This is a genomic window from Bacillus sp. CGMCC 1.16541, assembly GCF_003184905.1.
Taxonomy (GTDB): domain Bacteria; phylum Bacillota; class Bacilli; order Bacillales; family Bacillaceae_H; genus Priestia.
On sequence record NZ_QFRU01000001.1, the window covers coordinates 230,687 to 288,357 of the forward strand.

The following is a 57,671-nucleotide window of genomic DNA, read 5'->3' on the forward strand; positions in this document are numbered from 1 at the left end:
GTTGTTCACATTTATATAGACGAATAGGTAAGAAAAAAGTTTCAATTTTTTAAAATTGTGGAATACTTTTAAAAAACTTGTGTACATACGTAATAAGTTATTCTACATAAAACAATAGCCGTTTTCGTTTTATGTAAACGTAAAATATAAAAATAAGTGCAGAAAGGTGTGCTTTCATGGATGCAATTTATATCGTTTCAAGCCTTGTATTAATGGTTTACTTTATTACATTAACAATTATTGATTAGTTCACAGAAAATAGACCACCACTAAGGGATTAGTGATGGTCTATTTTTCTCTACGAACATGTAGAAGGTTTATTTCTTTTGTTTCATTCGTGATGAACTTTTTTCAACACCCTTTTCAGATGTTGTCGTTCCTTGACCTTGCACATTTGGAGCGGCTAAGTCTGATTTTGAATGATCTTTTTTAATTCGACTCATTTTTGTCACACCTCCGACCCCTAGTGTGCCCTCTTTACCTTACTTTATAATGAAACCATTACGTTAGCTCAATCACCCCAAAGTGAAATTTAGCTGTTTTGCGCTTATACACATGAAAGGAAAACATGTCAAATCGCTCACTTTTCCAATGATCTTTTAACACAATTCGCTGTTTCGCTACACGCTTTGCTTCTTTTATCACTTCTTCCGTGAAAGATGAATAAAGTGCAATGCTTTTTAACCCTTTGATTCCATCAGACTCTTCAATCGAATCAGGAAACATTGGATCAAAATAGACAACATCAAAGCTGTTATCTTCACAGCAACGTAAAAACGCCTCAAAGTTTTGGTGGTGTAGTTGAATTCTTTTCATCGCTTCATCCATTTCAAATACATCGCTTTCCCAACTCTTTAACCCTCGCTGACACAGGTACGTTAAGTATCGATTTCCTTCTGTTCCAACGACTCTTCCTTCTTTGCCAACTGCCACACTCGCTACAATACTATCCGATCCTAACCCAAAGGTACAATCAAGAAAAGACATTCCTTTTTCAAGTTTTGTTGCTTCTAAAAACGGCTCTGTTTCACCACGTAGTACTCTTTTCACTCGAAACATAGCTGAGTTTGGATGAAAAAACACAGGCTCCTCGCTACCATGAGGATGAATCTCTAGCCGTTCTTTTCCAACAATCAACACATCGGCATCTTCACGAACTTGAATATCTTTAATGGACTCTTTTTTCCTCACAACAAATGGAACGTGCAAATCTGACGCAACATGCTGAGCCATCACGACCATCTCTTCATTTGTTCGACCTGCAGTCGTTACAATCACTTTCATTTACCCTCCTACTTTAATCCACCACGCTCTATTTTGAATAGTCATTCAATTTTCTCAATGAAAAAAGGACGTCCAAAGACATCCTTTTTAATTCCTCATCAAAGTATATGCGCTTTCGTTTCAAAAGTCTAGCTGACCATTGTGACAAAACAGCGAACTTTTTTTAGGCCTTACTCGCAGTGAGTGTTAAAGGCGTTTAAAATATTTTCAAAAATCGCTTCAAGCGGCTGACCTTCAATCTCATGACGTGGAATGAAGTGGACAACCTCTTTTCCTTTTAATAATGCCATTGATGGTGAAGATGGCTCAATATCGCCGAAGTATTCACGCATTTTTGCTGTTGCTTCTTTATCTTGACCTGCAAACACAGTCACAACATGATTTGGCTTTTTATCTACTTGCAAATAAGCTTGTGTTGCAGCTGGACGAGCTAATCCCGCTGCACAACCACAAACAGAGTTCACAACAACAAATGTTGTACCTTCAACACCTTCAATAAAGTTAACAACCTCTTCTTCTGTTGTTAATTCGTTAAAACCAGCACGCGTTAACTCCTCACGCATTGGCTTCACAATTTGACGCATGTATTCTTCATATGCCATTGACATCGTACATTCCTCCTACTCTTCATAGACGCTAAAAGCATACTATAAATGAAACTAGAAAATCAACGTATAGGCTTTAATCTTCTTTTTCCTTTCTCCTTATATATGCAAATAACTTCTTCTTGCTTCTAGCAGGTTTTCTAGCTCCGTGCAAAAAAATTCAACATGACACTGAAGGCCATGTTGAATTTTTTGTTCTCATTAAGATTTCACTTCTACTTTTTCCTCTTCAAATAAATCTGTTACTGCCCCTTTAGATGCACAGGATACAAGACGGGCATATTTAGATAGAACTCCTTTATTTCGAAGAGATGGAGCTGTCCATTGCTGACGACGTCTTTCTAACTCTGCTTCCGACACTTCCATTGTAATCTCTTGTGTCTTAGAATCGATTGTTACCATATCTTCATTTTGAAGAAGTCCAATTGGCCCACCTACTTGTGCTTCAGGTGAAATGTGTCCAACTACAAGACCATGTGTACCACCTGAGAAGCGTCCATCTGTTAATAAAGCCACTGATTCACCTAATCCTTTTCCAACTAAGATAGCAGAAATCGATAACATCTCAGGCATTCCAGGCCCACCTTTTGGTCCTTCATAGCGAATAACAAGTACGTCGCCTTCTTTAATTTCATTCTTTAATACAGCTTGCGTTGCTTCTTCTTCTGTATTAAAGACTTTAGCAGGACCCGTATGACGTGATACTTTTACACCTGATACTTTGGCTACCGCCCCACTCGGTGCTAAGTTTCCTTTTAAGATGACAAGAGGACCTGTTTTTCGGAACGCTTCGTCAATTGGTTTAATAATGTCTTGTCCATCAGCTAACGATGGAACGTCCACTAAGTTTTCTGCTAACGTTTTACCTGTTACCGTTAAACAGTCTCCATGTAAATATCCTTGTTCATATAAATATTTCATAACAGCTGGAACACCACCAATTTTGTGGAGATCTTCCATAACGTATTTTCCACTCGGTTTTAAATCAGCTAAGTGTGGAACATTCTTTTGAATACGATCAAAATCATCCAACGTTAACTCTACATCAACAGAATGAGCAATCGCTAATAAGTGAAGCACAGCATTTGTTGAACCGCCAAGCGCCATGACAACTGTAATGGCATTTTCGAAAGCTTTCTTTGTCATAATGTCTTTCGGATAGATTCCTTGTTCGAGTAGTTGATACGCTGCTTGACCCGCTTTATAACAATCTTCTACTTTTAGTGGTGTTTCTGCTGGGTTTGAAGAACTACCTGGTAAACTCATACCTAACGCTTCAATCGCAGATGCCATTGTGTTTGCTGTGTACATTCCTCCACATGAACCTGATCCTGGACAAGCATTACACTCGATGTGCTTCAGTTCAGCTTCAGAGACATCACCTTTGTTATATTGACCTACTCCTTCGAATACTGAGACAATGTCTAACTTTTTGCCATCATGATGACCAGCTGCAATTGTCCCTCCGTATACGAACACAGCAGGTACCTCGGAGCGACCAATTGCCATCATACAGCCTGGCATGTTTTTATCACAACCTCCAATCGCTACAAATGCATCAAGGTTTTCTGCACCTACAACTGTTTCAATTGAATCTGCAATGACATCACGACTTGGTAAAGAGTAACGCATACCTGGTGTTCCCATTGAAATTCCATCTGATACCGTAATCGTATTAAAGATAAGTGGTGCTCCACCAGCATCTCTAACTCCTTCTTTTGCTTTTACAGCTAAATCATCAATATGTATATTACACGGTGTTACCTCACTCCAAGTACTTGCAACACCAATCATCGGCTTTTGAAAATCCTCATCCTTAAACCCAACCGCTCGTAACATAGCACGGTTTGGAGCACGTCTAATATCATCACTGATTGCCTTACTGCGAATTCGTAAATCTTTTGTCACAATGACTCCTCCTGTCTAACTTTTCTATATTTTCTAACCACTATAGTACGTTTCTCTTTATTTTGCAATAATATTCTAAAAATTTAACAATCTATTTTTTTTCCTCTCTTTGGTACATGATTGTCGTTTTTTGACTATTATTCATAGATTATCTGTATTATAGTTAAAGAGAGGATAAGTGGATAATTAGCATCAGCTAGTTAAGCGGAACGGACCTTTGAAGGGAAAAGCCCCCGGGAAATTGGATGTCTACCTGGAAGTGACTTTCTATTTAAAAAGTCATTTTAGATTATTTAATTAGATTTACATATATAAAGAGAGGATTTTTAACTATGCGCATCATCAGAAAGCCCAAAAAATCTTTTTACGTTCTTATGACAGTTTTCATTATGATTATTACGTCTATTTTCACGATTACGGAAGTAAAAGGACGAGAAAGAGTGATAGCAACGGAAAAGACGTTTACACATGAAAACTTACCCACTCGTGAAACTGCATACTCTCAAGGATTAAAAAAACAAATAAACCGTTCGTTTGTCACAACAACTGTTACTCGTGATAATGAACAGTTAGAGAAACCCCTTTATTTAACATTCGATGACGGTCCAACAAAAGACACATTACATATTTTAGATGTATTAAAGCAGTATGAAGCAAAAGCAACCTTTTTTATGTTGAAAGGACAAATGGAACAGCACCCAGACATTACAAAACGAATTGTAAACGAAGGCCACGCAGTGGGATGTCACGGCGTTAGTCACAACCTAAGTCAGTTTTACGGTGCAGATGGTTCAGCATTGACCGAAATGCAAGACTGCTTAGGTACACTGAAATCAATTACAAACGTAGACAGCACACTCATTAGAGTTCCTTTTGGAAGTGCTCCTTACTTAAAAGAACCGCACCGAACAGACTTGTTATCTCATTATCAAATGTGGGATTGGAATATTGACAGTGAAGACTGGACACTTCGTTCCGCTCCAAAAATTATCTCAAATATCCTCCCACAGCTAACTAAATTAGAATCTCGTGGTGAAACACCCATCTTACTTTTTCACGACAAATCATTCACAGCTGAATCATTACCTGAAGTTTTAAGCTTTACAAACAAGGCTGGCTATCAGCCCATTACGATTAATGAAACAATTGAGCCACTTCAATTTAAAGTTCGGTAATAGAAAAAAACGAGGCTACCTATAGCCTCGTTTTTTCTATTACCATTAATTACTTACGACTTTCAGTCATTTGCTTCCAAACAGACCCTTTTGCCTCTTCCCCACCTTCAATACGCTCGATGGCTAATTTAATTTGCATTGCAACTTCAAACTCTTTGTCATCTTCCGCTGCTTTTAAGGCTGACAGTGCTGATTCGTCACCTACTTCATATAAGAACATAGCTGCACGCCAGCGAACCAGTTTATTTTTGTCCGTCAATGCTTCACACATTGCCGGAATCGCTTCTTCAAAGCCTAAATCAGATAAACAGTCACCAGCAGTACGTCTTACCGTTACCGACTTATCACGTAACGCTTTATACAAATAAGGGAGAACATCTTTGTCTTCAATCATCCCTAAATAAACCGTTGCAAGACGACGAATTGACGCTTTTTCATCTTCTAGCGCCTTATCTAACACCGTTAAGTCTTCTTTTATTGGATTCATTTGTTCAAGATGTGCATATCGTTTTGACCAATCTTCATCATCAAGCATCTCAAGTGTTACCTCATAGCTTTGACGAGGTTGAACAACCACTCCACCTTCTTTTTCCTGCTTTGCCATATTCACTAAACGATCTAGACGGTCTTGTGGATACGCAGCAGCTAGTTCTTCCGCGACTTCTTCACCAATATCAGCAAGTTCTCCATAACGTACACCATGTTCTTTCCACTTGCGTTCTAGTACAACGTTATCAGCAAATGTTTGAATATCAGCAATTGCTTTTGCAAAACGTTCAGGTAATCCAACACGCTTTTCCTCGTGATCATCAGTTAGCTTTACTTGCATCGGAACATTTTTAAACATTTGTACAAATACTTTTACTTCACCAAAATGTTCGTTTATCTTCTGCTCCTCATTGCTTTGATCAGACACCTCTTCTCCGAATGCAGCACGGACTTGAGGTAGAATTTGCTTCCAATCGTACTTCGCATTTCGCTCGACAGCTAAAAAGTCAGCAACGTGATACACGCCTTTTACGCCTTCAACCTTCATAATCTGTTGAATCACAGGCGGAGCTCCCTCTACATTGTCTTTATGGTAATTGTTGCTTTTTCCACCAGGTAATTCTTGATCTAATGTAATTTTCATCGTGTTCGGACTTGGTGTTGGTTCGATCGCTTTGATTTTCATTCCTAAACGACTCCTTCTTCACTTGTTTACTTCGAATTTTAGCATGTTAAAAAACGAGAGTCTAACGAGGTGATTATCCTTGCAATGCTTCTACTAATTCTGATAGCTCCGCCCATCGATTCATTAGCTCATCTAGCTCTTCACTAGCTTGCTCTTGTTTTTGAGATAGTTCATGGGCTTTTGAATAATCACTTCCTGCGTTTTCAACCTCAGCTGTTAATTGCTCAATTTCCGCTTCTTTTGCTGCAATTTTATCTTCTATTTCTTCCCATTCTTTTTGCTCTTTGTACGATAAACGACGCTTTTTAAGTTTATCTTGTTGTTTTGGCTTCTCTTCCTTTACTTTCGGCGTAGCCGGGACTTGCTTCTTTGTCATTTCTGCTTCTAAGTAATCAGTATAAGCTCCAAAATAGGTTGAAATATGGCCATTGCCTTCAAATACAAGCAAATAATCAGCCACTTTATCTAAAAAATAGCGATCATGAGATACCGTCACTACCACACCTGGAAACTCATCTAAATAATCTTCTAGTACCGTAAGCGTTTGTGTATCTAAGTCGTTGGTTGGCTCATCGAGTAACAGTACATTCGGAGCGGTCATTAACAATTTCAATAAATAAAGGCGTCGGCGCTCTCCACCTGAAAGTTTTCGTATCGGGGTTCCATGTGTATGTGATGGAAATAAAAAGCGTTCGAGCATTTGTGAAGCAGAAATTGTTTTTCCGTCTGTTGTATGAATCACTTCTGCAGACTCTTTAATGTACTCTAGCATGCGCTGATTCAAGTCCATATCATCGCTTTCTTGTGTATAATAGGCGACTTTTACCGTTTGTCCTTGATCGATTTCACCTGCATCGGGTTCAATGCGACCTGCAATCATATTAAGAAGTGTTGACTTTCCACTTCCATTTTGACCGACAATTCCAATGCGATCTCCTTTTTTGACGATATGTGTAAATGAAGACAGAATCACTTTATTTTCATATGATTTGCTTACTTCTTTTAATTCAAACACTTTTTTACCAAGACGACTCCCTGCTAAACTTAAATCTAGCTTTTCTTTTTCACTATGATCTAACTTACCTTCTAGTGCATCGAATCGTTGGATACGTGCTTTTTGTTTGGTTGTGCGTGCTTTTGCTCCACGACGAATCCAAGCAAGTTCATTTCGATATAAATTATGCAATTTTGACTGTGTTGCTTGCTCTTGTTCTTCACGCAATGCTTTTCCTTCTAAAAAAGACGCATAATTCCCTTGATAACTATATAAATTCCCACCATCAAGTTCAAAGATACGGTTCGTCACAGCATCTAAGAAATAACGATCATGGGTCACTAATAAAACAGCACCTGGATATTTTGCTAAATACTCTTCCAACCATTTGACTGTCTCATAATCTAGATGGTTAGTCGGTTCATCTAAAATAAGTAAATCTGGTGTTTCAATTAGTACTTGAGCAATGGCTACACGCTTTTTCTGACCACCTGACAATTCTCCAATTTTAGCGCGCATGTTTGTAATCCCAAGCTTTGTAAGAATGGCTTGTGCACTTGAATTCGCTTCCCATGCGTTCATTGCATCCATACGCTGTTGAAGGGCAAACAAATGCTGTTGATAGGTTTCATTTTCAGGCTCTTGTTCTAATTTAAACAAGCTTACCTCGTATTCTTTCAATAATTTCAAAAGAGGTGTTTCACCACTGAATACTTGTTCTAGCACTGTTAAGTCAGCTTCGAAGTCAGGCTGTTGTGCTAAATAGCTGATGCGATAATCTTTTGGATGCATCAGCTCACCGCTATCACTCACGTCAAGACCTGCAATAATTTTTAATAATGTCGATTTCCCTGTACCGTTAATCCCAATTAAACCAATACGTTCATTCTCTGAAATGGTAAAAGAAAGATCAGAGAATAACGCTTTATCTCCATATGTTTTTGTTACATGTTCAACCGTCAACATTTTCATAATCGTTTTTCCACTCTTTCATAAATTGTGTTAAAAATTGCTCCATATAGTCATGTCGCTCTTGTGCTAGCTTTTTTGCTGTTTGCGTATTCATTAATTCTGTTAACTTTAACAATTTTTCATAAAAATGTTGAATCGCTGTAGATGATCCGTTGCGGTATTCTTCTTCTGTCATTGTTTCTCTTACAGATACGTTTTCTTTATACATCGCATGCCCTACTGCCCCTGCATACATAAACGTCCGCGCGATTCCAATTGCGCCAATCGCATCTAGTCGATCAGCATCTTGAACAATTTTCCCTTCAATAGTTTGCATAAAAGAACCGCTTCCACCTTTAAAAGACATGTTTTTAATAATGTCTAAAATATGTATAATCATGGATTCAGGCAAAAGTTGAGAGTGAAGCCAATCCGTCAATTCAATATAGGCAGCATCCACGTCCTTTACTAGCTTATCATCCACGATATCATGTAAAAGAGCTGCTAATTGAATAACGGGTAATTGTCCCCCTTCTTTAGAAGCTAAATAGATTGCATGATTATAAACACGCCTAATATGCGCCCAATCATGTCCTGTCGTATCATGTTTTAGCTTCTCACGAACCCATCCTTTCGTTCTATTTATCACTTCTTCCATTTAATCATTCTCCTATCATCATGCCTTATTCTATCATGAAACAGCGCTTCACTTCCATTTAGACTCTAAAAGGGTTCTCGCTCGCATTCTTCTTCTTAGCAGTGATATAATTTTATAGGATCTTTTATTATAAGGAGGCTCTTTTTATGAGCAATACAAATCAACTTCTCCAACACTTTTTATCACACCGTTCTGTTACAAACGAGTTAATTCAAAAAATTGAAGAAACTCATTACGATTACAAACCAACGCCTACTTCTATGTCTGCACAAAAGCTTGTGACACACATGATGACATCGTTTTACAAGTTTGTAGCTGTTGTAAAAGTGGGAAATCTATCTCCTTTCCAAGAAAGAAAAGAAGAAACCGAATCGAGCTTATCCACACTCGCACATACATACACAACACAGACTGTTAAATTACTTGAGTCTTTAACTGAAGAAGAATTAGAAAAAGAGTTAGAAGTCGCTGCCATTTTCGGTTCAAATTTAACAGGAAAACAAATGCTCTCAATTGCAATCGATCATGAAATTCATCATAAAGGAAATTTATTTGTGTATGTACGTGAAATGGGTCATACTGAATTACCGCTTTACATGAACGTAAAATAACAAAAAGGCCGAGACAAACGGGGCAAAAAACACCCCTGTTTGACTCAGCCCTCTTCTCTTTATTACTTTAACAACTCTTCAATGTCTTTCTTAATGTCTTTTGGTGACGTTTGAGGAGCATACCGCTTCACAACTTTTCCGTTTTGGTCAACGAGAAACTTAGTGAAATTCCATTTAATCCCCTTCGATCCAAGCAATCCGGGTGCTTCTTCTGTCAGGTATGTAAACAATGGATGAGCATGCTCACCTTTTACATCAACTTTTGCAAACATCGGAAAGCTCACTCCGTAATTCAACTGACAAAACTGCTCGATATCTTGTTCTTTTCCTGGTTCTTGACTACCAAATTGATTACACGGGAAGCCAAGAATGGTGACATTTTGTTCATTAAACTCTTCATAAAGCGCTTGCAATTCTTTGTACTGTGGTGTAAATCCACACTTGCTTGCTGTGTTTACAATAAGCATGACGTTCCCTCTAAAACGATCTAACGAAACATCCTCACCTTTGATCGTTTTTGCTGAATATTCATATACACTCATCTTCGTTCCTCCTTTTTCTTCATTATAATCATTCATAAAGAAAGAGCAAAGAGAGAACTCTTTACTGTTCTAGTGCATCAAGTGTTTGCAACATATAATCAATCATCTCAACCAAGTCTCCCACTTGATCTTCGTAAATAAATCGATTAAATGTGACAGTAATCAAGTTTTCATATTCCTCTTTCCCTACTTCTTGAGACAGCCGCTGTGTGATCATTCTCGTTTCGCCCCAAATGTCTTCAAGCATCTGTTGAATATTTGCACATTGCTGTTTATCAAAAGGGACATTCTGTGTATATGTAAATTGAATAAAAACCGTACATCCTGGCTTTTCGTTTCTCGTTGGATTCAGTTCTGCATGAATATTATCAAGATCGGTTGACAGCTTTAACGTTGCAATGCAACATCCATGTTGCTGAAACGAAATTCGATACGTACGTGTAAAGTGAGCTAAATCAACAAAATCTTCACGATTGACAACCGACACTTCACCTGACAAATCCAATTCGTATATTTCACCTTCTACCACCACTTTTAAATTATCAAATACAATTGGATCGAACATACTAGAGCCTTCTTTCATTGTTTATACTGTGAAAGCTTTTCCTTATACGTTATATAATGGAACGGTTTACTCTTTTTATACTCTTCTTTTGTTCCTACAAAGACCGCAAACAAATCTGGATAAAGCATTGGTTCATGAATCATGTCTTTCATTATTTGGTGCTGTTCTCCTGTGGAAGATACGAAGAAGAATTTATCTGCTTGTTGTTGATAATCAATCCAAGTTAACGGAAACTTCCCTATCCCTTGATTGTTAATATAAATACTATAAGGCGTTTGCTCAGTTATTTTCAACTCTTCACCAAGTTCCACAACAGCCCACCCTCGGAACGATTGAGGTACATAAAATTGATACGTCGCTTCGCTTCGAAAGTCAGCTGTATACACTTGTTCGTTTTCTCCATAGTACTTCTTTGCTTCCGCTTTTGTACCGACAAAGAATGAGGTAATCTCACTTTCACTTTCCTGTTCATATTCAAACTCACTCGTTAACACATTATCAAAGTGAAGAAGGTTATGATGGTTCTCTACTTCTTCTCCTTCTTCGTTCACAAACGTATATGTATAAACACCCGAAGGAGTCGGTGTCGATGTGCGTAAAATACCATTTTCATTAATTGGAGCGATAAAATACTTGTCTTGTTGTTTCAATGGTTTCGCGTCTTCATCGTTGTAATAAATTTTAACAACTCCACGATAGTCTTCAGGAATTTTATAAATAACCGGTTCTCCAATGTTATCAATCGCTTGCACAAAATAGACAATGATAACCGCTGCTGTTACAAAAGCAGCAGGTGTAGCGATAGGCCATGTCACAAGATAAGTAATGGGGCTTTTCACTTCAAAAATCAAATAGACGATCCAATACAGCAGTGCACCTAAACCAACAAGTCCTATCCCCTCTCGTAACCCATCAAAATAAAGTGATGCAAGTAAAAACGGAATCGTACCAAAGCCAACGTGAATAAGAAATGATATTATTACTTTTAGCCACATTGCTGCTATCTTTTTTACAAAGAAATCAGATAGAATGGAAACCGGCATCCCATATAGTACAATAAAAGGGATCGCGTAAATAAAAACAATTGGACCATACACCAACGCTTCTACTCCTGAATCAATCACTCCTGGACTAACAAATAAAACACCAATTAGGAGCGCTACAATTAAACTAATCCATACTTTTCTTACTAAATACCTTCCCAACTCATCTCCCCCTTATACGCAGAACGAAAGAGCTAGACTATCATGCTCTAGCTCTTTTTCTATTTATCTGTTTAAAAAATCCCTAATGCTTGCCCATTTTCATCTACATCCATCTTGAGTGCAGCAGGTGTTTTTGGTAAACCTGGCATTGTCATGATTGCTCCTGTTAAGGCAACAAGAAAACCTGCTCCAAGAGATGGACGGAACTCTCGAATCGTAATTGTAAAGTTAGTTGGTCGACCAAGTTTTGTTTGATCATCACTAAGTGAATACTGTGTTTTCGCCATACAAATCGGCAAATTATCCCATCCTAATTTCTCGAACTGTTCCATTTGTTTTAATGCTTTTGGTGTAAAGTCTACGCTTGATGCTCCATACACTTTTTTCGCGATCATTTCAACTTTTACTGGAATAGAGTCAGACACTTCATAAAGTGGGGCAAAGTGATTCTCACCTTTTTCAATCACATCAAGAACTCGCTCAGCAAGCGCTTGCCCACCTTCTCCACCTTTTTCCCACACTTCTGTTAACGCAACGGGTGCATGATGTTGCTCGCACCATTCCATTAATGCCTCTACTTCTGCTTCTGTATCTGTTATAAAATGATTGATAGCAACCACATAAGGAAGTCCGAACGCTTGAACAGTTTCAATGTGCTTTTGTAAGTTTGCCATCCCTGCTTTTAATGCACTTACATTTTCCTCAGCTAAATTTGCTTTATCTACGCCACCATGCATTTTTAATGCACGAATTGTCGCAACAACGACAACCGCATCTGGCTTAATATTGGCCATACGTGCTTTAATATTTAAAAACTTCTCTGCACCTAAATCTGCTCCAAACCCCGCTTCTGTCACAACATAATCAGCAAGCTTTGCTGCCATCTTTGTCGCAATGACACTGTTACAACCGTGCGCAATGTTGGCAAATGGTCCACCATGAATGAGAGCAGGTGTATGTTCTAGCGTTTGAACAAGGTTTGGCTTTATCGCTTCTTTCAACAAAAGCGTCAATGCTCCTTCTACGCCTAAATCTTTTACAGTTACGGGCTCATTGTTGACATTGTAAGCAACAACAATGCGTGATAAACGTCGCTTTAAATCGCTCAGATCTGTAGCTAAACAGAAAATAGCCATAATTTCAGAAGCTACCGTAATATCAAATCCATCTTCACGAGGCACACCCTGAATTGGTCCACCTAATCCAATGACAACTTGACGGAGTGCTCGGTCGTTTAAATCAACCACACGTTTCCAAGTAATTTTACGTGTATCAATTTTAAGCTCATTTCCTTGATGAATATGGTTGTCAAGAAGAGCTGCCAATGCATTGTTCGTTGTCGTGATGGCATGCAAATCCCCTGTAAAATGAAGGTTAATATCTTCCATAGGTAATACTTGTGAAAAACCGCCACCAGCTGCTCCACCTTTAATGCCCATTACAGGACCTAGTGATGGTTCACGCATCGCAATCATCGATTTTTTTCCAATTTTATGTAAAGCTTGTCCTAGACCAACTGTTACAGTCGATTTCCCTTCTCCCGCAGGTGTTGGACTAATTGCTGTGACTAAAATGACTTTACCGTCTTTTTTTGCTTGTAATCGGTCCATTACACTTAAAGACAATTTTGCTTTATAGTGGCCATATGGCTCAATCTCTTCCTCTAATAAGTCCAATTGACTCGCAATCTCTTTAATCGGTTTCATCGTTGCTTCCTGTGCAATTTGCAAATCGCTTTTTACATTCGTTGTTGTTTTCATGACCATAAACCTCTTTTCTATCTTTTTCCTCATCCTTAGTTTAACATTTTTTGAACATTCTACGAAAAAAATCACCCTCAAAAATCCACCTAAGCGAAAAACACCAACCTCGCAAAAAGAGTCGCTTCCTCTTACATCTACCTAACATGACACAACCACACACCATCCTGTCATACTTTTTCACATTTATTTAAATTATTTAGCTCATTATCAAAGAAAGAACACCTATCAAACAACGCCCCTGCCCTCTCGAATCTACCCTCAAAAATCCACCTAAGCGGAAACCACAACCTCGCAAAAGGGGTCGCTTCCTCTTACATCTACCTAACATGACACAACCACACACCATCCTGTCATACTTTTTCACATTTATTTAAATTATTTAGCTCATTATCAAAGAAAGAACACCTATCAAACAACGCCCCTGCCCTCTCGGATCTACCCTCAAAGGTCCACCTAAGCGGAAACCACCAACCTCGCAAGAGGGGTGGCTTCCGCTTAGGTCTAACTAATTTGACATGACAGCCCCACCGTCATGTCAAATTAGTTAGATCGATCAATTTATATTGATAAATTTTCTTTATATTCTTATAATAAAAAGTATTGCATTTATTCACGAAATAAAAAAAGGAGGTTTTGTCGTGCCAATTAACATTCCACGGAACCTGCCGGCAAAAGAAATACTAGAGAATGAGCGCATCTTCATCATGGATGACTTGCGAGCAACTACGCAAGATATTCGACCATTAAATATTGTCATTTTAAATTTAATGCCAGAAAAAGAAAAAGCAGAAACACAATTATTAAGACTGCTTGGAAACTCACCGATTCAAGTCAATATTACGTTATTGTATCCAGCAACTCATGAAACAAAAACAACGAGTAAAAATCACCTTGATCAGTTTTACTCAACATTTGAACAAATTAAGCACAAAAAATTTGATGGAATGATCATCACAGGAGCGCCTGTGGAACAGCTCGCTTTTGAAGAAGTCGATTATTGGCATGAACTTTCGGAGATTATGGATTGGTGTCATACGAATGTAACATCTACACTTCACATTTGTTGGGGGGCACAAGCAGGGTTGTATCATCACTTTGGGATTAATAAATATCCGTTAGATCGAAAGTGCTCAGGTATTTTCACTCATACTTCGATTGAAGAACCTATTAAGTTATTACGTGGATTTGATGACTTATTCGTTTCACCACATTCACGTTATACGGATGTAGACCGTCAGCAAATTGATGAACACCCTGATTTAAAACTGCTTTCCTATTCAGAAGAAGCAGGTGTGTACTTAGTCATGTCAACAGACGAAAAATTTGTCTTCATTACCGGTCATCCTGAGTATGACGCACAAACATTGCATGAAGAATATTTACGGGATGTAGCAAAAGGCATAGATATCCATGTTCCACAACATTATTTCCCAAACAATGACCCAACAAAAAAACCTCCAAAAACATGGCGGTCACATGCAAATCTGTTGTTTATTAACTGGTTAAACTATTACGTCTACCAAGAAACACCTTATTCCTGGAAATAACTTTCTTTTTAAAAAATGAGAGCCTTGGCCATCAAATTCAAACATATGAATTCAATGGCAAGGCTCTTCGTTTATTTACGTATTAATGATCGTTGTGACATCTAAGTTGTTTGTAGATGTAGAAGTTGACGTCGTATCAGATAGATCTACCAATTCAAGCACAACAGGTGCTCCAACTAAGATCTCAGCTGAAATTGTAACATTGGCAGCTGTAATAACCGATAACTCTTGTTGTTGAAGTACAGCATTAATATAGACATTATAATAATTAGTCGCCGTTGTCACAGGCAGCGTTGTAATTGGATCACCGTTATCATCAGTAAATGACGTGGCTGGAATAACGGTTTGACCTCCTGTTACCATATCTGCTGTCACATTTGCCACAAATTTCAATGCATCAGGCCTAACTTCCGTTTCTGTTGTTGTTTGAACTTCTCCCGTCACCGTATTCTCTGCTACAATGACTAATTTAATTAACTCTGCTGGCATCATATTCTCTCCTTTACGAATAAACTCGCACAAATTGAAGAATAATGGGAACGCCTTTTAACGGAACATCTACCGACAATAACACAAGTTCTCCCTTTTTAACGACATAGAGATGTGGAGGCTGTAAAACACCATTAATAAAAAGATTCACATAGGAAACCGTGCAAGGGTCTAAAATTCGCGTAGTGGAATGCTTTTTTAGGGAGTCTTTATTCGTATAAACTTTTTTGTGACCGTCCGATTTTGTACAATATTGATCTACATCTGCTTTGTTAATCCGTTTAAACATCTTTTCTGAACTTTGAAAAGTTGGTAACGTCAACACTGGTTTAGTCTGGCCACCCCGCTCTTGTTTTGATACATGCATACGCTATCCCTCATTATACGTGCGTCTCGTTTTAAACGTATGTACAAAGAGATTTGTCTTATGACTATGATTTCTTTAATAAGAACACCCACATAAATGTAAGAGACTGTTTTAATTCTACAGAAAAAGATTTAACCTGTGACTCCGTAATTCCTTTTTTATATACACCATGACCATCTATCACAGCCCAACCGTGTTCAAGTGCTAGCTTTTCAAACTCCCAAGGCATCATTGTGTTACAAATAACATCTTCACCATACAAACGTCGATAACTATTCGCTCTCGGACCAGCTGTGGGTCCTAAAATTCCAACGCACGCATACCCACCACGCTTCACAATCCTTGTCACTTCTTTTAAAGCTTCAGCAGGAACTGCTGTCCATTCTAACGAATTGATGGCCATCACTCCGTCTACTTGTTCATCTTCAAAAGGTAATGTTAAAATATCACCTTGCTGAAAGGTTAAATTTGATTCTTGATGATGTTTCTTTGCATGTTCAATCATTTCTTTTGATAAATCTACTCCAACTACTTCATAACCTGATTGCGATAAAAGAAATGCCCCTACCCCATCTCCACAGCCAACGTCTACAAGATAACTACCTTGCTTCATATAATGACTCAAAAAAGGGATAATACTTTTTCGACTCCCATTAAGCCACATCTCTTTACTATTTTGGTTCCAAAAATCGGCTCGTTCATTCCATTGCTTTTCAGCTTCCTCATGCCACTTAAATGTGTTCATCTGTAACTCCCCTTTCCTTTTTATTCTTTTTTTCGCTACGCACACTGAAAATCCTCTTTCTGATGGAATCGGTGAATATTTTTGATTTGAGTGAGTCACGCTATGATGAAAGGAGTTGAGAAGATGGCTCAAAAGGAACGATTCGTGGCAGTTAAAAAGAACGGCGAAGGTGACCTTCAAGCATTCCAAACGGCTTCTGGTCAACAATTAAGCTATGAAGAAGCATTAAAACAAGTTCAAGCAGGGAACATTGAAAATGTCAGCACTTTCACCGGCAAAGACGGGGGAACGTATATTAGAAGCAACCCTGATAACGACAAAGCGAACAACTTAGATAACTTACCAGAGTTTTAACAACAGCAAGGAATACAATATATACTTCTATGACTATGAACAAGAAAAGAGGATGAACGATGACGAAAAAAGTTAACAAAGGTAGCGATAATCAAAGCAACCCTAAGCGACAGCACGAATTAGTTGAAATGGGACAAGAGTTAACAACAGCTGGAGATAATTCAAAAGGAAATAAACGAAACAAAGATCAACAAAGTAAAACAGAAAAATAAGAAAAGGGCTAAGTCAAAAGAAGGTACGACCTCCTATTCGACTTAGCCCACAACTTCATCATCACGACTCAATTTTGTATGCATACAAATCTTTTTTATAACGTTGCTTGTTGCTTCTTTTCTTTTTGGTGTTCAGCCCACTGTGGATAAATAATGGCTACTAGAATTAGAAGAACACCAATCCACTGCATTGCACCTACAAGTTCCCTAAGAATCAAGCTAGACATGAAAACCGCTGTCGGAAGCTCCGCCGCACCTAAAATTGTAGCCAGTCCAGACCCGATTTTAGGTACTCCAATTGAGAAAAATAAAGTAGGAATAAATAGACCAAATAAACCAAGTAAACATCCCCACACCCAAAGCCCTTCCATAAGTGTACCATTGATTAGAAAGGACGGCGGTAAAATGATACATAAAGAAACAAGTGTACCCGTTGAGATAATGGCACTTCGTGTAATCGATGGCACAGTCACCTCTACTCGACCGCTAAAATAAATAAATAACGCAAACGTAACGGCTGACAGTAACCCGTATATCACGCCTACTTCATATAAAACGTATTGCCCTTCAAATACACCACCAGCAAGAAACGTACCAATCGTTAAAATGACAAGCGATTGTCGTTTTGCTTTGCTCGGTAGCTTCTTAAGAGTGAGTGCTTCTAACAGTAGTCCAATCCATGTGAACTGAAACAAAAGAACAATCGCGATCGATGCGGGAATGGTTTGAAGTGACATATAATAGAAAATACTCGTTAAACAAGTAGTCACTCCGACTGCCATCAGTGGTGGCCACTGTTTCCACGCCACTTTTTTACGAGAAAATAAAAAAGTAAGCATCCATAAAAAGAGACAACCAAAGAAGATTTGCGCACCAATTACGTCACGAGCAATGTACCCTTTGTTATACGCAAACTTTACAATCGTCGATAAAACACCATAACTACACGCACCTAGAAAGACCACTATCATATATCGCATGTTCTCTAACCCTTCTATTTAAAACTCTCCTATGAAGGAGTGGGAAATTCAAATACGACTTTTTTATCTTTCTCATCCCACTTTAAATAGGCATCAAATGTTTTTTCGCCTTTTTTAAATCCTTTAATTAAGTTCGTTTTGCCATCTTTTAATAACTTTTTCACGTTTGCTTGTGAGACGGTTTTACTTAAGATTCTTTTAGACACTGTAAACGTACAGTTCGTTTTTGCGTAATTTGAACATCCGTAAAATTGGCCTTTCTCCATGACTTTCCCATCACATAATTTACATGTTCCAAGTGAAACGTTACGTGCTTTTTTATGCTTTGGCCCTTCAATGGATTCAACATCTAAACCTTGAAAATCCCAAGACTCTGCTGTTTGAATGGCATCTTGAATAATTTTACTTGATAATTTTTTCGTTTGTTCCATAAATGCTGCAGCTGATGCTTTTCCCTGTCCAATTTCAGCAAGGCGCTGTTCCCACTTTGCTGTCATTTCTGGGGAAGCTAATATTTTATCACCAATCGCTGTTATTAATACTTTCGCTTTATCTGTCGCAAACACTTGGTTTTTCGTCACTTCAATGTACTTACGATCCTTTAACATCGTAATAATACCTGCCCGTGTTGCTTCAGTTCCAAGTCCTTCTGATTTCATTAAGACTTTTTCTAACTCTTCATTATCAAGATGTTTACCAGCCGTTTTCATAAGTGTAATTAATTTTCCTTCGGTATAACGCTTTGGAGGTTGTGTTTTTCCTTCTTTCACTTGCACATCAACCACTTTACCTTGTTCACCTTTTTCGACGTTTGGTAACAGAACATCTTTGTCCTCTTTATCATTTTGGATGATGACTTTACGCCATCCTTCTTGGATTTGTTGTTTTCCTTTTGAAACAAATTCCGCACGACCATCTACAAGAGTCAGCAATGTTGTATAATCAAAAATTGCTTTTTCATAATGGGCAGCAATTAAACGCCGCACAACTAAATCATAAATTTTCCGCTCATCTCCTGATAACGTGGATGGATCTTTTACTTGCTCTGTCGGAATAATTGCGTAGTGGTCTGTCACTTTCTTTTCATTTACAAACCGTTTGTTATTTACAATGGATGATTGAGGTAACGGAAAATACGATGCATAGTCTTTAAAATGGCTGAGCTTTTGTAAGATATCTGGAAATGTTTCAGCCTCACCTTTCGTTACATAATTAGAATCAGAACGTGGATATGAAACAATACCTTTTTGATAAAGAGATTGCAGAACATCTAATGTTTTTTTAGGAGAAAATTTAAACATACTATTTGCCGTCGCTTGAAGAGCCGATAAATTAAACAAGAGCGGTGGTTGAAACTCTTTTCTCTCTGTATCAATCTCGTTTACTTCCGCTTCTTTCCCTTGACAAAAAGCAGCAATCTTCATTGCCATTTCTTGAGTCGTTAAACGCGACTCCTGCTCTTTTTGCCATTTTCCTTCATACCTCTTTCCGTTCATATCAAATGTGGCCAGTACTTCCCAAAAAGGCTTTGACTCAAAAGACTCAATCTCTTTTTCTCGCTTTACAATTAAAGCAAGTGTAGGTGTTTGAACACGTCCTGCTGAAAACACACCTTGAATTCCTTTACTCTTAAGTAACAGGCTGTACACACGTGAAGCATTCATTCCGACTACCCAATCTGCACACGCCCTTGTATAGGCTTCATAGTATAAGTTTCTCGTATCTTCTTCGTCTTTTAATTGCTGAAAACCTTCATAAATCGCCTTTGGAGTTAAAGAAGAAATCCACAATCGCTTCATCGGCTTTTTCACACCAGACAAGTGAATGATGTTGCGAATGATTAGCTCTCCTTCCCGACCAGCATCTCCTGCATGAATGACTTCTGTCACTGTTGGCTTTCTCAACAACTGTTTCACAATTTGAAATTGCTTTGCTTTTGACTTAGTCACTTCATATTGAAATTGATCCGGAATAATAGGCAACGTATTGATTGACCACTTCTTCCACTCTGGTTTATACGTTTGAGGATCCACTAGCTGACATAAATGCCCGACTGCCCATGTAACATATGCACCTTTTGCAAACAGCTCGTTAGGCATGATCTCTATGTAACCTTGATGTTTTTTTGTTTTAAATTGAGAAGCTAACGTTGCACCTTGATCAGGCTTCTCTGCAATAATTACTTTCATAAAAAAACTCCTAACAACTTAAACTAAATCATGTACTTTATTATACTATATAAAAAAGAGTTCAAGAGTTTTTATAACAATTTTTAACGTCTCTATCTGATGCTATTACCTGCCTTCTCAAAAAGAGAAAGCCCGCTTCTACATTTGACTTCTTCATCAATTTAGAAACGGACTTTCACTTATCCAGCTTTAGAAATGTTGTTTAGAATAGTAGGAAGCTTTTCAAAATAAGGCTTAATGACAAAGTCTGTTGCACCATACTTTAATGCTTCTAAAATCATTGATCGTTGTCCCATTGCCGAACACATAATGACTTTTGCATGCTTGTCAATTTCTTTAATCTTTTCTAACGCGATAAGCCCACTTTGTTCTGGCATTGTAATATCTAGTAACACGATGCTAGGAGTCATCACTTTATACTGTTCTACTGCTTCAATTCCGTTTGAAGCTTCACTAATAACGTTAAAACCATGTTCTTTTACAATTGTTGTTAGCCATCTTCTCATAAATAACGAGTCATCTGCAATTAAGATTGTTTTATTCACACTTTTACTCCTCTACTCATGTTTAAATTGAATACATACTCTATGTCAATGTTTTGATTTCATCTAGTGATTCGGTCTCAATCATAGTTCTTTCTACTTGTTTCTACAATATCTTACTCACGAAATGACAAAAAAGGAACTCCAAATGTCCCCTTTTATTTCTTTATAGCACCCTAAAAAAGGTGTCAAAAAAAGGGGCGTGTTCACACAGCAAAAAACCCTTTGCTTATGTGATCCACTATCATGAATGGATACATAAGCAAAGGGTTTTTAACATACTCTTTCTTCTCTATCTCTTTTTTTGTAATTCACCATATAATCGACTAATTGCATATGCGATAGGTTCTTCATACGATTGATGTCCACTAGCCATTGTAATCTCTTTTAACATGCTATAAATATGAGGCTGTAATTTGACTTGAAGCGTTACCTTTTGTTCTTGTTGGAAAGGTTCATTTCCTTTATCAGTTGAAATGGTGGTATTTTGCGCCCCTTTTTCTGCAATCCATATTGCATCCTCTGCTGTTTCCACTTTACCATATTGGCGAATCCAACCTTTTGCCATATTTAATGTATAAAGGATAAATGCTTTATTATCTGCTGTGTTTTTCGTTTCAAATTGATGATTGGTCATAAATACCGCTTGATACAAAAGTACACTAATGACTTCATCCTTTAAATGAAGCTTACGTAATTCATCAATTAAATCTGCGACATATTTAGGCAGAGGCATAAATACACCTTTTACTTCTTTCACAAGATCCATTGTAATTGACTCTGTTGAATATCGCTTAAAATCTTTTATAATATCTTTCATTGCAGTCTCATTCGACATGAACACACCACCAACATTCATAATATATCCTTTATTATATAGGAAAGTACAAAATGTTCATATAGGATGTGTGATATACTCAAAAAATCCTACAATCTGCTAAAATACTTCCTGCTCTTATTCGACGAGATATGTATACAAAAGATGTCCTATTTCTGTAATAATTTGACGGCCTTCATAATTGTCATCTAACTCGTCGATTAATACTGCCACATAAACTGTTTGATCTTTATAATGAACGATGGCACAGTCATGCTCAACACCTGGCAGTTCTCCTGTTTTATTTGCAATTGAAACAATATCTCGATTCATCTTAGCTGGCAACTTATCATAAAACTGCTGTTGCTGAAGAGTGTGTAACATCCTATCGCGATTTTCCTTTTCAAACACCTGACTTTTATCAATCATTTTCAAGCACTTCACCATATCAGATGCAGACGTCAAATTATCAAGGCCTTTCGTTATGGCTTCAAAGTCCATGAGTTTCCTTTGAAGAGAGGTGTGCTGTAAATCTAACTGACGGCATAGCTCATGAATGGATTGTTGAGTAAGTCGGTCGATTAACAAGTTTGTAGCTGTATTATCCGAAACAATAATCATGAGCGTTAATAAATCTTTTATCGTTAATGTTGCTGCGTCAGATAAAGAAGTTAAAACGCCTGCCCCTCCTACTTTATCCTTTTGGGGAACCGTTACAAGTTCTTCTAAATCAATCACACCTTGTTGAACTTGCCTATAGCCTTCTAGTAAAATAGGAACCTTTATTAAGCTAGCTGCTGAATACGTAGTATCCGCGTGAATGGTAATGCTGTGAGGACACATATCAATTGCAACACTTACACGACCACGACACTTGTCGATTACAGTTTGAATACGTTCCTCTAACGATACGATGTTCATCTACTATTCATCCTTTTATTTTGTAACAGCCACTTCATTATGATCTTGGTTACCTATCACACTTTGATCATACAAATGACATGCAACAAAATGTTTTTCTTCTACTTCTTGCCACTTCGGCTTCGTTGTCGCACATGCTTCCATTGCAAATGGACATCTTGTTCGGAATACACAGCCACTTGGTGGGTTCATCGGACTTGGAATTTCACCTTTTAAAATCATTCGCTCTCGCTTATCTTCAACATCTGGATCAGGAATTGGAATGGCAGATAGTAGAGCTTGTGTATAAGGATGAAGTGGTTTTTTATAAAGCTCTTTACTCTCTGTTAGTTCTACTAGATGTCCTAAATACATAACACCAATTCGATCACTAATATGTTTAACCATTGAAAGGTCATGCGCGATAAACAAGTAAGTTAGCCCTTTTTCTTTTTGAAGCTTTTTCATTAAATTAACAACTTGAGCTTGAACAGATACATCTAACGCTGAAATGGGTTCATCTGCAATAATAAAATCTGGATTTAAAGCAAGAGCACGCGCAATCCCAATGCGTTGCCTTTGTCCTCCACTAAACTCATGAGGATAACGGTTTGCATGATCACGGTTCAATCCAACGTCTTCTAATAACTGATATACACGTTCTAACTGTTCTTTTTTATTTGAATATAAGTTGTGTGCTTCCATTGGCTCAGCAATAATCTCACGCACAGTGGAGCGTGGATTGAGTGAGGCATACGGATCTTGGAAAATCATCTGCATATTTCGATAAAATGCTAGTTTTTCTTTTTCAGTGAGAGTATGAACATTTTTACCGTCGTACAAAACTTCTCCTTCTGTGCGGTCATACAGGCCAATAATTGTACGCCCGGTTGTCGATTTGCCACAGCCAGATTCTCCTACTAATCCAAATGTCTCCCCTTTATGAATATCAAACGATACATCATCAACTGCTTTTAATGTTTTACCTTTTTCAAGTTGAAAGTACTTTTTTACGTTCTTTACTTCTAGTAGTTTATGTTTTGTCATGTTTAAGCCTCCGCCTCTTGCCAGTAACGTCTTGCTGCACAAAGTTCTTTTTCATAAGTAGTACTTTCTAACGAAAGAATTTCAATATCCCTACCTGTTTTAGGTGAATGAATCATTTTTCCATCTCCGTAGTAAATCCCTACATGACGGATATTTCCTTTCCCTTCATCATTTGCAAAAAACAATAAATCTCCACGCTTCAACTGATCAAATGGTACATCTTCCCCTTCTGCAGCTTGATCATGTGCATCACGCGGAATCAGATAACCATTTGCTTTACACATTGTGTAGCTAAACCCTGAACAGTCATAGCCATAACTACTCATGCCACCCCACAAATAAGGCAAACCTAAAAATAATTCACCAGATTTAACAATGTCATCGCCGCTACCCTTTACTTTGCTAAGGCTTGTTGATGATAACACAATATCTTGACGGTTTAAATATCCTTTACCGTTTGGCGTCCATACTTCCACCACTTCATCATATTCTCTTAAAACAGGAAGTGTTGTCTGAAAACTCAACTCAACTTCTTTTTGATTTTGTTCGTTATATAAATCTGTAAAAGGACGCGTTACAATGGCAAATTGAGTTGATTCGACTTGTTCTTTACTCTTTACTAGCTGATGACTAGGAATCCAGCCAGGGTACCCTTCATCGTCTTTTGATGAGGCTTGTTCAGGAATGACCACATGTGACCATCCTTCTCTTTCTTCAATCACCGTCACCTCTTGCCCAAATAAAGCTTGCGATTGAACAAGATTGCGGTCGCATAACTCTAAACGTGTCTCGTACGTTAACGATTCTAGCCATGTTTGTATGTCTATTGAACGCGAAACAGCTAGCTTATCAATCTCACGAGCTGAATCAAAAGACGTCCAAACCGTTGCGACAGGTACAGAAATTACCGCTTTTCTACTCATCACTCATTCCTCCTCTACTTTTATTAAATGATGATTTGTTCAATTCCTAATCCTGATGTAGTCGGCATTGTGATTTTTCTTCCTTCGTACTTAATACCACCTATCACTACATCTTTTGCAAGCATAAGTGGTGCATCAAAGTCAAATCGTGTCACATTTTTTTTACTGGCTGCAAAGTGTGCAGCAGCGGTAATACCAAGTCGTGTTTCAATCATGCTGCCGACCATGCACTCTACGCCACATGTTTCAGCTAAGTCATTAATCTTTTGTGCGTAGTAGATGCCACCAGCTTTCATTAGCTTAATGTTAATTAAATCTGCACTACGTGTTTTTAATACGTCAAATGCTTGCTTTGGAGTAAATACACTTTCATCAGCCATGATCAACGTGTCTACTTCATCTGTGACTTGTTTTAACCCTTCAATATCCATCGCCTGTACAGGTTGTTCGACTAATTCAATATCTAAGCCGAGATCTTCCATTTTACGAATCGCTCTAACCGCTGCTTTTGGATCCCACCCTTGATTTGCATCCAAACGAATTTTAATATCGGCTCCAATTCGCTTACGAATCTCTTGAATACGCTTAATATCTGTTTCAATCTCATCTTTACCCACTTTAATCTTTAACACATTAAATCCTTGTTTGATGTAAGTAACTGCGTCTTCTCCCATCTCCTCTGGGCTATTTACACTGACAGTATAGTCGGTTTCAAGTTCGTTTTTATAGCCGCCTAAAAACTGATAAAGAGGAAGATTACAATGCTGAGCTAAACAATCATAAATCGCCATATCAACAGCTGCTTTTGCACTTGAGTTACGAACCAACAATGTATTCATTTGTTGAAACAAATATTCATAGTTTAATAAACTTTTCCCAATAAGAGCAGGCTTTAACACATGGTGAATTGCCGACTCAATACTTGCTAAACTATCTCCTGTAATGACAACCGTTGGAGGTGCCTCCCCCCATCCGACAATGTCATTCTCACATGTGAGTTTCACAACAATTGCTTCTGCCACTTCAACCGTCCGAAGAGCCGTTTTAAATGGTTTATGTAATGGAACAGCAATTCGGAACGTTTCTAGTTGTGTAATGTTCATTCTGTCTCATCCTTTTCCTCAATGCCACTTTCGACAATAAATGTTTGATCATATGTATTCATTCTTCCAATTGACCCAATTGGAATGGCAATATTCGGTGAACAATGGCCAATTTTAAACCCTTTCATCGTTGGTTTACCCACTTGTGCAATATGATCCATAAAAACTTCATCTAATGTTAGTGATTGCTCACGTTTTACGGGGGCACAGTTATGAAAGTCACCAATAATCATTCCTTCTGCATCATGAAACTTGCCTGCCATCTTTAGTTGATTGACCATGCGATCGACTTTATATGGTTCTTCATCAATATCTTCAATAAAAAACACTTTTCCTTTTGTATCCACTTCAAATGGTGTACCTAACGTATTCACTAATAATGTGAGGTTTCCACCAATGACAGGACCACTTGCTTCACCTTCTACAACGGTTTCAAGAGCTGAAATGTTTGATGTGTACTCAATTGCATCATGATTAAATAATTGTTGAAAAGACAGCTTCGTACGTTCATGAACATCGTCTAATCCAATATCGGAACTGAGCATCGGTCCATGAAATGTAACGATTCCTGTTTGTTGATAAATAGCCGTATGTAAAAACGTAATATCACTATAGCCCCAAAAGATTTTTGGATTCTTTTTGATAAGATTATAGTCTAGTTGAGACACAATACGCCCCGTCCCAAATCCACCGCACGCACAAATAATACCTTTCACATCTGGATCTGCAAACATCTGATGAATATCTGCTAAACGTTCCTCATCTGTTCCTGCTAAATAGCCATGTTGATTATACAAAGATGCTCCTAGTTTTACATTCAATCCAAGTTGTTCAAGAAATGATAATGACTTTTTTAGTTTCTCTTGATTAGGCGGACTTGCTGGAGCGATAATTGCAACCGTATCACCTTGCTTTAGTTTTGCTGGTTTTACAACCATTTTTCAACACTCCTTTATGAGAAAAAGAGAGGGAGATGACTCTAGGGAACAAAATGAAACAGTCCCTATTTCGAATCAACTCCACTCACTATACTCTCAAATCATTTGATTAGTTTTTATCTGCCCATTTTAATTCCATGTATCCAACTGGATGACGAACGATTCCAGATACCTTTTCATTTTGTAAATAAACGTGATTATAGAAATGAATTGGAATAATTGGCATTTCATCAAGTAAAATTTTCTCTGCTTCATACATTAATTCAAAGCGCTTTGCCTCATCTGCTTCATTCATTGCTTGTTTGATTAAACGATCATATTGCTCATTGCTCCAAGCAGTACGGTTCATTGAGTGTCCTGTTTGGAAGTTTTCTAAGAAGTTAATTGGATCAGCATAATCTGCTAAGAATGAACTACGAGACAATTGGAACTTAAATGCTTTTTGTTCATCTTGGAATACGTTCCACTCCATATTTGCTAATTTCACATCAACGGCTAAATTTTCTTTGTACATTTGTTGTAATGCTTCAGCAATCTTTTTATGTGTATCACTTGTGCTATACGTTAATGTTACTTCTGGAAGCTTGTCATAACCTTCTTCTTTCATTCCTTTTTCAAGTAATGCTTTTGCTTCTTCGAGATTTGTTTTCGCTAAATCTCCACTTGTTTCACGGAAGTCTTTTCCTTCTGCATCATTAAAGCCATAAGAAACGAAACCATATGCTGGCTTTTCTTCATTTTTTGTTACAAAGTCAACCATTTGTTGTTGATCGACGGCTAAAGCAAATGCTTTACGGATGTTTTTGTTTTGGAATGGTTCTTTCTCTAAGTTAAAACGATAAAAATATGTTCCTGCTTGATCTTCTACTTTTACTTTGCCTTCGCTGAATAACTTTTCACTTAAATCTGCAGGAACATCTGCTGTATCCAGTTCACCTGTTTGGAATAATTGATAATCTGTGTTTGTGTCATTAACCATTGCCCAGTGAACTTTGTCTAATTTAACTGTCTCTGCATCCCAATATTGATCATTCTTTTCCATTACAAAGTGGCTATCATGCTCCCACTCGGTTAATTTGAATGGACCATTTGCTACAAATGTATCTGCTTCAGCAAACCACTTTGGATTTTCAGTTGCTACTTTTTCGTTAATCGGGAAAAACGCTGGATTTGCAATCACACTTAGAAAGTACGCTTGTGGACTTGTTAACGTCACTTCAAATGTTTTTTCATCCGTTGCTGCTACTTTTACGTCATCAGCTGAACCTTCACCGTTATTAAATGCTTCCCCGCCTTCAATAAAATAGCCTAAAAATGCTGCCGGTGAACCTGTTGCTGGGTCTAAAAGACGTTTCCATGCAAATACAAAATCTTGTGCTGTTACATCATCACCATTTGACCATTTTGCATTGTCACGAATATGGAATGTATACACTTTTCCACCTTCTGAAACATCCCATTTTTCCGCAATCGCTGCTTGTGGCTCATGATTTTCATCTAGACGCGTTAACCCTTCCATTAAGTTATTTAACGCATTCCAAGACACAGAATCGAAACCAATTGGTGGATCAAAAGACGTTGGCTCTGAACTGTTGTTTAGACGCAGTACCTTTTCACTACTACCTTCTTTTCCATTTCCATCACTTTTTGCTGGTTCACTACCAGCGTCTTTTGTTGCTGTACAAGCTGCAAGTGCAAATACAAGTACAGCCATTACCACTAACGATAGTATCTTTTTCATCGTGCTCCCCCTCTAATTTTTATTATCTATCAAACTACAAAGTTAGCTTGTAGTTGAAAGCAACATATTTTTAGCTCGTTCATCTTGCAGCCAACAGTCTACGTAATGCTCATTTGTCAACTGCGTTTTCAATGGATACACACGATCACATACTTCCATCGCTTTATCACATCGCGCAACAAACGGACAGCCTACTGGTGGTGAAAACAAATCAGGTGGTGACCCTGCAATTGGTGTCAGCTCTTCTCCATCTAAATCTAGTCGAGGAACAGATTTTAATAGCCCTTTTGTATAAGGGTGTTGAGGGTTATAAAAGATTTCTCTTCGATTTCCTTGTTCAACAATTTTCCCTGCATACATCACCGCAATCCGGTCAGCCACTTGTGCAACGACACCTAAATCATGCGTAATTAGAATGATTGATACACCTGTTTTACTCTGCACTTCTTTAAATAACTCTAGTATTTGAGCTTGAATCGTTACATCGAGTGCTGTTGTCGGCTCGTCTGCAATCAGCACCTCCGGCTGACAGACAAGCGACATGGCGATTACGATTCGCTGCCTCATTCCTCCACTAAATTGATGAGGATATTGCTTTAACCGCTCTTCAGGACTAGGAATTCCAACAAGCGTTAACATATCAATGGCCGCTTTTTTCGCTTCTTCTTTTGATATATTTTCATGTTGTATGATACCTTCAATGATTTGCTCTCCTACTGTAATCGTTGGATTAAGGGCTGTCATTGGATCTTGGAAAATCATTGAGATATCGGCACCACGAACTTTTCGCATCTGTGGTTCCGTTAACTTCACTAAATCTTTCCCGTGAAATACAATAGAACCACCTGTAATTTTACCTGGAGAATTCGGAATAAGACGCATGATACTTTGAGATGTTACACTTTTCCCACAACCCGATTCTCCAACGATTGCAAGTGTTTCTCCCTTATGTAAGTCAAACGTGACTCCCCGAACAGCCTTTACCTCTCCCCCATATGTAGCAAATGAAACATGGAGATCATTCACTTGTAGTACTTTTCCCATGATGTTACCTCCTTAACTTCGGATCTAGCGCATCTTGTAACCCATCGCCTAGCACGTTAAACGAGAACATCGTAAGTGAAATAAAGAGGGCTGGGAAGAATAAGCGCCACCAGTAACCTGATAGAATTGTTGACAATCCATCACTTGCCATTACACCCCAACTCGCAAATGGAGCTTGAATACCGAGACCAAGAAAACTTAAAAATGCTTCCGCAAAAATGGCACTTGGGACTGTGAGTGTCATTTGAACGATAATTGGACCCATTGTATTTGGCAAAAGGTTTTTCCGAATAATTCGAGCTGTTTTTGTTCCAAAAGTTTTGGATGCTAAAATAAATTCATAGTTTTTAATTTGTAAGACTTGTCCCCGCACAATCCTCGCCATTCCAATCCATCCGGTGACAGTGAGGGCGACGATAATGGTTAAAAGGCCAGGCCCCATCACAACCATTAATAAGATGACAACTAATAAGTATGGCAAACCATATAGGATTTCAACGATACGCATCATGACGTTATCGGTTTTACCACCTTTATATCCTGCAACTCCTCCATAAATAATCCCAATGACAAAGTCAATAAGTGCAGCCATAAAACCAACAAATAAAGAGATACGCGCCCCGTACCATGTTCTAGCAAACATGTCTCTTCCCATATCATCTGTTCCAAACCAATGCGTACTTGATGGTGGCAAATTTTGATTGGCTAATGATTGCTTAACCCCATCATGTGGCGAAATGATAGGTCCAATGATGGCCATGACAATTAGGACAATTAAAAAGAAAAGTCCACCCATTGCTAACTTATTTTTCAAAAGCCGTTTCCACGCATCTTGCCAATAAGAAAGACTTGGACGAACAACCGCTTCAGCATCTGATTTGTTCTTTTGCTTCGGCACAAACCACTCGTCCGGAATGTTTGGTGAAGTATTTTGCTCATGTTGTTTTGGAAATCCCATCATTTCCCCTCCTTCTTGTGAAGCTTAATACGCGGATCTAGTATTCCATATGCCAAATCAACTAAGAAGAGCATTAAGATTAAAAATGCACTATAAAACACCGTCGTTCCCATAATAACAGGGTAATCACGCTGATTAATACTTTCTACAAAGTACTTCCCCATACCAGGAATCGCAAAAATTTGTTCGATAACAAATGTACCTGTTAAAATACCCGCAGCAAGCGTACCTAGCACCGTTACAACAGGTAACAATGCATTACGAAGAGCATGTTTAAACACAATTTTAAATGGTGTTAACCCTTTCGCTCTCGCTGTTCGTATATAATCTTGTGTTAATACTTCCAACATACTTGAACGTGTTAAACGTGCAATAATCGCCATGGGTCCCGTTGCTAAAGCAAGAGTTGGCAAAATCATGTGTCGCCAGCTTGTCCAAGTCGCAACAGGTAAAATCCCCCAGTTTACAGCCACTTGCTGAATGAGCAATGTAGCCATAACAAAGTTTGGTATAGAAATACCGAGAACAGCAAAGGTCATCGCCGCATAATCAATAATGCCGTTATGACGAAGAGCTGCTAATACACCTAATGTAATCCCTGATACAACAGCGATAACAAGTGTAATCATCCCTAACTCAAACGAAATTGGAAATCCTCTTCCTAACAAATCATTAACGGTTTGTGAAGGTTGTGTAATAGAAGGACCAAAATCTAAAGACACTAATGATTTTAAGTAAATGAAGTATTGAATCATTAAAGGTTCATCTAAATGATAATGAGCTTCTAAGTTCTTTTGAACCATTTCACTGGTATTTCGCTCTTCATTAAAGGGTGAACCAGGAATGGAGTGCATTAAAAAGAATGTTAGTGTAATAATTAGCCACAATGTGATAATCATGGCAAGAAGTCGTTTTAAAAGATATGTACCCATCGCTCTCACACTTTCTAACAGAATGTTGTTCTCATCGCAAGTTCAGTCATGACAAGCATCGCTCGATACGCTTCTAATATGTCGTTTGCTTCATAGCGTACAATGGTTGTTCCTTCCTCTAGTTCAGTTCCTGGCATTAAGCTTGCCCATTCCGCTTGTCCATAATTAGCAAACTCAATCCGCAAGGTAGGATTTTTAGGTGGAACAAGAGGTTTTACGTTGTGCTTATTTTCAAGTGCTAATTTTGTCTTTTCTCGTAGTAACTCTGCTGACTTAGTAGGTGTTAAACTTTTTGCAACCGACCGAGAAATCGTTTCTTTCACAACAGCAGTTGTGACATTTGGGATAAGTGCTTCTGCTTCCAAAGCAGCTTGGTCATCTCCTGCAACCATAAGAACAGGAACACCATAATATCCAGCTACGTATGCATTGAAACCTAACTCTCCAACCGCTACATCATTTATGTACATATGACGAACACCGAAAATCATTGAATGTGACATTACGCCTTTCATTGATGCTCGCGCATGATAGCCAACAAACATCGCTCCTTCGAAGGTTTCACCTAACCCCTGTACCATTGAATAAGGCTTTACCCCACCTGAAATAAGCTTTGTGTCAGGGTGAAGTTGCTCGATGAGTAGATTATTCATTTGTGAGTGACTGTCATTGACCAACACTTCTTGACAACCGTAATCAAACGCTGCGTTTATGACGGCGTTTGCTTCATTTGTCATAATTGCTCGCCCTCGCTCATAGTTATGCTTTCTTGAATCAACATGGGTATGATCGACCAATCCTGTAATGCCTTCCATATCCACTGACATATAAATGTTCATATTTTCTTCCCTCCTTTTCTGTAAAAATAATTTTAAATTTTCTTAAAATTATAGTTCTAAATACCAAATAATTCAACAATTTATTGAATAAAAAGTCATTTTTCCCTATTTTTATTTAATTTGTATACTTTTTCACATAGTGAAAAACGATGAAAGATAAGTTAGTAAAGCAAAGAACAAAGAGCAATACGCGTTATCCTTTACCCTTCTATCTAGCTATTCATATAGTTACACTTTATGAGCAACGTTTGTTACAGACCGTGTCACATAAGGAAGTTAGTTGTCCCATTTTACCCCAGTGTCTTCCAATTCATTTCTCTCTTTCTCACTTAACTGTGATACACTGAAACATAGGTTTATAAGAAGGAGGGCGACATGATGAAAACCACAATTTCATCTTTACAATGGTTTTTATTTATCGTGTCAAATAGCATCATCGTCCCGATTGTCATTGCATCTCAATATGGACTAAACTCGAGTGACTCTATTGAGTTCGTACAAAGAACACTTTTTGTTCTTGCTATATCGGGTTTACTTCAAGTGCTCATCGGGCATCGTTATCCAATTATGGAAGGCCCAGCAGGTGTTTGGTGGGGTGTCTTTTCCCTTTATGCAAGTCTTGGTCTTGTCTTATTTGGTTCACAAGGAGAAACATTACGAGTACTACAATTTGCTTTATTAGCGAGTGGAGTGATTGGCATTTTATTAAGCGTATTTGGGCTCGTTAATAAACTCGCTCGTTATTTCACACCACCGGTTATTGGTACATATTTAATCTTGCTTGTTGCTCAGTTAAGCGGTTCTTTTCTAAAAGGAATGTTAGGAATTGAAAGTGGAGAGAACACGATTAAACCACTTGTAGCTCTTGGCTCAATTGTCATAGTATTGCTTTCTTTTTGGTTCACTTCTCACCGAATCTTTAACAGATTAAATATTGTGCTAAGCATCGGAATTGGTTGGGGATTATTTGCTTTGATGGGATTAACAAAACCTATTAACGTTCAAGATGAACTATTTTATATACCTCATTTATTTGTATTTGGGGCACCTCGTATCGAATGGAGCATGGTCCTTACATCTTTGTTTGTGACCTTTATTTTAATTACAAATATGCTTGCTTCAATTAAAGTGGTGGAGTCTGTTTTTGCACAAAAAGGGGAAAGAATCGAACGAAACACAATCAAACGTTCAGGCATTATATCAGGGGTGAGTCAACTATTAGGAGGTAGCTTTTCTGCCGTCGGAGCTGTTCCAATTTCAGGATCTGGGGGGTTCATCTCGACAACTGGAATTGTACAGCGTAGACCCTTTATTGTAGCATCTATTCTTTTGTTATTTGTTAGCTTGTTCACTCCACTTACGAGCTTTATTTCTTCACTTCCAGCTGCTGTGGGGTATGCGGCCATTTTCCCTGTATTTGCAAGTATGATTAGTCTAGGGATGAATGAATTTAAACAAGCAAAAAACGAGGATCATGCATTAAAAAGGGCAGGGATTCCACTGCTAGCAGGAATTGGTGTGATGTTTTTACCACCTGAGGCTTTTTCGTCTCTATCACCCATTTTAACAACATTATTAAGTAATGGCTTAGTGTTTGGAACAATGATTGCACTGAGCTTAGAAATCATACACTCACTTCGAAAAGATAAGCCATATTCAAATCACAAGATGTTGAAATAGCAACTTTAAATAAAATGCCTTACCTCTCTATCCGTTCACTTTATTGGATGTAGCTGGCAAGGCATTTTATTATGATAACTTATACTTCGGCTTTTTAAGCGTTTCTTTCTTTTCTTTTGGTTTGATTGCTTTTAACACAATAATAGCGCCTAATACGCTTAAAATAAGTGAACATTGAAAAACGGCGACATGCGATACCTTCATTAAAAATGTATAAATAGGTGGTCCCGCCGCTACTCCAACAAACCTCATTGAACTATAAATGGATGTGATAGTTCCCCGCTCTTCTTTTTCGATTCCCTCAGTTATGAGCGCATCTAAACTTGGTAATGAAATACCAATTCCTATACCCGCAATGACAAGTGCTGCTAATAAGAATGGCAATGTGTCTTTAAAAAACAAGAACGAAAATGAGCTAGCTAACAAAGCAAACCCAATAAATGTACACCATTTCATAGCTACTTTGTTTTTACCGATTTTTTTACCTGCTACATAAGAGGCAATTGATAATGCTAGTAATGGAATTGCCATAACAAATCCTTTTTTTGTATTCACAATTCCATAACGATCTTCTAAAATCGTTGATAAGTAAAAGAGCACTCCAAATAAGACAAGCATAATGATTGCGCCTAGTGAAAAAATTGCTAACAGCCATCGTAAATTTTTACCTAGCGTTTCTTTTACCATTACAATAAATTCTTTAATACTTTGTTTCGGTTCTTCTTTGGCTTTTTCTTTTTTAGGTGGCTTTACAAGGAAAAGAACCAGTACAATTGCGATCGCACAAAAAATAGGAATGAACCAAAACGGTAAAAACCAAATGAACGATGCTAAAAACGCACCTAGAATTGGACTTAAGACTTTACCAAATGTATTGGCTGTTTCAATTAATCCTAACCCATTTGATACTTCTTCTTCATCTTCAAACATATCCCCTACACACGGAAGAACAACTGGCATTGCTCCAGCTGAACCGATTCCTTGAATGGCCCTGCCTACAAGGATTAACCAGAAAGGATTATCAAGTTGCCATGATGCCCATCCAGTTAATGCTCCACCTATCCCGGCTAAAATTAAGCTTGGAATAATGACGACTTTTCGTCCAAATCGGTCTGATAAATATCCGGCTACTGGAATAAGAAAGATAGCGAAAATGGAGTACACCGTAATAATCATCGACACTTGAAATGAACTTACTTGAAGCCTTTTTTCAATAACCGGAAGAACTGGAATAAGCATTGAATTTCCTAGCGTCATAATTAATGGCACAGACGCAAGGGCTAACAAATCAGCGGTTTGCTTTGTTTTCATCTTACCCTCCACATGAAGAAAAAACTTCTTTTTCACCTATTTTGCTAACCATTAAAACGAAAGTAATCTACCGTATATTGTTCTCAAATACGAAGGTGATATGTCTCCCTTTAAATGGCAACACATTTCTGTTTTATTGTTAGTCTTTTTCATTTATGAAAACGCTATTAAACGATTTTATGTGTCAGTTTTTCGAATGTGTTATCACAGTTTTTTAATTTTCTTCAATGAAAACGCATTAATTGGAAATAATAAACTTGAAAAAAGATGAAATTTTCTCTTTCATTTTTCGACAAAAACCCTTATATTATGACTAGGAGATTTAAGAGGTATGACGTAAGAAGTCTGACAACGCTGAATATCTCACATAATACTATCTATAGAAAAGGTGGAGTCTATGAACTACTTGTGGGGTTTATTAGGAATTGTATTCGTTTTCTTTCTCGCATTTTTAATTTCAAACAATCGAAAAGCCATTAATCCACGAACAATTCTTGTAGGATTAGGATTACAAATCTTATTTGGATTTATCGTATTGAAATGGGAATTCGGTCGCGCAATGCTTCAAAAAGTGACAGTTGGTGTTTCAAATGTCATCGCTTACGCTGATGAAGGGGTTTCGTTCTTATTTGGCCCTTTAGCAGACCCTGAAGCTGTAGGATTTGTATTTGCAATTAAAGTATTAACACTTATTATTTTCTTCTCTTCTTTAATTGCTGTTTTATATTACCTTGGCATTATGCAATTAATTATTCGCTTCTTAGGTGGTGGATTATCGAAATTACTTGGTACAAGTAAAACAGAGTCCCTTTCTGCTGCTGCTAACATTTTTGTTGGACAAACAGAAGCTCCGATGGTTGTACGTCCGTACATCTCAAAAATGACACAATCTGAGTTATTTGCGGTTATGACAGGTGGTCTTGCATCTGTCGCTGGTTCTGTATTATTCGGATACGCAGCATTAGGTGTACCAATTGAATATTTACTAGCAGCAAGCTTTATGGCTGCTCCAGCTGGATTGATTATGGCGAAAATGATTGTACCAGAAACAGAAACATCTTCAACAACAGACGAAATTAAAATGGAACGTGATAAAGAAACTGCTAACGTAGTTGATGCTGCTGCACGCGGTGCATCTGACGGTTTAAAATTAGCAGTAAACGTTGGTGCGATGCTTCTTGCTTTCATTGCTTTAATTTCATTATTAAACGGAATGTTAACAGGTATTGGAAATTGGTTTAACTTCGAAGGGTTAACATTAGATTTAATCTTAGGTTATTTATTTGCACCAATCGCATTTGTAATTGGTGTACCTTGGAGTGAAGCTGTTACTGCTGGTGGATTTATCGGTCAAAAACTTGTATTAAATGAGTTTGTTGCATATTCTTCATTTGCTCCACAAATTGAGCAGTTATCAGATAAGACAGTTGCTGTTATTAGCTTTGCACTTTGTGGATTTGCTAACCTATCATCATTAGCAATTCTTTTAGGTGGTCTTGGTGGAATGGCACCAAACCGTCGTCAAGATATTGCTCGTTTAGGCTTCCGTGCAATTCTAGCTGGTACACTTGCTAACCTTTTAAGTGCTGCAATTGCAGGTATGTTCCTATAATTTACAAACATCTAACGAAAAAAAGCGTTCACTTCAAGTTAGAAGTAAACGCTTTTTTCATGTTCTTATATAATGATTTGATCCTGTGTCTGATCTCCATGGTACATAAATTGTTTATCAATAATATGTTCAATGTAAATGGTCGTTAAATCACTTTTCTTAACTTGGGCGACAATGAGACCTAATGGATCACCGATTGTAAAACTTGTACCATCCTCGAACGATAATAATTCGTCTCCTAGCTGTAGAATTCGCTTATAGACACTTTCTTTTTCTTCATTTGTTCGAATATTAGGCGCTTCTTTTAATGAAAACAATAAAATGACCTCTTGCCCACTAATTTGACTGCGATACATGACCATCAACCCCTTGTATACGACTAATTATTCTTATGTTTAGTATACTCTTGATCCTAAATGATTAATAACTTATACACTTTAAATATTTCCAACTATCTATACTTTATATTCTACCTAAAAATTAATTTTCAGTAAATAAAAATAATTCTAAAATTAACCCTCTAAAAAGTAAGCGCTATCTATTGACGGAAAAATGACATTGTTGTATATTAGAACCAATCATCTAACGCAATATACAGAATATTAAGTTAGGTGATAATAAGTGTTAAAGTAGCAATCAGCTGCTACAAAGTATTAGGAGGATTCTATTTATGCAAAACGGTAAAGTAAAATGGTTTAACAATGAAAAAGGATTTGGCTTCATCGAAGTTGAAGGTGGCAACGATGTATTCGTTCATTTCACTGCTATCCAAGGCGAAGGTTATAAGTCTTTAGAAGAAGGTCAAGAAGTTTCATTCGAAATCGTTGAAGGAAGCCGTGGACCTCAAGCTGCTAACGTAACAAAACTTTAATTATAAATGAACGTCATTTATCCATATAAGAGTATATAAACAAAGAGGCTTCCTAGGAAGCCTCTTTGTTTATTGTTTTGCTTCTGTTAGTTGATGACTACACGTTTGTAACTCTTGTTCACAGCGTTGCAAGAACCGCTCATCTACACCTGTTCCATTTGCTCTTGCTTGTGCTAATTGTGCTTGTGCATCAGCTACAGCACTTGAAGCTTGTTGTAACTGATCAGGATCCATACTGATAGTCGCAGTTCCTACCATTTTCTCTGCTGCTTTTATAGACATTTGCACTTGTTGTAACTCATTGTATCCTGATGTTATTTCTTCATTCATTTGTTTATCCATTGAAAAACACCTCCATATGGATAGAATGAAGCTTCTTGACTGAAAATATACCTTGCTACTTTTTCAATAATAAGTCTCCGTATTGTTTAATTTTTTCACCAATTGTGCAATTTTTTATACAAAAAGACTGAGCATAATTTTTACCATGCTCCTTTTTAAATGTTTGTTTTACAAAACATTCTTCGCAATAATAATCCAGTAACTCGGTTACCTCTTCTAATACCTGTTTTCGATTCAATCCTTTCATCTCCCATTTAGACTTTTTTATGGCTCGAAATTGAGATGTTTTTTAGCGCTTGAGAAGCTAATTGATCAGCTTCTTGATTTTGCTTACGTGAAATGGAGTCATACACAGGATAAATACTCAATTCTTTCATTTTTTCTTCAATACGATCCAAATATTTATTAAATTCTTCTTCATAACAAGGCCATTCACCGGATAGTTGTTTTAGCACAACCTGCGAATCTCCACGAAAGACAACACGAATGTGATGAACACCTAGCTCTTCTAACTGTTTCATTAAGTATAAACAAGCTGCATATTCTGCTTCATTGTTTGACTGTATTTGTTCTAATTGAATATTTTGGCGTACTCGATACTCACTTTTACTTTTTTTATAGTAAATGACAACACCGACTCCTGCTAACTCTGTTTCACGATCATATCCACCATCAAAGTAAGCAATAATATCATACGGCTCTGTTTCTACTTCTTGTAAAAACTTTTTCGCTTCTTTTAATGTCCAACGCTGTCCTTGCTCATCAATGATGACAACATCCTTCGTTCTCCCTGTTTTCTCTAGATCTTCTACTATTTTTAACGCCTCGTTTGCTTCAATACTTGCAGATTGAAATTGCAACTCTGAACCTTTAGGTGATTGATAATGCCATTCAATTTGATAATTCATGTCATTTTACCCTTTCATTCGTAGCGTTTTTTCTTACTATATAAGTGTTTTCCCTCTTTCATTCCCTCTTTATCAATAAACTAGCCACTGTCATGCATTTCTTTTGAATTTATACTTAACTGATCAAAGACGTTGTTGTATAATATGATACATTGTGTTTACTTTTCGCTCTTAGCATTGCACAATCGTATCACTTGATGAGTGTGTAATCAAGTATTTTGGAGGTAAGAAAGATATGTTTAACGAAGTGTTATGGCTTGTCTTTGCCATTGTTAATTTTACTTTGCTACTTGTGATTTATCGTTTTTCTGGTAAAGCCGGTTTATTCGTTTGGCTCGGCTTTTCTACCGTCGTTGCAAACTTACAGGTTGTCAAAACCATTGAGATATTTGGCTTAACCGCCACACTCGGTAACATTATGTATGGAACGGCTTTCTTTGTAACAGATTTATTAAATGAAAAGTATGGAAAAGAGGAAGCAAGAAAAGCTGTTTGGCTTGGCTTTTTCACCTTAATTTCCATGACCATTATTATGCAATTTGTGCTTGCATTTGAACCTGCTTCAATCGATATTGCACAAGGTTCACTAGAAACGATTTTCGGCTTACTTCCTCGCATTGCACTAGGAAGCTTACTCGCTTATATGATTAGCCAACATCTCGATGTTTATTTATTTACACAGTTTAAAAAGAAATTTCCTCGTCCTTCTCAATTATGGATTCGAAATAATGGAAGTACGCTGATTAGTCAGCTCGTAGATACGCTCGTTTTTACATCAATTGCTTTTATCGGTGTTTATCCTTTTTCTGTTTGGATACAAATTTTTATAACGACTTATGTTATTAAGATGATTGTAGCAATAATTGATACACCTTTTATTTACTTGGCAAGGTCATTCAAAGTAAAATCAGAGTAAGAGTATGTAGACATGCCGTTAAAGGGGGATAACCATTGATTGAAGTTTATATAGATGGGGCAAGTGCTGGCAATCCAGGACCATCTGGTGCTGGTATTCATATTAAAGGAAACGGCGAATATCATCGCTTTTCCATTCCATTAGGAGAAATGACCAATCATGAGGCAGAATATCATGCACTAATTAAAGCGTTGGAAATTTGTGTAGAAAAAAACTATAAAGTTGTTTCGTTTCGCACAGATTCACAGCTAGTAGATCGAGCCATCGAAAAAGAATTTGTCAAAAATGCGGCATACGCTCCGTTACTTGAACAAGCTTTGCAACTAACAAAGCAGTTCGATCTTTTTTTTATGAAGTGGATTCCGAGCAGTCAAAATGCGGCGGCTGACGAGTTAGCTCGAAAAGCCATTATGGCTCAAAAATAGTAAACACCCCCCTCCATTTTATGAAGGGGGGCCTTTTAGGTAAGCATTCCTTTTTCTTTCAAAAAGCGAATGGTTTGTTTTTTTGTCATTATTTTATTTTGTGTCATGTTTTCTAGCAATGAAATAAAAAAGCTTCCATCAAACTCTTTTTGCACTTTTAATGTCCATTCAATTGCAGCTATCACCATTTTATCAGATGCCTCGGTGTAGTGTTGACCAAACATAATAAAACCCTTCGCATCTTCTCTTAGGTGAAACCCCTTGTCTTGCAGATAAAGAAGGTATTCCTCAACGGTTTGAACTGTCTTCATCACTATGATGTCCCACCCTTTACTTGTTGTTCCTTCTTTATCTTAGCTTACTTTGTTCTGTTTGACTATCATGAATTTTTTAAAATTTTATAACTAATGTTTTTCTAAAAAATAACCAAGCGCTCCCATTGCTACTCCTAAAATGGCTCCACCAATCACTTCTTCTGGTTGGTGACCTAGCATTTCCTTTAAGCGTTCTTCAGCTAAATCGTGAAACCCTTTATTAGGTAGACCAGCAAGCTTCTCAATTTCTTCATCTAACGTATTTACTTTAATTGTAATTTCTCCTGTTTGCCTTCTAATTCCTTGTGCATCATACATGACAATAATTCCAAAGATAGAAGCTAAAGCGAAGTCCGTTGACGAAATTCCTTTTTTTAATGCAATATACGTAGCTAACGATGATACACCTGCTGAGTGTGAACTAGGCATTCCTCCTGATGAAGCAATTAAACGCCAATCCCACACTCCGGTTTCACGCTTTTTAATCGGTACTTTTAACAATTGTGCTACGCCAATTGATGCAAGTGAAACAGCAACACCTTTGTTCATTTTTTTCACCTCACCTTTATTGTCGTAACAAATGAGGGGAAGTATGCGTTATTTCACTCGCTCAACTTCAATATTTTGATCTCTTAACATCGCTGTAATCCTGCTTTTATTACTCATTAACTTGTGATTTAACGGAAACTCCCATTCTGTTCCATCATTAAAAGAAAAAACAAGTGCTAGTTCTTTTGTTTCTTGTTCAGATGAAGCAAGGATACTTCTTGCATCTTTTACTTCGTCCCACCGATAGCATTGCTCATCAAAGCTTGTTAACGAATTAATGCAAATGCCTTCATTACTCATATGCTCATAGTAAAAACTTGATGAAATGCTGACTACTAATGAAACAAAACAAAGAAGAATTCCACCTGTAAGCACCATACGACTTCTTTTTTTTGCTTTGGTTACGTAAATCAACAGTGCACTCCAAATGATACACAAGCTAGTAATAGCTCCAATGAAAATAACTGCAGAGTACATCCGTGGTTGAAAAAACCAGTATGTATCACTAGACATAAGCCATTCTTGAATGGGGTACACGAGAACAAATGGAAAAAAGATACTTGATAAAAATAAAATACAAATAAAAACAACTTGTAACGGAATAAGCTTACTTTCTTGACTTAAAATAACCGTTCGACTCATACACCCTCACCTTTTACAGAAAATTTAGAACAAAACCAACATGATTATACCATAATTTTACTATATATATTTAGTGTATTTATTGTTTATAAATAAAAAACATCCCTCACTCATTTATCAAAATGATACATGAGTGAGAGATACGTGATTACTATCAAATCAAGCAGCATTATGCTTCATTTGACATCGGTTAAGTTGTGTTAACGCTTGTTTTTTTGAGATTGTTTTTGAGATTGATTATTCATTTTTTTTGCTTCTAATTCTGCATAAGAACCAAATTCTTGGCTGTATTGGCTGCTTGATTGTTGTTTTGCATCAAGCTTTTTGTTATGAGAATTATTTTTGTTTTGTTGTGCATTAAATTCAGATGCAAATTCTTGACCATATTGGTTTTGTTTTTGCATTTGAGCTTGGTTTGCTTTTGAAGCTTTGCTAGCATTAAACTCAGATGCAAACTCTTGACCATATTGGTTTTGAGATTTGCTTGCTTGACGTGCACGTTGTGCTTGGCTTGGTTGTTGTGCTGCACCAGCTTGAGGGTTAGCACCAAACTCAGAAGCATACTCTGCTGCGTATTGGTTGTTTTTGTTTGCATGCTTTGCGTTCTGAGCTTTTTGAGCTTGGTTAGCTTTAAACTCAGAAGAGAATTCTTGGTTGTATTGGTTTTGCTTAGCGTTATTGTTTTGTTGTGCGTTTGCATTACCTTTTTTTGTTCTTCCCATTACAATCTCCTCCTTTGTTGTACCTTGTTGGTACACTATTAGTATGGATTGAATGGGTATCTGTATGAACTGTAAAATTAGCTAAAGACGGTATAGATTAGATACTCTTCATAAATTATCCAATGACTCTTCCTTCATTTTCACTCTTATTTTTGCTCCAGACGAGCGACATATTCCTCTATCATAGACGGTGTAACGAGCTTTCGAGCTGGTACGATTCCATTCTTTGCTAGCTCATTGATTTGAGTCGTAACTGCATTAATTCGCTCCGTTGTAAAAGCATCTTTGTTTTGGCAATTTGTTATCGCTTCTTCAATGTAACGCTCACGCAGCATATCTAGCTCTGAAAATGTTTTAACAAGTTGATGTTGCTTTTGTGAATGGGCTGAAATTTCTTTATGTACGCTCATTTTAATTCCTCCATTGTTGTCAGTTCTTTTTGTAAAGTGTTGTTATAATAAATTCATTAATAGCTGAGTAATTGATACTCCCCTCTGCTAAATGTTGAATTTGTTCGTTTAAAATCTTTGACTGATCTTCCATCATCGTATGTAACTCATTTAAATCTTTATGAGATACAGAATAACCGTTTCTTTTCGCATTGACAAGCATATTTGCGTAATCATGAATGGTTTTGTTCACATAGGTTTGTTCAAGAAGCTCATTAAAAATAAGTGGTGGAAGCTGTTTTTGATGAATAATAAGTTGCAATGATAAATAAGCACGAATAATATGTACGTACCTTTTTATATCAGCTATTGTGACACTTTGACCTAATTTTTTTTGCAAATTTGTTTTGAGCAATTGTAAATAATGAAAACTAATCGCCTTATGCGAGTACTGATGTTTTATAAAGGTACGTAAAGGTTCAGTAAAAGTCAAATCTTCTTTATATACAATCGGTGAAGATAGCCATTCAAAAAGCGACGGATTTGATTTTGTAAATAAATACATCGCTTTATACAAGTCCCATCCTTGTATGTCTTGGTCACATTCATTAATCACGTCATGTGGTCGTGATAATTGTAGATAGGCATCGATTTTATGTTTATAAATAAACCGAACATCATAATCACTAGTCATCGTTTCTAATTGATAAGCTCGACTACCTGCCTCACATGCATAGAGAATAGTGACATCATACATCTTTTCAATTTGCTTTAATCGCTTCTGAATGGCTGTTTTCATTACCTTTTTCCTTTCAATTCTTAGTGAGGTGCTCTAATGTCTCAATTGTGCGTTTAAGCTTCTCTAAATTGAACGGATTCGTAAGTGCTTCTTTCAAACCGACATAGTAATTTTCACACTGCTCCGTCATTTCTTCCTTATAACCATCTACATATGCTGAAAAAGATGTTTTATAATAACTAATTAACCGTTGCTCTTGAGACGTTAAATATATTTGCAAGTGCGGCTCAAGTAGCAGTTTTAACTCATCAATCATCTTTTCCTTTTCATTTTTCTCAAAAAAGCTTTTATTGTTTTTATACAAGTTTAACACCTTTTTAAAATGTACTGTGTTCGGTACATGCATTGCATCTATCTCGTTACTACTATCATCATTGTTTATTTCTGAAACGACTGGTGAAAACGTTTCATCAATATGCTGCGCTTTTTTCATGAATACCTTGTGAATATCAAAAGCAAGTTGGTTAACAAATTTCCCTCCACGTAATGTCGTAGCTCTTACCTCTTGAGTAGCATCAAATGTCATAGATTCTAGTAATTCTTGTAAACAAGCTTGAAGCTGATCTTGCTTATTTCCTTTGTCATCACGTAAGCTCGCCGGATTAAATGATTCTTTAAAAAAGTCGTAATAACGAATCATGACTCGCTGTTGAACATAATAAAGAAGTTCCTTTAACTCACGTTCAATTTTTTCCTGTTCATTTTCAACTGTCATCACGTCAATTAAACGCATTATATTCTGCTTCATTTCGTCTAACGCGCTGATGTGTTTTTCTTTATCAGCTGCCGATTTCGTTTGCAGTCTTTCTACCTCTTGAGATACGTGAAGTGCACGTTTTATATCGCCATAAGCAGAAGAAGTTGCAATTTCGGTGAGTTCATATGAAATAAACTGATAAAATGCTTTTTCAAATGGTAAAAACTTCGAATTCGCTTTATCTTTGAGTGCCAATAAGCTAGAAACTGGATATAATCTCGGAAATCGAATTCCATATTGCCCTAGTTGATCGCGTACATATTCTTTCACTAAGTCTAGCTCTCCATCAGATGACGCTAAATCAGCTGCATTGATGATAAAAAACATTTTATCGAGTGTAAAGACATCTTTAACACGTCCTAGCTGAATTAAAAATTCACGATCTGCTTTTGAGAAGGCATGGTTATAATAAGTCACAAACAAGATGGCATCTGCATTTTTAATATAATCAAATGCTACTCCTGTATGTCGAGCATTGATTGAATCAGCTCCTGGCGTATCAACAAGCGTAATTCCTTTACGTGTTAATTCACAATCATAATATAAATCAATAAACTGAACAAAGCAGGCTTTTTCTTCTTCTACAACATATTGACGATACTGTTCCATATCTGTTGTGATTGACTTGCCTAACGATTCTTTAATGACGTCATATCCATTTAATACTGCATGTAGAAATGATAAATGCAGCTTTTCACGCACATCCGCACTTTCGACTACAGCAATCGATTGAATTAATTTTAAAGCTTCTTGCATATTGGTTGCACGTTCTTTAAAGAAGGAAAGAGAAACGTTTACATCTTCGAACAGTTCAGCTTCTGCTTTAATATGAATAGTTGCTGTTTGATGTGGGTGCTCAGTTGCTGGCGGTACAATCTTGTTAATCGTTGCCGTCGTTGGATTTGGTGACACAGGTAAAACAGATTCACCTATTAACGCATTGGCAAACGACGACTTACCTGCACTAAATGCTCCAAACAACGCTACTGTATAAGATTGTTGTTGCAATCGTTCTTTTTTATCAATTAGTTGTTTGACAAAAGGATGCAACTGTTTAAATGATTTCATACTCGAAACAGCTGTCTCTATGTCACGTACTGCTACTTCAACTGACGTTCCTTTCACTTCTTTTCGAATGTCTTGCTGCTCATTTTTCCTTTCTTCTACTTGTAAGACAACTTGTTCATCACGTTCACTAGCTAACGTATATGTATCACGTATTGACTCTACTAACTGCTCCTCTTGTTCATCAGATAATAAATTGGCTTGTTGTACAAGTTCACGTAACTCAGCTTCTTGATTATTCTGCTTCCTGTTTGCATGTTCAAGATTCTCAATAGCCGTTTCAATCGTCTTCATTTGTTGCAAAGAGTTCGTCAATACGGTGACCTGTTCCTGATTCATATGCTTCCATACAGAAATCAGATCGGCAAATAGATCGTTTAATTGTCGTTCTGCTCGCTTCTTCAGTTCAGACGCAACGTCAGTTGTATACGTTAAAACATAGTCTCCACTTACCGATGCACCCGATTTAACAATGTTAGGAAGGTCCTCTTTTGTAAATGGAATCAAAAATGAGCGAATCTTTTCAGCTAAACGTGTATCTTCAATCGATTCATCCGTTAAAAACTTTTGCACGTACTGCTTTAAGTGCCATTGTAGTTGAGAATCCATACGCTCATTTACATCATCATACAGTGCTTGTAACCGCTGCGCTCTTTCTTCTTCTGTTTTCTTTTTAGAAAATAAAAGTCCCATCTTAAAATTTGGTTGTAAACTTTCTAGAAATAAACGAGCTTTTTCTCTCATTTCATAAGGCGTTAGATTTGCGTGTTGAATAATAGCACGCGTTTCTGCTACATACGTTTGCTCTAATTCAATTCCTTTTTGAGTTAATTGATGTAACTGATTTTGAAGGTCTGTCACTTTACCGCTAACTTCTAAAAGCTCTGACTCTGATAACGGTTCTACCAATTCTCTGTAAGGTGTTAATATTTCTTCTTGTTGTTCACGTAAAAACGAAAGATGCTGTGAAATAAGTTTGTTCATCGAGGCCTGAATGTTTAGAGGCCGATCTTTTTGCTCACTCATTAACGTTTGTAACCACATTTTCAATTGTGGCAACTCATTATAGATGCACGTATCGTCTTTTAATGACGTATAAAAAATACGCTCAGGCTTAATGTTCCATTTAGCAAATGAATCGGAAACAGATTGTTGAAATGCTTCAAACGACAGCTCTTCATCACGATGTTTATCTACTTGGTTGACAATGAGAAACAAACGTTTATTTTCATTTTGTAATTCTTTCGTAAACTGTAAATTTAATTCTGCTTGAACGTGGTTGTAATCCATGACATAAAAAATAACATCTGCTAAATGCAAAGCCGATTCAGTCGAAACACGATGAGCGTCATCAGTTGAATCAATCCCCGGTGTATCCATTACAACAACGCTTGAAGGAAGTTTTGTTGTATCGACGGATAAATGAATTGCTTCTACTTCATCTCCATCTAGACAAAAGCGTTTAATTTTCTCGAAATCATAAGGCGCATTATAACGTACACGATCCCCTTTTCGGTACTGAACCGTTGCGTGTTCATCTCCCGACTTTACAGCAACTAAATTTGCACTTGTTGGAATAGGACTTGCAGGCAATAATGGATAACCTACTAGTTCATTAATCATACTTGATTTCCCGGCTGAAAAGTGACCACAAAATGCAATCACATACTCATTATTCATCCACTTTTTTTGTAGTTGAATGGTTTTGTATGCTTGTTCCTGATCTCCTTGTTCATTGAATGCTGTATACAAATGAAAAAGCGACGAAGCAATCTTTTGCTTTGTCGGTTTGATTAAAGGCTCCTTTGTCTGTCTCATCTGTTTATACCCCTTTGCCTCATTTTTCTTTTATTTTACTTGAATTCTCTCTCATTTCCTATAAGAAAACTGAATTTTTTAACAGAATCCATGTAGCTTTCCCTTTAAATACTTTACATTAAGTTAGAACAGAAACTTTTAGTATCGTAAAAACAGAGGTATTTTCATTTACATCTCAGTCTTCCCTAATGAAATACTCATCAAATAGTATAGCTATTAGCATCTGCCTTCTTCATTTAAAGAGTGCTTTAAGTAAACAAGAACAACGCATTTAATAACAAAAAAGCTTGGGGCATCCCAAGCTTTTTCATGTGTTAATCATTCATTAACTACTTTTGTTATGAAAACGTATGTTTTTTTCGGCTGCGATTTTAAGTTTTCTCCACGTTATCAGAACTACTTACTATGAATCGTCAGCTTTTTGTTATTATGCTTTTTGAACGTTTTCAATGTTTTTCATCACATATGTTGTTAGTGCTGTATATGTAACAATTGTTCCGATCACAAAAAGACTTACCATATGGTCCACCACCCGTTTCTATTTGATGAAATTGATAATCTTTATCAGCTGTTTTTATCTTATCACGAAAGATAATCATTTTCAATTAGTTTTTTCACGGTTTTTTAATCGGAATAAACCTACGATGTTGTTGTGTAGATGTCTCATAGTTTGTAAATAACTTTAACGCTTTTTCTTCAGACGGTATGCGTACCGACAAAATGGCTACGTTTAACACGCTAAATAAGATCATTGTAATATGAGCATGAAAAAGCAAAGGAATCACAATAAATTCAATGGCTACAATCACATAATTAGGATGTTTAATAAATTTATACGGCCCTTTTAAAACGACATCCGCTTCTGGTAAAATAATAATTTTTGTGTTCCAATATTTACCTAAAGATGAAATTGCCCATACTCTTGCCGCTTGAACGATTACAAATAATAATGTTAACCACACCCACCAATTAGATACTACTTTCTGAAACCATTGCACCTCAATAAACAAAGATAGAAAAAAACACATATGAACGATCACAATCCATTTATAATGAGTTTGCCCGACTTCAATCGCTCCCTGTTTTTTCATCCACTTTTCATTTCGCTTCGCAATAAATAGCTCCATCATACGCTGAATGGCTAAAATGACTAATAATGTATAGAAAATCATTTGCTCACTCCCACTTTACTAGTAACAACTCTGAGCTAAAGCCTGGACCAAGTGCTGTTACAACTCCATACTCCCCTGCTTGAACATTGTCTCTCATAAACCGATCTAATACGTATAACACTGTTGTTGATGACATATTTCCAAATTGCTTTAAAACATCAAGTGAATGTTGAATCATGCTGTGATCTAAAGTCAAACTACTGATATATGCTTCTAATACTTTTTTGCCACCAGGATGAGCAACAAAATGAGTAATATCTGATATCGTTAAGTAATGTTTTTGAAGAAAGGGATGAACTTGTTTTCCGAGCCACGTTTCCACGATGGTTGGAATATCTTTTGAAAAGATGACATATAAGCCATTGTTTTTAATATCCCACCCCATCACATCTTCTGAATGAGGCATGAGCGTTGATTGAACATCTATAATCGAAGGATACGCAGACAAATTGGTAATGGAGCTTACATCCACTTTATCTCCTGTTACGAGGGCTGCAGCCACACCATCAGCAAATAACGACGTACCAATTAAATTACTTTTCGACCGATCATTTCGTTGAAACGTTAAACTACAAAGCTCAATCGATAAAACAAGTACTTTTGCATTTGGAAACGCTAAACAATACTCATACGCTCTTGATAAACCAGCTGCTCCGCCTGCACATCCTAATCCCCAAATCGGAATACGCTTTGTGTGAGCAGAAAAGGGGAGCTTGTTCATAATTTTCGCTTCAATACTTGGTGTAGCGAGCCCACTCGTTGAAATATAAAAGATAGCATCAATGTCTTCATAAGGGACAGGGCTTTTTAAGTACTCTTCATTATGCAAACAAGACGTGATGGCTTTTTCTCCAAACTCGACTGCACACTTGATAAATTCATTGTTTTTTTCTTCAAACGTATGATCTTCTCTAAACCATGACATTCCCTTTGCAAAGTGTCTTTTTTCTATCTGACCATTTGCAAAGACTGTTAATAGTCGATTAATATCTTTGAATGATTGAGCAAAAAGCTCTTTTGCAAACAAAACCGTATCTTCTTGTTTTAATTCATGTGGAGGAACACACAATCCAACTGAAACAACCTTTGGCAACATTCTCACCTCTTCTATGACAGGTAACTATATTTTTTGTCATATTACGGAATTTATTCAAAGCAAACCTAGTTTTACTAAAAACGAATGAGAACAAAAAAAGACTTCCCCTGTCTAGGAAAGTCTACGTTTTGAAGGATTGTGTATGTTTGTTGTGCATTTCTATTATATCGCAAACAAAGCGACTGTAAATCGACAATATTTGGATATTCAAAGAACTGAGCCAATAGGGATAAAACCACTCCTATTGGCTCAATTCACAACACTTTTTTCTTTAGAAAAACCAGTAGTATCAATGGATAAAGAGGCAAGGGATGCTGCATGTAAATGGTCTTTTTATTAATACTAACTTCTGGCTCACGCTCTACTATCTGAAAGAAATACATTCACCCTTTTGAAAATGTTATCTTTCGTAAAAGAAAAGAGACATAAAGATTTCGTCAACATATTCACCATTAATATATGCTTGTTCTTTATAGGTACCTTCTTCTTCAAAGCCCATTTTTTTATATAATTCAAATGCCACAGGATTTGAAGCAAATACTGTTAGGCATAATTTTCGAAGTTCATTTTTCTTACACCAATTCAGTGTATATTCCATAAATTGCTTTCCGATTCCCATTCCTTGCGCTTTTGAAATAAGCCATGTACGGAATAAACCGGTGTGACGTTTCATTTGAATCTCACCTCGTAACACACGAGCAATTCCTACGACTGTTCCTTCAACTTCTGCTACGACGTACATATGACCGTTTTCTTTTACCTGATTAATGAATTCAATTTCCTCTTCTAGTGAACGCGGATGATCTTTTTGAATAAATTCTCCTGCTTCAATAATTTCTTTTACCGCTGTTGTAATTTGTACAGCATCTTTTGCTTCCGCTGGTCGAATAGTAACCGTACGTCCATCTTTTGCTTCAAATGTCACTACTTCATTATTCTCAATCGTTAACATGTATATCAACTCCCTAACATCAATCTTCATGTGTTCATAGTTTGCTGTTTTAGCCTGCATATTATCGGTGGTAAAGATTATGGTAATATAACATACTTATTACTTACTACCCATTACTTACACCGTATAAACAGCCTTTAAGGAGTTTTTATTCTTACATATGTCTATTTAGGTTTCAACAAATTATACTTATAAAATTAAAGTTCTAATTTTCCGAATACAAAAAAGAGGTTGAGACATAATGAAATGATTCTTTCTCAAAGACGAACACTGACGTTTCTATAGTAGTTAGATTATAAGAGCTAGTTCGTTCCATTTCGCTTTAGCCACTCGCTTTCCTCTATTTTCCGCAGGAGTCGAGTGTCCTACGCTCCATTCCACTATTCTTTTAAACTTTTTTTACGAATCGACAAAAAGATCCGAACTATCAAAAGTGTATAACTCATGATAATTCGGATCTATTACCAACTGAAAGACTTATGTCTCAGTCTCTTTTTTTCATTATGAAATTGCTTCATGTTTCATTGCTGGTGAAACAGCTGACGAATGAGTTTTTTTTCTTAAAGGCATCATGTTAAATACAATGTTTAAGAAAATAGCGGTCATGCTTCCCGCGACAATTCCATTACTTGTAATAATTTGTACACTTTGAGGCAATTTTACGAACAAGTCTGGCACAACTGTTACTCCTAATCCCATCCCTACAGAACAGGCAACAATTAGAAGATTCTCTTGTTTTGCTAAGTCAACTTGACTTAACATTTTAATGCCATATGAGATAACCATCCCAAACATGACAACCATTGCACCACCAAGAACAGGGTTTGGAATAATGGTCGTAATTGCAGCTACTTTAGGCAAGAAACCGAGTACAATTAAAATACCACCTGCTGCAAAAATGACTTTTTTTGATTTGACACCGGATAACTGAATAAGTCCTACGTTTTGTGAATAAGCCGTGTAAGGAAACGCATTGAATAGTCCACCAAATAAAATAGCTAACCCTTCTGCTCGATACCCACCAGCAAGATCTTTTTCATCAAGTTTTCGATTACAAATATCACTCACCGCAAAATACACACCCGTTGATTCTACAATCCCAACCATTAACACCAACAACATCGTTAAGATGGCTGTCACGTTAAACGTTGGTGCACCGAAGTAGAATAATTCTGGAATATGAACCCACGATTCATTCTTCACTGCGGATACATCTACTTTTCCCATAAAAGAAGCTACAATCGTTCCACCAACTAGCCCTACTAACACCGAAATGGAACGAACAAAGCCTGTAAAAAAACGATATAAGACGACGATAAAGAGTAGAACACCAAATGATAAGGCAATATTGCTTAAACTTCCATAATCTGCGCTTCCTTCGCCACCTGCCATGTTTTTCATCGCTACTGGAATAAGTGTAATTCCAATAATGGTCACAACGGAACCTGTCACGATAGGTGGAAAAAAGCGAACAAGTTTCCCTAAATATTTAGCAAATAAAACGACGAATAACCCAGCTACAATAATAGCTCCGTACACAGATGTAATTCCGTATGAACCACCAATTGCAATCATTGGACCAACAGCTGTGAAAGTACATCCTAATACAACTGGTAACCCTATACCGAAAAAGCGATTTTTCCATACTTGTAATAACGTTGCGACCCCGCACATTAATAAATCAATTGCAACTAAATACGTTAGCTGTTCTGCTGTAAGTCCTAATGCTCCTCCAACGATGAGTGGCACAATGATGGCTCCTCCATACATCGCTAATACGTGTTGAAACCCAAGTGACAATACTTTTCCGTTCATTCCTTAAACCCCCATTGTGCTTGCTTCTTTTACAAATTGCACACTCCCATTTTTTAATGATGCAATTCGCGCTAACGATTCTACTTGTATTCCTTTTTCTTGAAGCTTTTTTCTGCCATCTTGAAATGCTTTTTCAATCACAATCCCTATTCCAGTCGTTCTTGCCCCTGCTTGCTCAACAATATGTAACAATCCTAACGCAGCTTGCCCATTTGCTAAAAAATCATCAATAATTAAAATATGATCGTCTGCTTTTAAAAACTTTTCAGCAACTGAAATTTCTGTTTCTTCTTGCTTTGTAAATGAGTACACTTTCGATGTTAACAATCCATCTTGTAGAGTTAACGATTTACGCTTACGTGCAAATACCATCGGCACACCTAACTGTAAAGAAGCCATAATGGCAGGTGCAATTCCTGAAGATTCAATCGTTAATACTTTTGTTATGTTTTTATGTTGAAATCTCGCTGCAAACTCTTCACCAATCTGTTTCATTAACAACGGATCCATTTGATGGTTTAAAAATGAATCTACTTTTAAAATGCTTTCAGAGAGCACAATGCCATCTGTTAAAATCTTTTGTTCTAATACGTTCATATCCGCTTCCTCCAATGTTGTAAAAAATAAAAAAACTCAAAGACATCGCCACACTCACTTATGAGTGGAGCCATGTCTTTGAGTTTTTGAAAACACAAAGAAACAGATAAAAAGGATACTCCTTTTTTCTTCATCGCTCACCCATAGTCAAATTGTTTACGGCAATTCGGTAGAAACTTGCGAGCCATATCCTCGCGATTATATGAGTGCTGTATTAAGTTACTTGAATTATAGCAAGAAAAAACATATTTGCAAAGACTTTTTTCGTTTTTATCGAACTTTACCTAAAAATAATCATTGTAATATTCGTTTTTAAGACACATCTCTTTTAGGGACATTATCATCGAGTCTGTTACTTGGGGGATTCCTCATTTAACAGGACGCGTCTTAACGAAAACGATGAATGAACTAGCTATTACTCAAGCGCTTGTGTGGGCATTTGGCATGGTTATCATGTCTGGTGCTATACATAGTGTTCGATTACTAAGGTCAGATGAAGCGTGGAACGTGACGTTTCATCTGACCTTCTTATGTTATACTAGTTTATACACGCGTCGATATTTCTCTTCTAAGTAATCAATTAAGAACTGAGCGTTCAGCCCTTCACCTGTTACATCGTTTAAAATCTCAAGTGGTTTTTTCATCTTTCCGTATTGATGAATATGCTCTGTTAACCATTCACGAATGATATGACCTTCTCCATTTTCAAGCAACTCATCATAATTAGGAAGGTCTTGAAGCATTGTATTTTTAAGTTGGGCTGCATACATATATCCTAAAGCATAAGATGGGAAATAACCAAAGCTACCACCTGACCAGTGAACGTCTTGAAGTACACCTTCACCATCATGACTTGGACGAACACCTAAATACTCTTCATACTTATCGTTCCAAATTTGTGGTAAATCTTTTACAGCCATTTCTCCATTTATTAAGCCTTTTTCAATTTCATAACGGATCATAATATGAAGTGGGTACGTTAATTCATCAGCTTCAATTCGAATGAGTGATGGCTGAGATTGATTGACTGCACGATAAAAATCATCAAGAGCCACGTCATCAAATTGACCTGGAGCGTACTTCTTTAATACATCATAATTACGTTTCCAGAATGAATAGTTCTTGCCTACAAACTTTTCAAAGAATAATGATTGTGACTCATGAATCCCCATTGACGTACCATCACATAACACCGTTCCAATTAAATCTGACGAAATATTTTGCTCATACAATGCATGGCCACACTCATGAATGGTACCAAAGATAGCCGTACGGAAATCATGTTCATCATATTTTGTTGTAATCCGAACATCTCCTGGGTTTAAACCAGTCGCAAATGGGTGAACCGTTTCATCAAGGCGACCTGCATTAAAGTCGTAGCCTAGCTCTTCTAAAATAGCCAAGCTGAACTCGCGTTGCTGCTCTTTTGGAAACTTTGAAAATAAAAACGATGTTTCTGGCTTGTTTGAGGACGCCGCAATTTGCTTCACAAGTGGAACAATGCGCTCACGTAATTGACCAAATACATTGTCGAGTACCTCTACCGTTACACCAGGCTCATACATATCTAATAAACGATTGTATTTATTTCCTTCATAACCCCAGTATTCAACGAAGCGTTTATTAAATTCAACAATTTTCTCTAAGTAAGGCTGAAACATGGCAAAATCAGCTTTATTTTTCGCTTCTTCCCATAAAGATTCTGCTTTCGATGTTAAAATAACAAATTCTTTATATTCATCTGCTGGAATCTTTTTATTTAGTTCATACTTTCTTCGACATTCTTCTATCGACTTCTTTGTTACCTGTGATATATAAGGTTGAGCCTCTTTACTACTTAGTTTCGCAATAAAAGCAGCCATTTCTTCTGATGTATATAATCTAAAAACCTCTGAAGAAAGCATTCCAACTACTTCTGAGCGCTGTTGCACACCTTGTTTAGGTGCTCCTGTTCGTAAATCCCAATTTATTAAACTAATGGCCTCTTCATATCCAGTTATTTTTTGCATATAATCATAAAATTGTTTCTCAATTTTTGTTATTTCATGTTTCACAATTACTCCCCCTCTACTCTGCAAAACTTTCTGAATTATTTTAACATAATTCATTCTTTCTGTCATTTCAAAAAGGAGGGTGGGACATAACGAAATGATCCCTTCTCCAAAACGAACAATACTGTTTCTATCATCTTTAGGTTACAACAACAAGTTCGTTCTATTGCGCTCCATTCCACTATTCTTTTAAACTTGTTTTTCCAACCAACAAAAATATCCGAACTACTAAGAGTATATAACTCAAAACAGTTCGGATATCTTATCTACTGCAACACTTATGTCCTAGCCTCTTTACACTTACGCATGAATTGGTCTTGTTGGTAAATTACTTTCAACCGTGTTCATTACTTCTGGTTGAAGCGTATCTTCTACAAAAATGGTAATAAGTCCTTTATCACCATGGGAACGAATTAGTCGTCCTACACCTTGTTTCAAACGTAACATCATATATGGCATATCAGCGTCCCAAAATGGATCTGCTACTTGGTTACGTTTTGCTTCAAAAACTGGATCGTTTGGTGGAAATGGAAGTGACCATACAATGACGTTTGATAATGATGGACCTGGAACATCAAGTCCTTCCCATAAATGAACCGCACATAAAATTGTTTCTTCTTCTCGTTGAAACTGAGACACAACTTTACTTATTTCTTGATCACCTTCAAATAAGAACGTATAGTGTGTCAATTCAGTCGATACTTTTTTAAACTGCGCAAGCTCTTCTTTACTATTGAATAAAAGAAGTGCTCGTCCATTTGTTTTCTCTAACTGTTGTAATGTAAAAGTAAATTTATCAGCAAATGACGCATCACCAGCTTTCACTTGCTTAATCGTTACGTTCATTTGCTCTTCATAATCAAATGGTGATTCTACCGAAAACGATAAAGGATTGGATACACCTAAACTATAAGCTAAATAATCAAATGATTGGTTATCTGAAAGTGTCGCTGATGTAAAGATATATGGAATATTTTTCGAGAATACACGATCTTTTAATACATCTTTTACTGCTTGTGGCATAATGACAAGTGTCAATTGAGCTTCATGCTCTTCTGCCCAGTAAATAGCATTTTCATTATCCATAAATAAACGTAAAGAGTAATCAATTTGGTCAAGATACTCGTCTACAATACGAAGTGTATATTCATCAACTGTATATGTTTCACTTTCAAACACGAGTTCATTCCCAATATGCTCTAGCAACGCTAACATTTCTTTAACTTTCGCTTGTAACCCTTCTGTTCGTGTTACTTCTTTTCGATTCGAACCAAGGACATCTGTACTTGCAAAGCTTACTTCGTCAAAGAATTCAGCATACGTTTTAATAGCACGCTCAATTTGATAAGCAAAGCCTTCACGGACATCATTTTCCAACAAGCGCGTTAATAAGTTCTCAAGTGTATCTTCTTGAATTCGATACGTTAACGCTTTTTGAGCAGCAAACTCTAATAGATGACCTTCATCAAACACAACGCAGCTGCTTTCAGGTAAAAATGGCATTTGCCCTTCGCGTTTTCGTGCTTCATATGTCCAGATGTGCTCCATATAAAAATCATGTGAACAGATGATTAAGTCTGATGCTTTACGATAATGATCTCTTGATAATGTCAATCCACATCGGTGACGTTGATCACAAGAAGAACAATCTTGGAACGAATCCCAGTTCACAAAACGCCATTCTTCATCTGTTAAATGAGGGTACTCTTTTCGATCCCCGTAATGGTAGAATGATTGCATTCCGCTTCGATCATGCACAAAAGGTGGCAGTGTATCGTATATACGCTCAATATTTTCGTTATCTGTTCGCATTGTAATGCCGTCTAATTTTTGTAGACAAAGGTAGTTATCTTGTGATTTAGCTAAACGAACATCAATGTTCAAATTTAAAATACGAGATAGCTTAGCAATATCTCCCTCTTCTTTTACAAGCTGTTCAATCAGTGTTTCATCTGCACAAGCAATAATGGCTGGCTTTCCTGTATAACGAGCATAGCAAAGTGCATATAGTAAATACACAATTGTTTTACCTGTTCCTACACCTGCTTCAGCAAACATGACTTTCTTTTCTTTAAAAGCGCGTTCCACTTGAAATGCCATAAAAATTTGCTCATCACGTTCTTCTAATCCAGCTTCAGGAAGATGATCATAAAACACATCTCCAATCCACTCATTCAATTTATCATAGAAATTTTCATCGCGTTCAATTGTAAAAGGTAACCGTTCTCTAATCATGATTTAGACTCCTTTGACTTATATAAATCAATTCATAAACGTAGTAAGGTTCATGTTTTAATTTGACAAATAAACATATTTTCCTGCTTATTAACAATATTTAAGCGATTGAAAAAAGGGTTCTCATCTTTTCCCAATCGCTTATGTATCATTTATTTTCTTTATTTTAATTCTAAAATCAGGGACACTTCATATTAAGTATACGTTTCGAACAAACATTAATTATCAATTATTCGACTTATTTTGTCAATATTGTTTCACTCAGCAAGTGAAAGAAAACACTATGTATACATTTTATGGTTGTTCAGCCTGTAGTCACTACAGATTACGTTTCGAGTATTCCGCGTCAAAAAGATATGATTTAAAAAGTCACCATAAAAAGAGTGAGTCCAATGGAGTAAAAGCTACTCCATTGGACTCACTCTTCCTTCACATCTACATCAAAGACTTAAATGCTCTAGCTCTCCTCATCCATTGAAGTTGCATATAGCATATAGCGCTCATCAACAGATGTCGCAAATGATAGAGCTG

General features: G+C 37.0%; 58 protein-coding genes and 1 riboswitch (1 of these 59 cut by a window edge). Of the genes, 10 read left to right on the forward strand and 48 right to left on the reverse strand.

Annotated elements, in window-relative coordinates:
* Positions 1-317: 317 nt before the first annotated feature.
* From DIS06_RS05655 to ilvD, 4 genes are all read right to left on the reverse strand, one after another.
* Positions 318-443 (reverse strand): YuzL family protein, encoded by a 126-nt coding sequence (locus tag DIS06_RS05655; RefSeq protein WP_110112431.1) that lies wholly within the window; start codon positions 441-443, stop codon positions 318-320.
* 58 nt (positions 444-501) lie between these two features.
* Positions 502-1,284, reverse strand: a complete 783-nt coding sequence (locus tag DIS06_RS05660; protein WP_110112265.1) for a class I SAM-dependent methyltransferase — start codon at positions 1,282-1,284, stop codon at positions 502-504.
* A 170-nt stretch (positions 1,285-1,454) separates the two neighbouring features.
* The gene (locus tag DIS06_RS05665) at positions 1,455-1,892 is read right to left on the reverse strand and encodes a BrxA/BrxB family bacilliredoxin (RefSeq protein WP_110112266.1); all 438 of its coding nucleotides are present in this window, start codon (positions 1,890-1,892) and stop codon (positions 1,455-1,457) included.
* A 198-nt stretch (positions 1,893-2,090) separates the two neighbouring features.
* Positions 2,091-3,797 carry a dihydroxy-acid dehydratase gene (gene ilvD, locus DIS06_RS05670; protein WP_110112267.1) on the reverse strand — a complete coding sequence of 569 codons (1,707 nt, stop codon included), beginning with the start codon at positions 3,795-3,797 and terminating at the stop codon, positions 2,091-2,093.
* A 332-nt stretch (positions 3,798-4,129) separates the two neighbouring features.
* On the opposite strand from ilvD, the gene DIS06_RS05675 reads away from it, so the two are divergent.
* A complete protein-coding gene (locus tag DIS06_RS05675; RefSeq protein WP_110112268.1) occupies positions 4,130-4,972 on the forward strand; it encodes a polysaccharide deacetylase family protein in 843 nt (280 codons plus the stop codon).
* Between the two features lie 49 nt (positions 4,973-5,021).
* On the opposite strand, the gene DIS06_RS05680 is transcribed toward DIS06_RS05675, so the two are convergent.
* The 3 genes from DIS06_RS05680 to DIS06_RS05690 form a co-directional block, all read right to left on the reverse strand.
* A complete protein-coding gene (locus DIS06_RS05680) occupies positions 5,022-6,146 on the reverse strand; it encodes a conserved virulence factor C family protein (protein ID WP_110112269.1) in 1,125 nt (374 codons plus the stop codon).
* 73 nt (positions 6,147-6,219) lie between these two features.
* A complete protein-coding gene (locus DIS06_RS05685; RefSeq protein ID WP_110112270.1) occupies positions 6,220-8,112 on the reverse strand; it encodes an ABC-F family ATP-binding cassette domain-containing protein in 1,893 nt (630 codons plus the stop codon).
* Positions 8,093-8,749, reverse strand: a complete 657-nt coding sequence (locus DIS06_RS05690; RefSeq protein WP_110112271.1) for an HD domain-containing protein — start codon at positions 8,747-8,749, stop codon at positions 8,093-8,095. The genes DIS06_RS05685 and DIS06_RS05690 overlap by 20 nt, the downstream gene beginning before the upstream one ends.
* A 146-nt stretch (positions 8,750-8,895) precedes the next feature.
* On the opposite strand from DIS06_RS05690, the gene DIS06_RS05695 reads away from it, so the two are divergent.
* Positions 8,896-9,360 carry a DinB family protein gene (locus tag DIS06_RS05695; protein ID WP_110112272.1) on the forward strand — a complete coding sequence of 155 codons (465 nt, stop codon included), beginning with the start codon at positions 8,896-8,898 and terminating at the stop codon, positions 9,358-9,360.
* A gap of 62 nt (positions 9,361-9,422) precedes the next feature.
* On the opposite strand, the gene DIS06_RS05700 is transcribed toward DIS06_RS05695, so the two are convergent.
* The 4 genes from DIS06_RS05700 to DIS06_RS05715 form a co-directional block, all read right to left on the reverse strand.
* A complete protein-coding gene (locus tag DIS06_RS05700; RefSeq protein ID WP_110112273.1) occupies positions 9,423-9,902 on the reverse strand; it encodes a glutathione peroxidase in 480 nt (159 codons plus the stop codon).
* A gap of 61 nt (positions 9,903-9,963) precedes the next feature.
* Complete coding sequence (locus tag DIS06_RS05705; RefSeq protein WP_110112274.1) at positions 9,964-10,467, reverse strand: hypothetical protein; 504 nt, start codon at positions 10,465-10,467, stop codon at positions 9,964-9,966.
* Positions 10,468-10,481: 14 nt separating this feature from the next.
* Positions 10,482-11,672 (reverse strand): DUF6843 domain-containing protein, encoded by a 1,191-nt coding sequence (locus DIS06_RS05710; RefSeq protein WP_110112275.1) that lies wholly within the window; start codon positions 11,670-11,672, stop codon positions 10,482-10,484.
* A gap of 71 nt (positions 11,673-11,743) precedes the next feature.
* Positions 11,744-13,432 carry a formate--tetrahydrofolate ligase gene (locus DIS06_RS05715; RefSeq protein WP_110112276.1) on the reverse strand — a complete coding sequence of 563 codons (1,689 nt, stop codon included), beginning with the start codon at positions 13,430-13,432 and terminating at the stop codon, positions 11,744-11,746.
* A 641-nt stretch (positions 13,433-14,073) separates the two neighbouring features.
* Here DIS06_RS05715 and metA point away from each other — a divergent pair.
* A complete protein-coding gene (metA, locus tag DIS06_RS05720) occupies positions 14,074-14,982 on the forward strand; it encodes a homoserine O-acetyltransferase MetA (RefSeq protein ID WP_110112277.1) in 909 nt (302 codons plus the stop codon).
* Between the two features lie 75 nt (positions 14,983-15,057).
* Here the strand turns inward: metA and DIS06_RS05725 are convergent, their stop codons facing one another.
* The 3 genes from DIS06_RS05725 to DIS06_RS05735 form a co-directional block, all read right to left on the reverse strand.
* Positions 15,058-15,471 (reverse strand): DUF4183 domain-containing protein, encoded by a 414-nt coding sequence (locus DIS06_RS05725; RefSeq protein WP_162595895.1) that lies wholly within the window; start codon positions 15,469-15,471, stop codon positions 15,058-15,060.
* 13 nt (positions 15,472-15,484) lie between these two features.
* Positions 15,485-15,838: a DUF4183 domain-containing protein gene (locus tag DIS06_RS05730; RefSeq protein WP_110112279.1), complete on the reverse strand. Its 354-nt coding sequence runs from the start codon at positions 15,836-15,838 to the stop codon at positions 15,485-15,487.
* A gap of 64 nt (positions 15,839-15,902) precedes the next feature.
* The gene (locus DIS06_RS05735; RefSeq protein WP_110112280.1) at positions 15,903-16,583 is read right to left on the reverse strand and encodes a class I SAM-dependent methyltransferase; all 681 of its coding nucleotides are present in this window, start codon (positions 16,581-16,583) and stop codon (positions 15,903-15,905) included.
* 123 nt (positions 16,584-16,706) lie between these two features.
* Here DIS06_RS05735 and DIS06_RS05740 point away from each other — a divergent pair, with 123 nt between their 5' ends.
* Positions 16,707-16,937, forward strand: coding sequence for a DUF3892 domain-containing protein (locus DIS06_RS05740; protein ID WP_110112281.1), 231 nt, complete (start codon positions 16,707-16,709; stop codon positions 16,935-16,937).
* Between the two features lie 59 nt (positions 16,938-16,996).
* The gene (locus DIS06_RS20365; RefSeq protein ID WP_204166759.1) at positions 16,997-17,149 is read left to right on the forward strand and encodes a hypothetical protein; all 153 of its coding nucleotides are present in this window, start codon (positions 16,997-16,999) and stop codon (positions 17,147-17,149) included.
* A 95-nt stretch (positions 17,150-17,244) separates the two neighbouring features.
* Here DIS06_RS20365 and DIS06_RS05745 read toward each other — a convergent pair whose 3' ends face one another.
* The 14 genes from DIS06_RS05745 to DIS06_RS05810 form a co-directional block, all read right to left on the reverse strand.
* The gene (locus DIS06_RS05745; RefSeq protein ID WP_110112282.1) at positions 17,245-18,129 is read right to left on the reverse strand and encodes an EamA family transporter; all 885 of its coding nucleotides are present in this window, start codon (positions 18,127-18,129) and stop codon (positions 17,245-17,247) included.
* Between the two features lie 29 nt (positions 18,130-18,158).
* Complete coding sequence (locus DIS06_RS05750; RefSeq protein ID WP_110112283.1) at positions 18,159-20,318, reverse strand: DNA topoisomerase III; 2,160 nt, start codon at positions 20,316-20,318, stop codon at positions 18,159-18,161.
* Positions 20,319-20,497: 179 nt separating this feature from the next.
* A complete protein-coding gene (locus DIS06_RS05755) occupies positions 20,498-20,863 on the reverse strand; it encodes a response regulator (RefSeq protein ID WP_110112284.1) in 366 nt (121 codons plus the stop codon).
* Positions 20,864-21,152: 289 nt separating this feature from the next.
* The gene (locus DIS06_RS05760) at positions 21,153-21,698 is read right to left on the reverse strand and encodes a hypothetical protein (protein ID WP_110112432.1); all 546 of its coding nucleotides are present in this window, start codon (positions 21,696-21,698) and stop codon (positions 21,153-21,155) included.
* Positions 21,699-21,815: 117 nt separating this feature from the next.
* Complete coding sequence (locus tag DIS06_RS05765) at positions 21,816-22,598, reverse strand: serine hydrolase (protein ID WP_110112285.1); 783 nt, start codon at positions 22,596-22,598, stop codon at positions 21,816-21,818.
* Positions 22,599-22,613: 15 nt separating this feature from the next.
* Positions 22,614-23,624: an ABC transporter ATP-binding protein gene (locus DIS06_RS05770; protein WP_110112286.1), complete on the reverse strand. Its 1,011-nt coding sequence runs from the start codon at positions 23,622-23,624 to the stop codon at positions 22,614-22,616.
* Between the two features lie 2 nt (positions 23,625-23,626).
* Positions 23,627-24,547 (reverse strand): C40 family peptidase, encoded by a 921-nt coding sequence (locus tag DIS06_RS05775; RefSeq protein WP_110112287.1) that lies wholly within the window; start codon positions 24,545-24,547, stop codon positions 23,627-23,629.
* Between the two features lie 23 nt (positions 24,548-24,570).
* Entirely contained in the window at positions 24,571-25,650 is a 1,080-nt protein-coding gene (locus DIS06_RS05780; RefSeq protein WP_110112288.1) for a dipeptide epimerase, read from the reverse strand.
* The gene (locus DIS06_RS05785) at positions 25,647-26,588 is read right to left on the reverse strand and encodes a S66 peptidase family protein (protein ID WP_110112289.1); all 942 of its coding nucleotides are present in this window, start codon (positions 26,586-26,588) and stop codon (positions 25,647-25,649) included. Before DIS06_RS05785 ends, DIS06_RS05780 begins: the two co-directional genes overlap by 4 nt.
* 109 nt (positions 26,589-26,697) lie before the next feature.
* Positions 26,698-28,329: a peptide ABC transporter substrate-binding protein gene (locus DIS06_RS05790; protein WP_110112290.1), complete on the reverse strand. Its 1,632-nt coding sequence runs from the start codon at positions 28,327-28,329 to the stop codon at positions 26,698-26,700.
* A gap of 42 nt (positions 28,330-28,371) precedes the next feature.
* The gene (locus DIS06_RS05795; RefSeq protein WP_110112291.1) at positions 28,372-29,373 is read right to left on the reverse strand and encodes an ABC transporter ATP-binding protein; all 1,002 of its coding nucleotides are present in this window, start codon (positions 29,371-29,373) and stop codon (positions 28,372-28,374) included.
* Between the two features lie 4 nt (positions 29,374-29,377).
* Positions 29,378-30,331, reverse strand: coding sequence for an ABC transporter permease (locus DIS06_RS05800; protein WP_110112292.1), 954 nt, complete (start codon positions 30,329-30,331; stop codon positions 29,378-29,380).
* Positions 30,331-31,263 carry an ABC transporter permease gene (locus DIS06_RS05805; RefSeq protein ID WP_110112293.1) on the reverse strand — a complete coding sequence of 311 codons (933 nt, stop codon included), beginning with the start codon at positions 31,261-31,263 and terminating at the stop codon, positions 30,331-30,333. The genes DIS06_RS05800 and DIS06_RS05805 overlap by 1 nt, the downstream gene beginning before the upstream one ends.
* Positions 31,264-31,277: 14 nt before the next feature.
* A complete protein-coding gene (locus DIS06_RS05810) occupies positions 31,278-32,102 on the reverse strand; it encodes a M55 family metallopeptidase (RefSeq protein WP_110112294.1) in 825 nt (274 codons plus the stop codon).
* 378 nt (positions 32,103-32,480) lie between these two features.
* Between DIS06_RS05810 and DIS06_RS05815 the strand changes: the two genes are divergently transcribed.
* Complete coding sequence (locus DIS06_RS05815) at positions 32,481-33,782, forward strand: purine/pyrimidine permease (protein WP_204166760.1); 1,302 nt, start codon at positions 32,481-32,483, stop codon at positions 33,780-33,782.
* 69 nt (positions 33,783-33,851) lie between these two features.
* Here DIS06_RS05815 and bcbE read toward each other — a convergent pair whose 3' ends face one another.
* Positions 33,852-35,093 (reverse strand): bacillibactin exporter BcbE, encoded by a 1,242-nt coding sequence (gene bcbE, locus DIS06_RS05820; protein WP_110112296.1) that lies wholly within the window; start codon positions 35,091-35,093, stop codon positions 33,852-33,854.
* 397 nt (positions 35,094-35,490) lie between these two features.
* On the opposite strand from bcbE, the gene DIS06_RS05825 reads away from it, so the two are divergent.
* Positions 35,491-36,705 (forward strand): NupC/NupG family nucleoside CNT transporter, encoded by a 1,215-nt coding sequence (locus tag DIS06_RS05825; protein ID WP_110112297.1) that lies wholly within the window; start codon positions 35,491-35,493, stop codon positions 36,703-36,705.
* 65 nt (positions 36,706-36,770) lie between these two features.
* On the opposite strand, the gene DIS06_RS05830 is transcribed toward DIS06_RS05825, so the two are convergent.
* The gene (locus DIS06_RS05830; RefSeq protein ID WP_110112298.1) at positions 36,771-37,061 is read right to left on the reverse strand and encodes a hypothetical protein; all 291 of its coding nucleotides are present in this window, start codon (positions 37,059-37,061) and stop codon (positions 36,771-36,773) included.
* Positions 37,062-37,375: 314 nt separating this feature from the next.
* Between DIS06_RS05830 and cspD the strand changes: the two genes are divergently transcribed.
* Entirely contained in the window at positions 37,376-37,576 is a 201-nt protein-coding gene (gene cspD / locus DIS06_RS05835) for a cold-shock protein CspD (protein WP_110112299.1), read from the forward strand.
* A 69-nt stretch (positions 37,577-37,645) separates the two neighbouring features.
* Here cspD and DIS06_RS05840 read toward each other — a convergent pair whose 3' ends face one another.
* Genes DIS06_RS05840 through DIS06_RS05850 form a run of 3 tightly spaced genes read right to left on the reverse strand, consistent with a single transcriptional unit; the run spans position 37,646 to position 38,826 of the window.
* Positions 37,646-37,918 carry a DUF2564 family protein gene (locus DIS06_RS05840; RefSeq protein WP_110112300.1) on the reverse strand — a complete coding sequence of 91 codons (273 nt, stop codon included), beginning with the start codon at positions 37,916-37,918 and terminating at the stop codon, positions 37,646-37,648.
* 55 nt (positions 37,919-37,973) lie between these two features.
* Entirely contained in the window at positions 37,974-38,165 is a 192-nt protein-coding gene (locus DIS06_RS05845) for a zinc-finger domain-containing protein (RefSeq protein ID WP_481746841.1), read from the reverse strand.
* Positions 38,166-38,172: 7 nt separating this feature from the next.
* Entirely contained in the window at positions 38,173-38,826 is a 654-nt protein-coding gene (locus tag DIS06_RS05850) for a ribonuclease H family protein (protein ID WP_110112302.1), read from the reverse strand.
* Between the two features lie 235 nt (positions 38,827-39,061).
* Here DIS06_RS05850 and DIS06_RS05855 point away from each other — a divergent pair, with 235 nt between their 5' ends.
* Positions 39,062-39,742 (forward strand): queuosine precursor transporter, encoded by a 681-nt coding sequence (locus DIS06_RS05855; RefSeq protein ID WP_110112303.1) that lies wholly within the window; start codon positions 39,062-39,064, stop codon positions 39,740-39,742.
* Positions 39,743-39,777: 35 nt separating this feature from the next.
* Entirely contained in the window at positions 39,778-40,167 is a 390-nt protein-coding gene (locus DIS06_RS05860) for a reverse transcriptase-like protein (protein ID WP_110112304.1), read from the forward strand.
* Between the two features lie 35 nt (positions 40,168-40,202).
* On the opposite strand, the gene DIS06_RS05865 is transcribed toward DIS06_RS05860, so the two are convergent.
* From DIS06_RS05865 to DIS06_RS05940, 15 genes are all read right to left on the reverse strand, one after another.
* On the reverse strand, positions 40,203-40,481 hold the full coding sequence (locus DIS06_RS05865; protein ID WP_110112305.1) for a DUF6123 family protein: 279 nt from the start codon (positions 40,479-40,481) through the stop codon (positions 40,203-40,205).
* A gap of 90 nt (positions 40,482-40,571) precedes the next feature.
* A complete protein-coding gene (locus tag DIS06_RS05870) occupies positions 40,572-41,030 on the reverse strand; it encodes a divergent PAP2 family protein (RefSeq protein ID WP_110112306.1) in 459 nt (152 codons plus the stop codon).
* Positions 41,031-41,078: 48 nt separating this feature from the next.
* Positions 41,079-41,672 (reverse strand): hypothetical protein, encoded by a 594-nt coding sequence (locus DIS06_RS05875; RefSeq protein ID WP_110112307.1) that lies wholly within the window; start codon positions 41,670-41,672, stop codon positions 41,079-41,081.
* Positions 41,673-41,872: 200 nt separating this feature from the next.
* Positions 41,873-42,394 carry a hypothetical protein gene (locus DIS06_RS05880; protein WP_110112308.1) on the reverse strand — a complete coding sequence of 174 codons (522 nt, stop codon included), beginning with the start codon at positions 42,392-42,394 and terminating at the stop codon, positions 41,873-41,875.
* Between the two features lie 146 nt (positions 42,395-42,540).
* On the reverse strand, positions 42,541-42,804 hold the full coding sequence (locus DIS06_RS05885; protein WP_110112309.1) for a DUF2533 family protein: 264 nt from the start codon (positions 42,802-42,804) through the stop codon (positions 42,541-42,543).
* A 19-nt stretch (positions 42,805-42,823) separates the two neighbouring features.
* A complete protein-coding gene (locus tag DIS06_RS05890) occupies positions 42,824-43,582 on the reverse strand; it encodes a nucleotidyltransferase domain-containing protein (RefSeq protein ID WP_110112310.1) in 759 nt (252 codons plus the stop codon).
* Positions 43,583-43,595: 13 nt separating this feature from the next.
* Positions 43,596-47,222, reverse strand: a complete 3,627-nt coding sequence (locus tag DIS06_RS05895; RefSeq protein ID WP_110112311.1) for a dynamin family protein — start codon at positions 47,220-47,222, stop codon at positions 43,596-43,598.
* Between the two features lie 614 nt (positions 47,223-47,836).
* The gene (locus DIS06_RS05900; RefSeq protein ID WP_110112312.1) at positions 47,837-48,394 is read right to left on the reverse strand and encodes an isoprenylcysteine carboxyl methyltransferase family protein; all 558 of its coding nucleotides are present in this window, start codon (positions 48,392-48,394) and stop codon (positions 47,837-47,839) included.
* A gap of 4 nt (positions 48,395-48,398) precedes the next feature.
* Entirely contained in the window at positions 48,399-49,487 is a 1,089-nt protein-coding gene (locus DIS06_RS05905; protein ID WP_110112433.1) for a type III polyketide synthase, read from the reverse strand.
* A gap of 403 nt (positions 49,488-49,890) precedes the next feature.
* Positions 49,891-50,442: a GNAT family N-acetyltransferase gene (locus tag DIS06_RS05915; protein WP_110112314.1), complete on the reverse strand. Its 552-nt coding sequence runs from the start codon at positions 50,440-50,442 to the stop codon at positions 49,891-49,893.
* Between the two features lie 501 nt (positions 50,443-50,943).
* The gene (locus DIS06_RS05920; RefSeq protein ID WP_110112315.1) at positions 50,944-52,257 is read right to left on the reverse strand and encodes a nucleobase:cation symporter-2 family protein; all 1,314 of its coding nucleotides are present in this window, start codon (positions 52,255-52,257) and stop codon (positions 50,944-50,946) included.
* Positions 52,258-52,260: 3 nt separating this feature from the next.
* Complete coding sequence (locus tag DIS06_RS05925) at positions 52,261-52,854, reverse strand: xanthine phosphoribosyltransferase (RefSeq protein ID WP_110112316.1); 594 nt, start codon at positions 52,852-52,854, stop codon at positions 52,261-52,263.
* A 124-nt stretch (positions 52,855-52,978) separates the two neighbouring features.
* Positions 52,979-53,080, reverse strand: a riboswitch (purine riboswitch).
* Between the two features lie 307 nt (positions 53,081-53,387).
* The gene (locus DIS06_RS05930; RefSeq protein ID WP_239421916.1) at positions 53,388-54,863 is read right to left on the reverse strand and encodes a carboxypeptidase M32; all 1,476 of its coding nucleotides are present in this window, start codon (positions 54,861-54,863) and stop codon (positions 53,388-53,390) included.
* 342 nt (positions 54,864-55,205) lie between these two features.
* Positions 55,206-57,140, reverse strand: coding sequence for an ATP-dependent DNA helicase (locus DIS06_RS05935; RefSeq protein ID WP_110112317.1), 1,935 nt, complete (start codon positions 57,138-57,140; stop codon positions 55,206-55,208).
* Positions 57,141-57,597: 457 nt separating this feature from the next.
* On the reverse strand, positions 57,598-57,671 hold the end of the coding sequence (locus tag DIS06_RS05940; protein ID WP_110112318.1) for a DUF3921 family protein. It continues 133 nt past the right edge of the window; only the last 74 of its 207 coding nucleotides appear in the window; its start codon lies off the right edge, out of view; the stop codon is at positions 57,598-57,600.

What these genes read in the sequence shown, in the direction of transcription:
- DIS06_RS05845 (WP_481746841.1), bottom strand. Translation starts at nt 38,165, where the DNA reads ATGAAAGGATTGAATCGAAAACAGGTATTAGAAGAGGTAACCGAGTTA.
- DIS06_RS05715 (WP_110112276.1), bottom strand. Translation starts at nt 13,432, where the DNA reads ATGAAAACAACAACGAATGTAAAAAGCGATTTGCAAATTGCACAGGAA.
- DIS06_RS20365 (WP_204166759.1), top strand. Translation starts at nt 16,997, where the DNA reads ATGACGAAAAAAGTTAACAAAGGTAGCGATAATCAAAGCAACCCTAAG.
- DIS06_RS05660 (WP_110112265.1), bottom strand. Translation starts at nt 1,284, where the DNA reads ATGAAAGTGATTGTAACGACTGCAGGTCGAACAAATGAAGAGATGGTC.
- DIS06_RS05770 (WP_110112286.1), bottom strand. Translation starts at nt 23,624, where the DNA reads ATGACAAAACATAAACTACTAGAAGTAAAGAACGTAAAAAAGTACTTT.
- DIS06_RS05665 (WP_110112266.1), bottom strand. Translation starts at nt 1,892, where the DNA reads ATGTCAATGGCATATGAAGAATACATGCGTCAAATTGTGAAGCCAATG.
- DIS06_RS05900 (WP_110112312.1), bottom strand. Translation starts at nt 48,394, where the DNA reads ATGATTTTCTATACATTATTAGTCATTTTAGCCATTCAGCGTATGATG.
- DIS06_RS05915 (WP_110112314.1), bottom strand. Translation starts at nt 50,442, where the DNA reads ATGTTAACGATTGAGAATAATGAAGTAGTGACATTTGAAGCAAAAGAT.
- DIS06_RS05875 (WP_110112307.1), bottom strand. Translation starts at nt 41,672, where the DNA reads ATGAGTCGAACGGTTATTTTAAGTCAAGAAAGTAAGCTTATTCCGTTA.
- DIS06_RS05810 (WP_110112294.1), bottom strand. Translation starts at nt 32,102, where the DNA reads ATGAACATTTATATGTCAGTGGATATGGAAGGCATTACAGGATTGGTC.
- DIS06_RS05825 (WP_110112297.1), top strand. Translation starts at nt 35,491, where the DNA reads ATGAACTACTTGTGGGGTTTATTAGGAATTGTATTCGTTTTCTTTCTC.
- DIS06_RS05680 (WP_110112269.1), bottom strand. Translation starts at nt 6,146, where the DNA reads ATGAAAATCAAAGCGATCGAACCAACACCAAGTCCGAACACGATGAAA.
- DIS06_RS05780 (WP_110112288.1), bottom strand. Translation starts at nt 25,650, where the DNA reads ATGAACATTACACAACTAGAAACGTTCCGAATTGCTGTTCCATTACAT.
- DIS06_RS05775 (WP_110112287.1), bottom strand. Translation starts at nt 24,547, where the DNA reads ATGAGTAGAAAAGCGGTAATTTCTGTACCTGTCGCAACGGTTTGGACG.
- DIS06_RS05675 (WP_110112268.1), top strand. Translation starts at nt 4,130, where the DNA reads ATGCGCATCATCAGAAAGCCCAAAAAATCTTTTTACGTTCTTATGACA.
- DIS06_RS05685 (WP_110112270.1), bottom strand. Translation starts at nt 8,112, where the DNA reads ATGAAAATGTTGACGGTTGAACATGTAACAAAAACATATGGAGATAAA.
- DIS06_RS05730 (WP_110112279.1), bottom strand. Translation starts at nt 15,838, where the DNA reads ATGCATGTATCAAAACAAGAGCGGGGTGGCCAGACTAAACCAGTGTTG.
- DIS06_RS05925 (WP_110112316.1), bottom strand. Translation starts at nt 52,854, where the DNA reads ATGAACGTATTAGAACAAAAGATTTTAACAGATGGCATTGTGCTCTCT.
- DIS06_RS05935 (WP_110112317.1), bottom strand. Translation starts at nt 57,140, where the DNA reads ATGATTAGAGAACGGTTACCTTTTACAATTGAACGCGATGAAAATTTC.
- DIS06_RS05795 (WP_110112291.1), bottom strand. Translation starts at nt 29,373, where the DNA reads ATGGGAAAAGTACTACAAGTGAATGATCTCCATGTTTCATTTGCTACA.
- DIS06_RS05785 (WP_110112289.1), bottom strand. Translation starts at nt 26,588, where the DNA reads ATGGTTGTAAAACCAGCAAAACTAAAGCAAGGTGATACGGTTGCAATT.
- DIS06_RS05725 (WP_162595895.1), bottom strand. Translation starts at nt 15,471, where the DNA reads ATGCCAGCAGAGTTAATTAAATTAGTCATTGTAGCAGAGAATACGGTG.
- DIS06_RS05855 (WP_110112303.1), top strand. Translation starts at nt 39,062, where the DNA reads ATGTTTAACGAAGTGTTATGGCTTGTCTTTGCCATTGTTAATTTTACT.
- DIS06_RS05890 (WP_110112310.1), bottom strand. Translation starts at nt 43,582, where the DNA reads ATGAAAACAGCCATTCAGAAGCGATTAAAGCAAATTGAAAAGATGTAT.
- DIS06_RS05705 (WP_110112274.1), bottom strand. Translation starts at nt 10,467, where the DNA reads ATGTTCGATCCAATTGTATTTGATAATTTAAAAGTGGTGGTAGAAGGT.
- DIS06_RS05690 (WP_110112271.1), bottom strand. Translation starts at nt 8,749, where the DNA reads ATGGAAGAAGTGATAAATAGAACGAAAGGATGGGTTCGTGAGAAGCTA.
- DIS06_RS05920 (WP_110112315.1), bottom strand. Translation starts at nt 52,257, where the DNA reads ATGAACGGAAAAGTATTGTCACTTGGGTTTCAACACGTATTAGCGATG.
- DIS06_RS05700 (WP_110112273.1), bottom strand. Translation starts at nt 9,902, where the DNA reads ATGAGTGTATATGAATATTCAGCAAAAACGATCAAAGGTGAGGATGTT.
- DIS06_RS05745 (WP_110112282.1), bottom strand. Translation starts at nt 18,129, where the DNA reads ATGCGATATATGATAGTGGTCTTTCTAGGTGCGTGTAGTTATGGTGTT.
- DIS06_RS05735 (WP_110112280.1), bottom strand. Translation starts at nt 16,583, where the DNA reads ATGAACACATTTAAGTGGCATGAGGAAGCTGAAAAGCAATGGAATGAA.
- DIS06_RS05870 (WP_110112306.1), bottom strand. Translation starts at nt 41,030, where the DNA reads ATGAACAAAGGTGTTGCTGTTTCACTTGCATCAATTGGCGTAGCACAA.
- DIS06_RS05740 (WP_110112281.1), top strand. Translation starts at nt 16,707, where the DNA reads ATGGCTCAAAAGGAACGATTCGTGGCAGTTAAAAAGAACGGCGAAGGT.
- DIS06_RS05840 (WP_110112300.1), bottom strand. Translation starts at nt 37,918, where the DNA reads ATGGATAAACAAATGAATGAAGAAATAACATCAGGATACAATGAGTTA.
- DIS06_RS05885 (WP_110112309.1), bottom strand. Translation starts at nt 42,804, where the DNA reads ATGAGCGTACATAAAGAAATTTCAGCCCATTCACAAAAGCAACATCAA.
- bcbE (WP_110112296.1), bottom strand. Translation starts at nt 35,093, where the DNA reads ATGAAAACAAAGCAAACCGCTGATTTGTTAGCCCTTGCGTCTGTGCCA.
- DIS06_RS05880 (WP_110112308.1), bottom strand. Translation starts at nt 42,394, where the DNA reads ATGGGAAGAACAAAAAAAGGTAATGCAAACGCACAACAAAACAATAAC.
- DIS06_RS05765 (WP_110112285.1), bottom strand. Translation starts at nt 22,598, where the DNA reads ATGAACATCGTATCGTTAGAGGAACGTATTCAAACTGTAATCGACAAG.
- DIS06_RS05805 (WP_110112293.1), bottom strand. Translation starts at nt 31,263, where the DNA reads ATGGGTACATATCTTTTAAAACGACTTCTTGCCATGATTATCACATTG.
- cspD (WP_110112299.1), top strand. Translation starts at nt 37,376, where the DNA reads ATGCAAAACGGTAAAGTAAAATGGTTTAACAATGAAAAAGGATTTGGC.
- DIS06_RS05800 (WP_110112292.1), bottom strand. Translation starts at nt 30,331, where the DNA reads ATGGGATTTCCAAAACAACATGAGCAAAATACTTCACCAAACATTCCG.
- DIS06_RS05895 (WP_110112311.1), bottom strand. Translation starts at nt 47,222, where the DNA reads ATGAGACAGACAAAGGAGCCTTTAATCAAACCGACAAAGCAAAAGATT.
- DIS06_RS05830 (WP_110112298.1), bottom strand. Translation starts at nt 37,061, where the DNA reads ATGTATCGCAGTCAAATTAGTGGGCAAGAGGTCATTTTATTGTTTTCA.
- DIS06_RS05750 (WP_110112283.1), bottom strand. Translation starts at nt 20,318, where the DNA reads ATGAAAGTAATTATTGCAGAGAAGCCTGATCAAGGTGCAACGTTAGCT.
- DIS06_RS05815 (WP_204166760.1), top strand. Translation starts at nt 32,481, where the DNA reads ATGAAAACCACAATTTCATCTTTACAATGGTTTTTATTTATCGTGTCA.
- DIS06_RS05760 (WP_110112432.1), bottom strand. Translation starts at nt 21,698, where the DNA reads ATGTCGAATGAGACTGCAATGAAAGATATTATAAAAGATTTTAAGCGA.
- DIS06_RS05790 (WP_110112290.1), bottom strand. Translation starts at nt 28,329, where the DNA reads ATGAAAAAGATACTATCGTTAGTGGTAATGGCTGTACTTGTATTTGCA.
- DIS06_RS05930 (WP_239421916.1), bottom strand. Translation starts at nt 54,863, where the DNA reads ATGCAAAAAATAACTGGATATGAAGAGGCCATTAGTTTAATAAATTGG.
- DIS06_RS05695 (WP_110112272.1), top strand. Translation starts at nt 8,896, where the DNA reads ATGAGCAATACAAATCAACTTCTCCAACACTTTTTATCACACCGTTCT.
- DIS06_RS05655 (WP_110112431.1), bottom strand. Translation starts at nt 443, where the DNA reads ATGAGTCGAATTAAAAAAGATCATTCAAAATCAGACTTAGCCGCTCCA.
- DIS06_RS05850 (WP_110112302.1), bottom strand. Translation starts at nt 38,826, where the DNA reads ATGAATTATCAAATTGAATGGCATTATCAATCACCTAAAGGTTCAGAG.